Here is a 55,550-nt window from a genome sequence, read left to right as displayed (position 1 = left end):
CTTGCGGCTAAACAGCAGCGGTCCCGATTTGCGGCCAAACCAAAAGCCCACCACGTTACCCAGCACACCGGCTACGGCTATCATGAACATGATCAGCGCAAAGGGCACGTTAAAGAAGCTCTCGCTTAAAAGCCCGCCATAAATACCCGCCACAAACAACAGCGAATCCCCCGGCAGGAAAAATCCTACGAAGAGCCCTGTTTCTGCAAAAATGATCAGCAACAATAAATATATACCTCCATGTTCAATGATCCACTGGGGGTTGATGAGATGCTTAAAAAGCTCTGTGATCTGGTCCATGCTACATTTTATGAAATAATTCCAAGAAATCGCTGAGTTGGCAAAATAGCAATTAAACTGTTATCTATTTGTTATACTTCCTGTAAAACCTTCTCTTCCGGGGCCAGGGAGCCCTCCCATTTACATACTACCGCCGTAGCCATGGCATTGCCGATCACGTTGGTGGCGGAACGGCCCATGTCCAGCACATGATCTACCCCCAGTAACAGCAGCAGCCCCGCCTCCGGTATGTGAAACATGGAAAGCGTGCCCGCTATCACCACCAGCGACGCCCTTGGCACGCCGGCAATACCTTTACTGGTGATCATCAGCACCAGCAGCATGGAGATCTGCTGCTCTATACCCAGGTGCATATTATAGGCCTGGGCAATGAACAGGCTGGCAAAGGTCATATACATCATAGAACCATCCAGGTTAAACGAGTAACCCAGCGGCAATACAAAACTCACGATCTTGCTGTCACAGCCAAACTTTTCCAGTTCCTCCATCGTGCGCGGGTAGGCCGCTTCACTCGTAGCTGTGCTAAAAGCCAGCAACAGAGGGGCTTTTAACCGGCCCAGTAACGGAAATACCCGCTTCCCCAGTACCAGCGATCCCGCCAGCGACAACACCACCCACAGGATGATGAGCCCCAGGTAGAACTGGCCGATGAACTTTCCGTAAGTAAGCAAAATTCCTACGCCCTTCTGCGATATGATGGCAGCAATGGCCCCAAACACGGCAAAAGGTGCGAAATTCATCACATACCCCGTCACTTTTAGCATGATATGCGCTACAGCATCCAGCAATTTTAGCACAGGCTCGGCCTTTTCGCCAATAGCAGCCATGGCTACACCAAAGAATAACGCAAATATCACTATCTGTAATATCTCATTATTGGCCATGGCCATAATTACACTGTCCGGGAACACATGGCGGAAAAATCCGCGCAGCGTCATGTCCGCGCCGGAAACTCCGCTGCTCGCATGGGAGTCAGGGATGGGCAGGTTCAGGGAATGGCCCGGCTGCAGGATATTAACCAGGATCAGGCCCAGGAACAGGGAAACAAAAGTAGCGCTGATGAACCATAACATGGTCTTGCCCCCAATACGGCCTACGGATTTGATATCTCCCAGTTTGGCCACGCCTACCACCAGGGTGGAGAACACCAGGGGAGCAATGATCATCTTAACTAACCGCAGAAAGATATCAGTAGGAATAGCGATATTATCAGTAAATTTCTTGATAGCTGCTTCGTCGTTCGCATACAGGTTAAATACAATATAACCCGTTAAGACGCCTAACACCATTCCAAGGAATATGTACAGGGTAAGCCGGTTAGATTTCTTCATGCAATGGTTGTTTTCTGCTGTTTTTATGAAGCTGAAAATTATCAAAAATAAGGTTCCGGGCCAATAATCTCATAAAAATAAAAAGCGTGATTTATTTTTAGATGGTTATATTTGGCGGTCTCATTACAACAAACTAAACCATTTAAACATTCAACCAACAACACTTCTATCATGAGTAGACTCTTTGTAAAAAAGCCACTGGGTCAATTATTATCTGAAGCAGCCGAAACAGAAAAAGGACTAAAAAGAACACTTACCGCCGGATCACTTGTTGCGCTAGGCATTGGCGCTATCATAGGCGCTGGTATCTTCGTGCGCACAGCTGCAGCAGCTGGCGGGCATGCCGGACCTGCAGTAACCCTCTCTTTTATAATAGCCGCTTTTGGTTGCGCCCTGGCGGGTTTATGTTATGCGGAATTTGCCTCCATGATACCTATCGCCGGTAGCGCCTATACGTATTCCTACGCTACGCTGGGCGAGCTTGTTGCCTGGATCATTGGTTGGGACCTGGTGCTGGAATATGCGCTAGGCGCCGCCACTGTAGCCATTGGCTGGTCCCAATACCTGAATAACTTATTAGCTACCGTTTTTCATTTTACCATACCATTTGAATGGTCGCACTCTCCCTTCCAGGTATCTGATGCTGGCGTACATGGTATCATCAACCTGCCTGCCATCTTCATCCTGCTGATGCTTACCTTATTATTGATACGTGGCACACAGGAATCTGCCATGGTAAATACCATTATCGTAATCGTGAAAGTGGCCATCGTATTATTGTTCATTGTGCTGGGCTGGCACTTCATGAATCCGGCCAACCACACGCCTTACATGATCCCTGCAGATGCAGGCGTGGTGCATATGAATGATGGATCTGTAGTAGATTATTCGCAGCCGCGACATCACGGTTGGTTAGGTGTGCTTGCCGGCGCTGGTGTGGTATTCTTCGCTTTCATTGGCTTCGACGCAGTATCTACCGCCGCACAGGAAACCAAGAATCCCAAAAAGGCAATGCCCATTGGTATATTGGTATCCCTGGCCATCTGTACTGTATTATATATCCTGTTCTCTCACGTGCTTACCGGCGTTGCTCCCTATAAGGACTTCCTGAAAGCAGGTAGCGAAGCCTCCGTAGCCTACGCTATAGACACGTATATGCATGGTTATGGCTGGTTATCCCTGCTTATTACCGTTGCTATCCTGGCAGGTTTCTCCTCCGTGATACTGGTAATGTTACTGGGACAGACCCGTGTGTTCTACTCCATGGCCAACGACGGGCTGGTGCCGGCTACATTCGCCAAACTGCATCCTAAATACCGTACGCCCTATAAATCCCAATGGCTGTTCTTTGTGTTCACCGCAATATTTGGCGGTTTCATCCCGGATCACATTGTGGGCAATATGACCAGCATAGGCACCCTATTCGCTTTTGTACTGGTTTGTATTGGCGTGCTGGTAATGCGTAAAAGCAACCCGGAAGTTCCCCGCCCCTTCAAAACACCGTTAGTGCCTGTTGTACCCATATTGGGTGCGCTTGTATGCGGATCAATGATCTTTGGCCTGGGTGAGGAAAACTGGCTCCGTTTAGGAGTATGGCTGCTTGTTGGCTTTATCATCTACTTCGGATACAGTGTTAAGCACAGTAAAGCCCGTAAACTGCAACAACAATAGCATATTGCTGATAGATCATTAAAACCGTCCCGGAAATGCAAATCCGGGGCGGTTTTCTTTTACCACCCATAGTTTTTGGGATAAAGTGCATATTTTTGCGTCTCATTTTTGGGCTATTGTAGGTTTATCGGAAGCATAAACCCCGAGCCAACAAATTTTAAAGCATCATGGGAAGAATATTTGAAGTAAGAAAACACACTATGTTTGCCCGTTGGGACCGGATGGCCAAACAATTTACCAGGATTGGTAAGGAAATAGCCATAGCTGTTAAACTAGGTGGTCCTGACCCGGATAATAACCCCGCCCTGCGCCGCTGTTTTGCCAACGCCAAAGGCGTAAACATGCCTAAGGACCGTGTGGAAGCCGCGATCAAACGCGCTATGGGTAAGGATAAAACTGATTATGAGGAAGTTGTATACGAAGGTTACGCCCCCCATGGTGTTGCCGTAATGGTAGAAACCGCCACGGATAATCCCACCCGTACCGTAGCCAATGTGCGCATGCACTTCAACAAAGAAGGCGGTAGCCTGGGTACCAGCGGCTCCGTAGGCTTTTTATTCAACCGTATGGGCGTATTCAAGATCAAAAACGAAGGTCAGAACCTGGAAGAGCTGGAACTGGAGCTTATTGATGCCGGTCTCGAAGAGATAGGGGAAGACAGCGAGAATAATATCATACTCCGCACGCCTTTTACCGAATTTGGTAATATGGCCAAAGCGCTGGAAGAAAAAGGTATTACGCCCATCAGCGCAGAGCTGCAGCGTATCCCCAGCACCACCGTGGAACTGAATGAGGAGCAGGCAAAAGAGGTGCTGGAACTGATCGACCGCCTGGAGCAGGATGATGATGTGCAACAGGTATTCCATAACCTGCGCTAGGGAACCGGAGCGGGATGATGATTTATAGAAGGTATTCCGCAACCTGCGTCAGGTAAATCGACTTATATTATCGATCTACCGCCCCTGAAACAGCAAACAAATCCACAAGCAGGTATAAAAAGCAAGAGCGCCGTTATACACATGTATAACGGCGCTCTTGCTTTTATGTAGTATCTATGTCTTAGCCAGGTTAGTGACCAGCCGCAGGGCCCTTTCAGGGATATTCCTGCTTTTTGACTGTCTCCGTTCCAGGCGAAAATCTTTTCAAAGATGGCATTTATGCATCCGCCAGGCAGGCCCTTGGATCTGTAACCAGCCGTAAGCCCTTTCCATGGAAAGTCTCCAGCTTTACTTCCGGATCCAGGCGGAAATGTTTTCTCAAACGGGTCAGGTATACATCCATCGTACGTCCTGCAAAAAAGTCGTCGCTGCCCCAAACACTCAGCAGGATGTTCTCCCGCTTCAAACGGCGATTGGGATTCTCGCAAAGGAACTTCAACAACTCGGCCTCTTTAGGCGGTAGATTTACGGTAGTGTTGGTAGGTTCATGGTAGATCTTCAACTCCGTGTAGTTGAACTCCAGGGAGGCCAGCTGATAGGAGATCACCTTACGGCTCTGCAACAGGCGGCTCCTTTTCAGGAAAACGTCTATACGGTATTGCAGCTCCTCAATGTTAAAGGGCTTAACCATATAGTCATCACCACCGGCCTGGAAGCCATTAAGGCGGTCTTGCTCCATATAACGGGAGGAAGTAAAGATAATAGGCACATTACCATCCCGGCTGCGTATCTCCCTGGCCAGGGTAAATCCGTCTTTTCCGGGCATAATGATATCCAGTAAACAGATGTCAAAGGCGCGCTCCTGGAACATACTCCATGCCTCATCGCCATCCAGGCAATGTACCACATTGTAGCCTTCCTTTTCGAGGTGCCGCTTAATTACCTTTGCAAAAAAATGATCATCTTCTACCAGTAGAATTCCTGCTTTCATACAGGTGGATTTTTGATAAAAGTCTAGGGTACCAGATTAATAATTACTATACTTAGTGTCTCTATACAAACAACCACTATCGTGGGGTGTAATCTTTTCCAATTTAGCTAATAATTGCTAAATGATGAAAAAACAAAGCATGTTTTTCTTGGTAAAATTTAGCCATTTCATTCATTATTTATATAGATAATAAATCAGATTCAATACTGATTAACAAATAGCTTCTGAATAAATATGAATAATCGCTATGTTATTAGGAGTCCTAATTTAATATTGTAATTATATACGGCCGGACTGCTAAAAACGATCATCCATTTAGCACATTTTGCGGTTTTCCTTCCAGATAAGCCTTCACATTCTCTACCGCCGTATGCAGTAACCTGCTCCGTGCCTCCCAGGTTGCCCAGGCAATATGAGGGGTAATAATGCAATTACGGGCCTGGATCAACGGGTGGTCCGCAGCAGGTGGCTCCTTAGACAGCACATCCAGCCCGGCGCCGGCTATTACGCCGCTGTTTAGCACATCTGCCAGGTCCTGCTCATTGATCAATGGCCCACGGCTGGTGTTTATCAGGAAAGCGCCTGGTTTCATGGTATGCAGCAAAGCCTTGTTCACAAAACCCCGGTTTTGCTCATTCAGCGGGCAATGCAGCGTGATAATATCTGCTTCCGTAAAACAGGTTGCCATATCAACAAACGTTACGCCGGGCATTTTATCCCGCTCCGGGTGCTTATGATGCGCAATGACCCGCATATCAAAAGCCAGGGCTATACGCGCTACTGCCTGCCCTATAGCGCCCAGCCCCACTATACCCAATACCTTGCCGCTTAGCTCATGCAGCGGCGCCTTCCGGTAACTGAAATCAACGCTTTGGCTCCAGTCGCCGGCGCGTACGCTGTTAGCATGCAGGCCCGTGTGGTTGCATAATTCCAGTATAAGGGCAAAAGTTTGCTGTGCTACAGAGGCAGTGCCATAGGCCGGCACATTCGTCACCTTTATCTTCCGGGCGGTGGCGGCAGGTATATCCACTACGTTATAACCGGTGGCCATTACGCCTATATACTCCAATCGTGGTAGTTGTTCAATGGCGGCGGCGCTTACGATGGCTTTATTGGTGAGTATAATATCCGCTTCCCGGGCCCTTCCTGCTACTTCTGCCTCCGCGGTGCGGTCATAAACCGTTACGTTACCCAAAGCCTGCAATTGTTCCCAGCCAAGATCGCCCGGGTTTAAGGCATATCCATCCAATACGACAATGTTTTTCATCCGTTGTGTCTTATTTAATATCCTGTTTATAAATACTTTACAATATAATTGGTTTCCGGCTGTTTTTTTTGGCACGATTATACGCCTTCAAAAGGCAGGGAGCAGGCTTTCCGGCGATTGAAATTATAGTTAAATCACACGGCCATGGCATACCAGTATGGATAGAATTTATAATATTTGTAAATATACTGCTTGCCATCTGCCGAAGCCTACAACTGTTACACTAAAGAAACGTCCCGTGCGGTGCTACCGACACGGGACGTAATTTTTTATACCTATTGCTTTCGCTATTCTTCCATCATCGCCATCACCACCTTCACTACATCTTCCGTATTAGGTTTGGAGAAATAATCACCGTCTGACCCATAAGCCGGGCGATGCGCCTGTGCACTTAATGTACGCGGCGCCACATCCAGGAAGCGGTAACCGCCCTGTAATTCCATTACCTGCTGGTACATGTAGGCAGTACCGCCGCCAGGTACATCCTCATCTACAAACAGAATACGGTTGGTCTTCTTCAAAGATTCCACAATGCTGTGGTTGATATCAAAAGGCAGTAAGGTCTGCACATCTATCACCTCGCAGGAAATACCCAGTTCTTCGAGCGTATGCGCTGCTTCTTCTACAATACGCAGCGTAGAGCCGTAGGACACCAGGGTAATATCGGTACCTGCACGCACCACTTCCGGCACGCCCAGCGGTACGGTAAATGAGGTCAGGTTTTCCGGCAGATGTTCCTTTAACCGGTAACCATTCAGCGACTCTATCACCAGCGCGGGCTCATTGGCCTGCAACAGGGTGTTATACATGCCTGCTGCCTGCACCATGTTCCGCGGCACGCATACATGCATACCACGCAGGCTGTGAATGATCATACCCATGGGGGAACCGGAATGCCAGATGCCTTCCAGCCGGTGGCCGCGCGTACGCACGATCAGCGGACAGGCTTGCATACCCTTGGTACGGTATTGCAGGCTGGCTACGTCGTCGCTTAACGGCTGCAGGCCGTACAGCATATAATCCACATACTGGATCTCTGCAATAGGCTTCAGACCGCGCAGGGCCATGCCTATGGCCTGTCCCATAATGGTCAGCTCGCGTATGCCGGTATCGAATATGCGTTGTTTACCATGCTTTTGCTGTAAACCTGCAAAACCCTGGTTTACGTCCCCGATCTTACCTACATCCTCGCCAAAGGCAAATACCTTGGAATTCTCGGCAAACAGCTGGTCAAAATATTTGTTGAGTACTTCGTATCCATTTACGGTCGGTGTTTCTGCAGCATAAGTAGCGGCAACTACCGGCACATTATGTACAGAATTGGGGCCGGTGGCGTACAGGTAGGAATTATAGGTATCCTTTTCCTGTGCCAGCTGTTGATCATAATACTGCTGTAAAGCCTGCAATCCGGCGCTCTGTACAGCTTTATGCCTGAACAGGATGTTGGTGGCCGCCTTTAATATATCCCTGCGCAGCGGCTCACGGTTAGCCTGCAGCTCCTGTATATTATGGCTAACCAGGGTGGCATCTGCCACACCCTCATCCAAAAGGGCTTTGCCATGGGCAACCATGGTCTGCACCTGTTGTTTGATAGGGGTGATATATTTCTCCCAGGCATTTTTCCTTGATTCATGGGCCAGCGCTTTGGCACGGGCTTCTATCTCCTGCAAAGTGCCCTCGTCAGATAACGCATTTTCCAGTATCCACTCCCGCATCTTATGATTACAATCATAGTCTTTCTCCCAGGCCAGGCGGTCCTTGCTCTTGTAACGTTCATGTGATCCGCTGGTGGAGTGGCCCTGCGGCTGCGTGATCTCTTCTACATGGAACAGCGCGGGGATATGTGTCTCACGCACCTTGCGCAAACCATTCTCAAACACCTCGCACATACCGGCATAATCCCAGCCCTTCACATTATATATATCAAAACCGTTCGTGTCTTCCTGTTTACGGAAGCCTTCCATCACGGTACTGATGGAGCCTTTGGTGGTCTGGTATTTCCGCGGTACCGAAATGCCATAGCCATCATCCCATACAAATACCGCCAGCGGCACCTGTAATACGCCTGCGGCATTCATGGTTTCCCAGAAATGTCCTTCAGACGTTGAGGCGTCTCCGATAGTGGCAAAACATATTTCGTTCCCGTTTTGGGACAGGTGGGAGAATTCTTTCAGCACCTCTACCTCGCGGAACAGTTTAGAGGCAAAGGCCAGGCCCAGTGCGCGCGGCATTTGCGCGGCCGTGGGGGCCATATCTGCGGCGGTATTCTTGGTTTGGGTCAGGTCGCGCCAGTTGCCGTCGGCTGTTACATTGGGCGTGGCAAAATGCGCGTTCATCTGTCGTCCGGCGGAAAATGGCTCATTCGCCGGGTCCGGATCTGCATACAGTTGAGAAAAGAATTGCTCTATGGTAGCAATGCCACTGGCAAACGCAAAGGTCTGGTCGCGGTAGTAACCGGAACGGAAATCGCCTGGCAGGAAATACTTGGCCATTGCTACCTGTGCAACCTCCTTACCATCTCCGAAAATCCCGAATTTGGCTTTTCCCGTCAGTACTTCTTTACGGGCCAGCAAGCTAACTTCCCTGCTTTCGCAAGCCAACCGGTAGTCATTTAATACTTCCTTACGGAACTCTTCAAAAGATAACCGGCTGTCCATGTTCATAGTCAGTTCATTATTTTCTATCATGCCTGTTGGTTAAAGTGCAAAAGTAAGGTTAATTTGTACAGTTGAAAAATAGTTGCTAACCTACTGAAAATGCCGCTCTTAAATTAAAATGATTTTTTTAAGAAGATTTTAATAATTTGCTGAGAGTTGAACAATTTTTGGCCGTAATTTTGTTATTGATTTAAGCGAAATTCATTTTTTAACCAGAAACCGTTTAAAACCAAACTATACATGATGAAAAAGTTTATCTTATCCCTATTTGCGAGCATGCTGTTGACTACAGCTATTTTTGCCCAGGCTCAAAATGGTTCCGGAACGGGAAACCCAGTGGACGCTAAGGTGAAATTCACCAAGGAATCAATTGACTTTGGTAAAACCCAGCTCAACAAACCCGTAACTGTTGATTTTGAGTTTACTAACAACGCAAAAGAACCCATCCTGGTGGAAGCTGCCCGCGCTAGCTGCGGTTGCACTACCCCCAACTGGACTAAAGAGCCCATCTTACCTGGTAAAAAAGGTAAAGTGACCGCTACTTACAGTGCAAATGGCGTAGGTCAGCAGAGCAAAACAATCTGGGTAAAGTTCAAAGGCATCGACCAGGACAAAGAACTGCACCTGACTGGAACGGTAGAACAGTAGAAACTAATTACTGATGTTCCGGTAGGCGCATACGCATAGCGTTAAGCGTACCCGGGACATATATCCAACCAACAGAACCTTACAGTTTTAAAAGCTGTAAGGTTTTTTTATTGCCTGCCGCTTATCCCCCGGCCCCTCTCTCAGCATATCAACTCATTAGCCTACATTTGCATTCGCAAAACCATCCAAACAATGCCTGACATTAGCCAGAGAGGGCAACAGATGCCGCCCTCCCCTATCAGAAAATTAGTGCCGTATGCAGAAGCCGCCAAGAAAAAAGGCGTGAAGGTCTACCACCTGAATATTGGCCAACCGGACATAGAAACACCAAAACCTATTTTGGACGCGGTACGCCATTCAGAATTTAAAGTGCTGGAATACAGCCACAGTGCGGGCAACGAAAGTTACCGCCGTAAGCTGGTAACCTACTACGAACGGTTTGATATCCAGGTAAACCACCAGCAGATCATCGTTACCACAGGCGGTTCAGAAGCCATACTGTTCTCCTTTATGGCCTGCCTGGATGCGGGCGATGAAGTAATTGTACCGGAGCCCTTCTACGCCAATTACAACGGTTTTGCCGTAGAGGCGGGCGTTAGCATCCGTACTATCACCGCAGATATCGAAACCGGGTTCGCATTGCCCGCCATGCAGGCGTTTGAGCAGGCAATTACGCCCCGTACCAAAGCAATCCTGATCTGTAACCCTAATAACCCTACCGGCTACCTGTACAGCCAGGAAGAGCTGGAGGTGCTAAAGCAATTATGCCTGAAGTATAACCTTTACCTTTTCTCTGACGAGGCCTACCGGGAGTTCTGCTATACCGGCACACACTTCTCCGCCATGAACCTGGAGGGAATGGATAACCATGTAATAATAATGGATACCATTTCTAAGCGTTACAGCGCTTGTGGCGGCCGCATTGGCGCCCTGGTAACCAAAAACCAGCAGGTATTGGATGCTGTAATGAAATTTGCACAGGCCAGGTTAAGCCCTCCCTCCTTTGCCCAGATAGCTGGCGAAGCAGCTGTGGACCTGCCGGCAGATTATTTTGACGGTATCAAGGCTGAATACCTGGCCCGCCGCGATGTGCTGGTAGAAAAGCTGAATAATATACCGGGCGTATTCTGTCCTAATCCAGGCGGCGCTTTTTACGCAATGGCCCGCTTACCTATTGATGATGCAGACAAATTCTGCCAATGGCTGCTGGATTCTTTCTCCCATGAGCAACAAACTGTAATGATGGCGCCGGGTACCGGTTTTTATGCCACCGCCGGCCTGGGTAAACAGGAAGTTCGTATGGCTTACGTACTAAATAAAGAAGATATCGCTAAAGCCATGATATGCCTCGAAAAAGCGCTGGAGATCTACCCCGGTCGTACAGTTGCATCAGCCGCGCACGCTAAGGAAAGCAGCCGGTAATACGCTGCCAGCGCCGCCGTTCATAATATAATAACATGAGTTACAACACAAAATACCCGATCTTTGCACCTGTAAAATAACCGGTTACAAGGATCGGGTTTATATTACGAAAAGATACATATTTCCGCCTTTTTTATTTGGCCCTAAAGCAAGAGTGAACAGAAATATGTTAACCGCAACATAATTATTTGATTTACAGCAACAAAGAACTAGTTCCAGGATTTTGGGAGGTTAATTATTTTGCTTTACACATATATTAAAATTAATTCTATATATCTATTTTAGTGCATAAAGCCAAAAAAACTTGACTAAATACTTTTTTAAATCAATTTTCATCGTATCTTTGTTATCGAAATAGCGAGAGATCAGAGAAAAGGTGAAGCGATAAACAAAAGCTCCGGATGTTGGAAAAGCGAACACTCCGATTTGTTTAAGAAAAATTTAACTAATAGAATTTTTACAAACGTTTATTTGGTCCGACCTTTGCATCGTTATCGTGAAAGTGAGACTTCTAGTGGTTAGTGAAGAGAATTATCAGCGATGTGTAAAAAGTCGAAAATTAACTAAAACGTTTTAGCAAAATATCGTATTTTTGTATCAGTTTTTCATAACGTGGAATTTATAAAGGCAAACGGCTCTGTTCACAGAGCCGTATTTTTTTGTCCTAACCCCTCATTTTAGTCCATTTATCGGCCAGAAATGCCGCTTCATCACTTGTAATCACCTGTAATTAAATTTTTTTCTCATTTTTGTTCCTCATGAAACGGCGATGTGCCTGTCCCATTTTCTGTGGGACGTAAACCCATCTGCTTGTTTTCATAACGTGGAATTAAAACAACGGTCCCGAATCATCGGGACCGTTCTGGTTATAATAGTCTTATGTATATGTATAATTACATGTACTCTCCTATCATCTTGAAGAAATCGTCAAAGAGATAACGGGAGTCATATGGACCGGGTGTGGACTCCGGATGGTACTGCACAGAAAACGCCGGCTTGTTCTTCACACGGATCCCTTCTATAGAGCCATCATTCAGGTTCACATGCGTTACCTCTACATTTTCATTAGCGGCAATCGCTTTGGGATCTACCGCAAAACCATGGTTCTGGGTGGTGATCTCACAACGGCCCGTAGCCAGGTTCTTTACCGGGTGGTTTAACCCACGGTGACCATGGTGCATTTTATAGGTAGGAATGTCATTAGCCATAGCCAATAACTGGTGGCCAAGACAGATACCGAACAACGGCCTGTTTGCTGCTAGTACTTTTTTAACCGTATCTACCGCATAGGTCAGCGGCGCGGGGTCGCCAGGACCATTGGATATAAAATAAGCATGCGGTTTAAACTGTTCGCACTCCTCAAAAGTAGTGGCAGTCGGAAACACCTGCAGGTATGCGCCTTTCTCAGACAAACATTTCAACATATTCCGCTTTACGCCGTTATCCAGCACGGCTATACGGATATTAGCGGCGGGATCGCCAATGTTATAAGCTTCTTTTGTGGATACCTCTGCGCACAAGGCTAATCCTTCCATGGAAGGCACCTTGGCCAATTGCACCTTCAGCTGTTCCACATCCAGGATCTCAGAAGAAATGATGCAGTTCATTGCCCCTTTGCTGCGTATATGCGATACCAGCGCACGGGTGTCTACATCATGTATAGCCACCAGGTTATTATCCCCCAGGAATTTTTCCAGGGAAGCGTCCGCCATCTTACGGGAGTAGTTGTGCGCTATATTCTTACAGATCAGCGCACTGATCTTTACACTGCTACTCTCCACATCGTCCTGCTTGGTACCGTAGTTACCCACGTAGCAGTTATTCATGATGAGGACCTGACCCTTATAGGAAGGATCAGTAAATACTTCCTGGTACCCCGTCATACCGGTATTGAAGCAAAGCTCCCCGGCGGCAGTACCAATCTTACCAAAAGCTTTTCCATGATAAACCGTGCCGTCGTCTAACAACAATATGGCAGGTTGGCTGGGTTTTGTGTGAGGCATTGTTCTTTACTGACTCTTTTTAAAAAATCGTGCAAAATTAGCGAATAACAGCTAATAATTAAAGATTAAATAATTAAGGATGCAGATTCCCGGCATTTTAACCAATATTCCTGCATCCTTAATAAATATTTACTATTTCTTACTAACTATTCTTCAATTATTTCACCTTCACAGAGTTAAATACCCGTTTGGCGATCTCCTGGCCATTGGTATCATCTGCCCGGTAGCGGATACTCACCAGCCAGCGGTTTTGGCCCCGCACCATTACCAGGTTATAAAAAGAGAGCCGCACGGCATTTTTAAATAAATAGGTGCCTTCCTGCATCACCCCTTGTATGTTTGTTTGAGGTAAAGGGTGGGATTCTATTTGCATATCGGATACGCCGGGCTCGGTTTGCATGGTCCTGGTCGTCATGGTAGCAGCATCGTCCAGGTTATTGGAGGCCGTTTCCCGGTAGCTGAACATATCCACGGTTATTTGCATACCGGCGTCATCACGGTTGCGGTAGCTTTTGGCATATTCCACCATATTGGCCAGGTCCGGGTTCAGGGCCTTATCATTCACGCCCATATGTACCGGTGTGCTTATTTCTATGGCCTGCCGGCCGATAGTAACGGTCTCCCAGGAGGTATACAGCCAGGATTTGGCCACTTTCGGGTATACCCACCCCAATACCGCCTGTTTGCCAAAATAGGTGCCTGCTACCGCCACCAATGCGCATACGAGCACAATGGCCAGCATAATGCCCCGGCGCCCTGCAGGCCACAGGTATTGCTGCATCCAGTTGGGTTTGGCAGGCGTTTCGTCTTCTATGTAAATGGATACTTCCTGTTGGTAAGTATGGAAATCCCCTTCCGGGTACTTCTGTTTCCAATCCGCAAATGTGTAGGGCAGTTTCTTACCACATTGTTCGCAAAAGGTAAGGAATTCGGATCTTAAGACATTATAATGTCCGCAGGGCTGACATTGCAGGTAATTCATAGGACAGGGTATTAGGAATTCAGGGCGCTATATTACAAAAAACTACAATCTAATTCAAGCCTGCCAGCCGTATGTGCATAAAAAAAGAGCAAGGTATACACCTTGCCCTTTCTATGATTTCAAGCAATTGATTACTACTCAGCTGCTTTCTCTTCTTTCTTGTCAGCTGCCGGAGCTTCTTCAGCGCCTTCTGCTTTTTTCTTACTACCACCAGCACGACGGGTCCTCTTAGCGGGAGCCTTTTCTGTGGTTTTGCCATAGATCTCGTTAAAGTCAACCAGTTCGATCAGCGCAGTTTCAGCGTTATCGCCCACACGTTTACCCAGCTTAATGATACGGGTGTAACCGCCGGGACGGGTAGCGATCTTTTCGCTGATCACGCCAAACAATTCCTTGATGGCTTCTTTATCCTGCAGGTATCCGAAGATGATCCTGCGGTTGTGAGTGCTGTCGGCTTTAGCCCTGGTCAGCAGCGGCTCTACGTATACACGCAGGGATTTTGCTTTAGCAAGGGTGGTAGTGATACGCTTGTGGGCGATCAGTTCGCAAGCCAGATTGGACATGAGGCTTTTGCGGTGAGCAGCAGTTCTGCTCAGCTTGTTCAATTTTACTCCGTGACGCATGACGTTTTGTTTTTGATTCCCCTATACCGTGTCAGGAATTACAGGGTACTTGTTATAAAATGAATAATGGATGACCCGTAATGGATCATCCGTTATTACTGATTATTCTTCTTCCAGTTTCAGTTTGGACAGGTCCATACCAAAATGCAGGCCCCTTTCGTTCAGCACTTGCTCAATCTCGCTCAGGGATTTCTGACCAAAGTTCCTGAATTTCATCAGTTCTTCCTGCTCATACTGTACCAGCTCGCTCAGGGAGTTGATCTTAGCAGCTTTTAAGCAGTTGAACGCACGTACGCTCAGGTCCAGGTCTTCCAGCGGCGTTTTCAGGATCTTACGCAGCTGCAGGGTCTGTTCGTCCACTACATCTTCTTTCTCAGTATCCTTAGTATCAAAGCTGATGTTTTCATCAGTTATGATCATCAGGTGCTGGATCAGGATGCGGGAGGCCTGTTTTACAGCTTCTTCCGGGTGGATGGTACCATCGGTAGCCAGTTCCATGATCAACTTCTCATAGTCGGTCTTTTGTTCCACACGGGTATTTTCGATGCTGTACTTTACATTTTTGATGGGGGTAAAGATAGAGTCGATGGCTATATAGCCAAAAACGGCATCCTTAGGCTTGTTTTCTTCTGCCGGCACATAACCACGGCCTTTGCCGATAGTTAACTCAATATCCAGTTTGGCGGAAGGATCCAGCGTACAGATCAGCAGCTCGGGATTCATGATCTGGAAAGCGCTGGTGGCTTTTTCGATCATATCAGCCCGGAACTCGGTCTTACCTTTGATGGAGATCTGGATCTTTTCGTTATTCACTTCATTTTCCACGATCTTCTTAAAACGTACCTGCTTCAGGTTGAGGATGATCTCGGTAACGTCTTCGGTAACACCTTTGAGGGTGGCAAACTCGTGGTCTGCACCTTCTATCTTTATTCCCACAATGGCATAGCCCTCTAACGATGACAACAGCACGCGACGCAGCGCATTACCGATGGTCACACCGTAACCTGGTTCTAACGGCCGGAATTCGAATTGAGCTTCAAAGTCGGTTGACTTCTGCAAAACGATCTTATCAGGCTTTTGAAAATTAAGAATTGCCATTGAGATATGAAGTTTAGTTGTTATTATTTAGAGTACAATTCCACTATCAGTTGTTCCTTGATATTCTCAGGAACGCTCTCTCTTTCCGGATAGGCGATGAAAGTACCTCTGTTTTCCTTTTCGTTCCAATCCAGCCAGCTGAATTTGGGGTTCTTACCACGGATAACGCTGGTTAAAGCGGTATTGCCGGCAGTTTTGGGTTTCAGACCGATGCTGTCACCGGGCTTCAGCTGATAGGAAGGGATATTTACTACTTCGCCGTTAACAGTGATGTGTTTGTGGGACACCAGCTGACGGGCAGCCGGGCGGGAAGGAGCGATACCCAGACGGAATACGGTGTTGTCAAGACGTGCTTCCAGCAGTTTGATCAATACTTCACCGGTTACACCTTTACGGCGGTTAGCCTCTTCGAACAGGTTAGCAAACTGGCGCTCGAGTACACCATAAGTGTATTTTGCTTTTTGCTTTTCACGCAGCTGCAGTGCGTATTCACCCAGCTGTTTACGTTTGCGGGTTGCGCCATGCTGACCGGGAGGGTTGCTGTTCTTACCTAAATACTTGCCATTACCTAAAATGGGTTCGCCAAAAATCCTGGAGATCTTGGTCTTTGGTCCTGTGTACCTTGCCATGTTGTTATTTGTTAGATTTTTTAGTTACGATGTATGATCTTCAAAAAATCTTAAACCTGATCATACACCCAATGTCATTAAAAGTATACATTCCAAACTCCAAATTCCAGATACCGTAACCGGAATCTGGAACCTGGAATTTGGATATTATAAATACCTACACTCTTCTTTTCTTGGGAGGACGGCAACCGTTGTGCGGTAAGGGAGTTACGTCCTTAATCATGCTCACTTCGATGCCAGAGTTGGCGATCGCGCGGATAGCGCTTTCGCGGCCGGCGCCCGGGCCTTTTACAAATACGTCTGCTCTTTTCAGACCGGCATCAAAGGCAGTTTTAGCAGCATCAGAAGCGGCCAGCTGGGCAGCATACGGGGTGTTCTTCTTAGAACCCTTGAAGCCCATCTTACCTGCAGAAGACCAGGAGATAACCTGACCATGCTTATTGGTAATGCTTACGATGATGTTGTTAAAACTGGCGGAGATATGTACGTCTCCGTAGTTATCTACTTTAACTACCCTCTTTTTATTAGCAGCAGTTTTTGTATTGGTTGCTTTTGCCATAATAATTTAAAATTCCAGATTCCAATATCCAGGTTCCACTTGCCAGGTATATCACCTTAGGAAAACGGAACTTGTTTGTTGTGATGTCAAGATTATTTCTTAGGAGCTTTTTTCTTACCGGCCACCGTTTTACGCTTACCTTTACGGGTACGGCTATTGGTACGGGTACGCTGGCCTCTAACCGGTAACCCCTTCCTGTGACGTAAGCCGCGGTAGCAGGCTATATCCAGCAAACGCTTGATATTCATCTGCACTTCGGAACGCAGTTGACCTTCTACCTTTATCTCAGCATTGATTATGTTACGGATGGCAGTCTGCTCATCATCATTCCAATCCTTTACCTTCTTGTTGAAATCGATACCTGATTGGGTCAGGATGTATTGGGCAGTAGAACGGCCTACACCAAAGATATAGGTGAGACCAATTTCTCCTCTTTTATTTTTAGGAAGATCTATACCGGCTATACGTGCCATATTACTATTTTAAATTTACTTTGTTTAGATTAGAATACGATTATCCCTGACGTTGCTTAAAACGGGGATTCTTCTTGTTGATCACCAACAATTTACCCTTTCTACGCACTATCTTGCAATCTGCACTTCTCTTCTTTATGGAAGCTCTTACCTTCATAAGTTAAAAGTTATAAGTCTGATTTATTTGTATCTGAAAAAGATCCTGCTTTTTTGCCTCACTCCCCTACTCTCCTGTCTTCCCTTCTGCTGCGTTTCCGTTATTTGTAACGGAAGATGATCCTTCCCCTTGACAGATCGTACGGGCTCATTTCCACTCCAACCTTATCACCCGGCAAAATTCGTATATAGTGCATTCTCATTTTTCCAGAAATGGTAGCCAAAATCTCGTGCCCATTCTCCAATTTAACACGGAACATAGCGTTTGACAAGGCTTCCAGTATAATTCCATCCTGTTTAATGAGTGCCTGTTTTGCCATAAAAATTTTTAGGACTGCAAAGATAGCATAAATCTTTTGAAATCGAAAAATTTCCCGAAATTATCTGATTTTCTACTATTCTCCGCAACCAGCTGGTTATTTTTTTATTTATTAATAATTGGTATTCAATGCTGTATTAGCTTTCTCCGCGGCCTCTATTCCTGCAAAGCTGGAGAGGATATCTGCCTGCCCCTTCTGTACAGCTACTGTATGCTCGTAGTGTACGGAGGGTTGCTCATCCCGGGTAGCTACTGTCCAGCCATCATCCATGTAAGCAACATCCTTGGATCCCAGGTTAACCATCGGCTCAATTGCGATCACCAGGCCTTCCTTCATCATAGGGCCGCTGCCGCGTTTACCGTAGTTAGGTACCTGCGGGTCTTCATGCAGGTGTTTGCCCAGGCCATGGCCTACCAGCTCCCTCACGATACCGTACCCACGCTCTTTCTCTGCATATTCCTGTATGGCAAAAGCTATATCGCCTATGCGGTTGCCCACAACGGCCTTTTCTATGCCTTTATACAGCGCCGCCTTGGTGGCGCCCATCAGCTTCAGCACCTCTTCTTTTACGTCGCCCAGGGCAAACGTATAGGCGCTATCGCCATGATATCCGTTAAGGAATACCCCTACATCCACAGATACAATATCGCCGTCCTTGAGCACATAGGCATTGGGAATGCCATGCACCACCTCGTCATTCACAGAGATACAGCTGCTCTTCGGATACCCGCGGTAATCCTTAAAGGAGGGTATAGCGCCATTATCGCGGATAAACCTGTCTACCAGGTCATCTACCTCCAGGGTGGTCATACCGGGCTTTAAAACCTTTGCTACCGCTTCCAGGGTGGCGCTCACCAACAATGCGCTCTTGCGCATCAGCTCTATTTCCTCTTTATTCTTGTAATGGATCATATCCTACTCCAATGGTCACAATGTCACAAGGTCAAAAGGCCCCTGTTCCGGGCAAACCTTCTGACCTTGTGCCTTTATATTCAAAAATATAATTACCTACACATTAGCCGGAGCCGTTCTTCCCTTGATACGGCCGGAGCTCATCAGGCCATCATAGTGGCGCATCAGCAGCTGGCTTTCTATCTGCTGCAGGGTATCCAGTATTACGCCCACCATGATCAGGAGGGAGGTGCCGCCAAAGAAGGAGGCAAAATTACTGTTGATACGCAGTGCAGCTGCTACACCGGGCAAAATACCTACCATCGCCAGGAAGAAGGCGCCGGGCAGGGTTATACGGTCCATTACGGCGCCGATATAATCTGCGGTAGCTTTACCAGGTTTAACACCGGGGATGAACCCGTTGTTACGCTTCATCTCTTCCGCCATTTGATTGGGGTTAAAGATCAAAGCGGTATAGAAATAGGTGAATACTATTACCAGTATCGCGTATATCAGGTTATAATAACCATTGGTATGGTCGCTGAATATGCGGATAAAACCGGAAGCGCTTTCAGAAGAGGTGGCAAAACCTATTGCTGTAGCCGGGATAAACATGATAGCCTGGGCAAAGATGATAGGCATTACACCGGCTGCGTTCACCTTCAGGGGGATGAACTGGCGCACACCACCATATTGTTTATTACCTACTATCCGTTTAGCATAGTTCACCGGCACCTTTCGGGTACCTTGCACCAGCAAGATCAATCCGATAGTGATGAGGATGAACACCGCCAGCTCTATCAGGAATACCAGCAGACCGCCGCCGCCTTCTGTTGTTTTGGAGGTGAACTCCTGTAACAGGGCCTGGGGCAAACGGGCCAAGATACCCACCATGATGATCAGGGATGTACCGTTACCGATACCTTTATCTGTGATCTTTTCACCCAGCCACATTACAAACAGGGTACCTGCAGTAAGTACGATGGTGGTGGACAGCCAGAAAAGGAATCCGCCGTATTGCGGGATAATAGCGCCGGCAGACTGGTTCTTCAGGTACGCAACATATGCGCTGGCCTGGAAGCCGGTTACTACCACGGTTAACAGACGGGTATACTGGTTGATCTTTTTACGGCCGCTTTCGCCTTCCTTCTGCAGTTTCTGGAAATGAGGCACTGCAATGGTCAGCAACTGGATGGCGATAGATGCAGAGATATAGGGCATGATCCCTAATGCAAAAATGGATGCACGCGAGAAGGAACCACCTGCAAACATATTGAACAGCCCTAAGATACCCTGGTTGGATTTCTCCGAAAACTGGTGCAGGGCGTTGGCGTCGATACCGGGTAATACGATATAAGAACCTACGCGGTAAACGAGGGTAAGGAGCAACGTGGTAAGAATGCGGTTACGCAGGTCTTCTATACTCCAGATGTTCTTTATTGTTTCAATAAACTTCTTCACAGGAAGATAAAGGTTTAGTAGCGCTATTAAATTCGAAAAGACGCACTACTCCGTAGGCGTCTCCCCTGTCGTAAAGTCTTATATCAGTTCTACAGACCCACCAGCTTTTTCGATCAGCTGTTTGGCTTTTTCGCTGATAGCGTTCACCTTTACGGTTACTTTAGCTTTCAGTTCTCCCTGTCCTAACAGTTTAACTTTGGCGGTTTTGTTAACCAGGCCGTTGGCATATAGATTATCGAGAGAGAAATCCTGCAGATCATATTTTTCAACCAGATGGTCTAACTGGCCTACATTAAATACAGTGTATTCTGTTGGAGAAAGGCTTTTGAAACCACGTTTAGGTAAACGACGCTGGATAGGCATCTGACCACCTTCGTGACCTTTCTTCTGAGAGTAACCGTTACGGGACTGATGACCTTTGTTACCTTTTGTAGAAGTGCCACCTTTACCGGACGCTTCGCCACGACCCAGACGCTTCTCTTTATGTACAGAACCTTTAGCAGGTTGCAGTGTATGCAGATTCATAAAATCAATTTTTTTTACTTACGCGGAAATTACCCGCTCGCCTTAAATATAATTGTTATTTGTATAATACCAACGCAAAAGTACGATAATTTAGTGAAGGCTGAACACAGTGGTTAGCCCTTCACTTCCTCTACTTTTACCAGGTGGTTCACCTTACGTACCATCCCTTGTATCTGGGGGGTAGCTTCTACCTCAACGGTAGCGTGCATTTTCGTAAGGCCCAGCGCCTTTAAGGTCAGTTTCTGCCTTTCAGGACGGTCTATGCCACTTTTTACCTGAGTGATCTTGATCTTTGCCATAATAAGTTAGAATGAATGTCTACTTTACAAATTACTGGTTCAGGTTACCCTGCGGCAGCCGGAACCGGTTCATTGGATTAAGCAGGGTTTATCCGTTAAATACCTTCTTCAGGGACACGCTTCTGCTCTTGGCTACCTGTACCGGCTCGCGGAGCAGGCCCAGGGCTTTGAAAGTGGCTTTTACCACGTTGTGAGGATTGGCAGAACCCAGAGATTTAGCCAACACGTCCGTAATTCCGGCGCTTTCCAGCACAGCGCGCATAGAGCCTCCGGCGATTACACCGGTACCATGGGCAGCGGGTTTGATAAGCACCTTGGCAGCGCCTTCTTTGGCAAACTGGTCATGCGGGATGGTGCCTTTCATTACGGGTATCTTGATGAGATTCTTCTTGGCATCGTCAATACCTTTTGTGATAGCTTCCTGCACTTCCTTGGCTTTACCCAAACCATGGCCAACAACACCGTGTTCGTTACCTACTACTACCAGCGCGGAGAAACTAAATGTACGTCCGCCTTTTGTGGTTTTGGTAACACGGTTAATGGCCACCACCTTTTCCTTCAACTCCAGGTCACCGGCCTTTACTTTATTGAATGAATTCTTTGCCATTTTATTAATTGCGAATTACGATTTCAGATTTACGATTAAAATTAGAACTGCATGCCGCCTTCCCTTGCGCCATCTGCTACACTCTTTACACGGCCATGGTACAGATAACCACCACGGTCAAATACGCAGGTTGTTACACCTAATGCCTTTGCCTTGGCAGCCAGGGCTGCGCCTACCAGCTTGGACTTCTCGGATTTGGTACCCTTCTGCGCCAGGATGTCCTTATCGCGGGAAGAAGCAGCTGCCAGGGTGGTACCGTTCGTATCATCGATCAATTGTACGTAAATATCGCTGTTGCTGCGAAATACAGACAACCTGGGCTTTTGAGTCGTACCAGCCACCTTTTTACGGATGCGGTAACGGATATTCTGTCTCTTGATTGCTTTCGTGTTCATTTCTTTCAATTTTTAGCACCCGATACTGCCGGGCTTTAAAGTTTGTGGCGGGCTATCAGCCGGCAGTTGTTAACACTGCCGGCTAACGGAGCCAACTAATTATTTACCTGCAGACTTACCTGCTTTCTTACGTACCACTTCATTGCTGTAGCGAACACCTTTACCCTTGTACGGCTCAGGCTTACGCAGGCTGCGGAGTTTGGCGGATACCTGGCCCAGCAGCTGGTTGTCGATACCTTCCAGCATGATCTTAGGGTTCTGACCTTTTTCAGTTAAGGTGCTCACCTTCAGTTCAGTAGGTACTTCGAAGATAATATTGTGAGAGTAACCCAGTGACAGGTCCAGTAACTGACCCTGGTGAGTGGCTTTATAACCCACACCTACCAGCTCCAGCTGCTGTTTGAAACCTTCGGTTACACCTTTTACCATGTTAGCAATCAATGCACGGTAAAGACCATGCAGCGCACGGTGGCGGATCTGATCTGTAGGACGGGAAACGGTTAAAACACCGTCTTTCACCTCTACGGTGATATCCCTGTCTATGCTTCTTTTCAGTTCGCCTTTAGGGCCCTTTACTGTGATCTCATTAACCGGGGAAACGCTTACCGTTACACCGCTGGCTAATTTTATGGGAGCTTTCCCTATACGTGACATGTTGTTGAATTTTATGTCGTTATCAATGCTGGTGTGCTGTGTTCAGCTCCGTATAGAAAGCTTAATTGTCAGCCACACCCCTCCAAAATCGGATATCAGCTATACCGTTCCGGATGGGAACTGTATAGCTGACAAATATATTAGTAAACGTAGCAAACTACTTCGCCACCTACGTTCTGCGCTTTAGCTTCTTTATCAGTCATTACCCCTTTAGAGGTAGAGATGATAGCCACGCCCAGACCGTTCTTAACACGGCGGAAATCCGCAGGTTTGGAGTACTGGCGTAAACCAGGACGGCTGATACGTTGTATTTCTTTAATAGCGGGTTCTTTCGTCTGAGGATCGTACTTCAGCGCTATCTTGATAACGCCCTGTTTGGTGTCCTCTTCGAATTTGTACTTCAGGATATAACCCTTGTCGTACAGAATTTCAGTGATACGCTTCTTTAATTTGGAAGCCGGAATTTCCACGATCCTGTGGTTGGCCATTTGAGCATTCCGGACTCTAGTCAGGAAGTCTGCTATTGGATCAGTAACCATTGTTTGTAAAAGTTAAAATGTTTACAATGCGATATCCAATCAGTAATAGAAAGGAAAATCAAAAATCTGTGGATGACGGAGTAAATCGCTCCGGAGCCCATCCACATTAAAAATCTTACCAGCTAGCTTTTCTAACGCCGGGTATTTTACCAGCCAGTGCCAGGTCACGGAACATGTTACGGCAGACGCCGAAGTGACGCATGTAACCTTTAGGACGGCCGCTGAGCTGACACCTGTTCTTCAGGCGAACGGGAGAAGCGTTCCTTGGCAGTTGGTCCAGTGCTGCATAATCGCCTTCCGCTTTCAGGGCGGCGCGTTTTTCTGCAAACTTGGCTACCATTTTCTCTCTCTTCCTTTGCCTGGCTTTTACGGATTCTTTTGCCATAAGTTATTATATATAGATAAATTACCTGATTAGTCCTTTTTCATGTTCTTGAACGGCATACCCAGCTCTTTCAGCAGCTCGTAAGCTTCTTCGTTGGTAGTTGCCGTTGTTACGAAGGTGATATCCATACCGGCCATTTTGGTCACTTTATCGATATCAATTTCGGGGAAGATGATCTGCTCAGTGATGCCCAGGGTATAGTTACCACGGCCATCAAATGCCTTTTCGTTAATGCCTTTGAAGTCACGAACGCGGGGCAGGGATACTGCAACCAGACGATCCAGGAAATCATACATATTGGTGCTGCGCAGGGTTACGCGGGCGCCGATAGGCATGTTCTTCCTCAGTTTGAAGTTGGATATATCTTTCTTAGACATGGTAGCGATGGCTTTCTGACCAGCGATACGGGTCATTTCGTCCACTGCGATGTCTACCAGTTTCTTGTCGCTAACAGCGCCGTTGATGCCCTGGTTCAGGCATATCTTTACCAGGCGGGGTACCTGCATTACGCTTTTGTAGTTGAATTTCTTCATCAGCGCTGCTACCACTTCTTCGCGGTACTTTTTCTGTAACCTGGGAATGTATGTAGTGTTTGCCATTATTTAATTACCTCCCCTGATTTTTTAGCTATACGAACTAATTTGCCGTTTTCTCTCTGCCTGTTCACTTTGGTAGGTTTACCAGCCTTCGCGTCCCACAACATTACGTTGGAGATAGAGATAGGAGCCTCCTGCTTTACGATACCACCTTTGGTGTTCTGAGCAGTAGGTTTGGTGTGCTTGGTAATGATATTAACGCCTTCCACAACTACGCGGGCATCGCTCACCAGCACCTCCAGCACCTTACGGGGCTTGGTCCGGTCCTTATCGTCGCCGGTAATCACCGCTACCAGGTCGCCCTTTTTAATGTTGAACTTAGGCTTGAATCTAGTTTTCATTTTTGTTTATTTATAAACGCCAAGCGGAACATTTATTCCGCTTGATAAAAAATTGACACGTTTTTGTAAACGGGCTGCAAAGATAAGTAAAAAAGTAAAACATTTAATTTTTACTTTTTTACTTCCAACATCTTGTCTTACAGCACCTCGGGGGCCAGAGAGATAATCTTCATGTACCCCTTATCGCGCAGCTCACGGGCAACCGGACCGAAAATACGGGTACCGCGGGGCTCGTCGGAGTTGTTCAGCAATACAACGGCATTATCGTCAAAACGGATATAAGATCCGTCTTTACGGCGCAGCTTGTTCTTGGTCCTTACAATTACGGCTTTGGTTACCATACCTTTCTTCACGCCACCTGCAGGGATAGCGTCCTTAACGGTCACTACGATCTTATCGCCCACTTTCGCATAGTCCTGGCCGGAATTGCCCAATACCCTTATACACAGCACTTCTTTAGCGCCGCTGTTATCAGCCACATTCAGCCTTGATTCTTGTTGTATCATCGTACTAAGTTTTGCTAGTTGTTTAATCAGCGGCTACATCCGGGAACGCCGGTATGCAGCTTGAAACAATAATGAATTATTTTACCTTTTCGATAACTTCTACCAGGCGCCAGCACTTGTTTTTGCTCAAGGGGCGGGATTCCATGATCCTAACGGTGTCGCCAATGCTGCACTCATTCTTTTCGTCATGAGCCATGAACTTGGTAGTTTTCTTCACGAACTTACCATAGATCGGGTGCTTCACTTTACGCTCCACGCTTACGGTGATGGTTTTATCCATTTTATTGCTGGATACCACACCGGTCCTGGTTTTCCTTAAATTTCTAATTTCGGTCATTGTTGAAAGTATTTTTCCCTTCAAACCCTTCCACTGGAGGGGATTAATAAATATTATATGATCTCACGGGTAACCGGTGACTTTACAGCCGCGGCGCCCGCTTGGATTTAAAAGCCCAGCTCTCTTTTATGGAGTTCAGTCTTCATCCGTGCGATCTCGCGCCTCAAAGAGCGGATGCCCATTGGGTTTTCGATCGGCGTGATGGCATGACTAAACGTAATCTTCTTCAAGCGCAATTGCTCCTCAGCGATCCTGTCTTTCAGATCCTGCTCGCTCAGGCTTTTCAGATCCAGCTTTACTTTTGCTGCCATTGCTTAAAATTTTATTTTACTGTTTACTTGTAATTGATAGCTCTCCACCTGTCACTTACGCTACGTAATCGTGGCGTGTTACGAACTTCACTTTAATAGGCAGTTTCTGTGCAGCCAGTTCCATGGCCTCTTTCGCTACCTGTAAGGGAACGCCGTCTGCTTCGAACAGGATACGGCCCGGTTTTACCACAGCCGCCCAGTGATCAGGAGCACCTTTACCTTTACCCATCCTCACTTCCAACGGTTTAGCAGTGATAGGTTTGTCAGGGAATATACGGATCCACACGTTACCTTCACGTTTCATATGCCTGGTCAGGGCCTGACGGGCAGCTTCGATCTGCCTGTCGGTGATCCATTTCGGCTCTAATGCTTTAAGTCCGAACGTACCAAAGGAAAGGGCAGCACCGCGCTTAGCGTTACCTTTGATGCGGCCTTTATGCATTTTCCTGTGTTTCGTTCTCTTGGGCTGTAACATTGTTATATGTTATTAATTGTTAATCGATAATTGTTTATTGCTTATCTGCGACCACCCCTGTCGCCGCCGCCTCTACGGTCACCACCGCCACCGCGGTTGTCCCTTCTTTCGCCGCCGCCACGGTGCTCACCGCGGTCGCCGCCTCTGCGGTCACCACGATCGCCACCCGGGCGTCCTTCACCTTCTTTACCTGTCAGCACGTTCGGGTTAAGATCGCGTTGGCCTAATACTTCACCTTTACAGATCCACACCTTGATGCCGATCTTACCGTATACGGTCATGGCAAACAGAGATGCATAATCGATATCCATACGGAAGGTATGCAGCGGCGTACGGCCTTGCTTCATTTCTTCTGAACGGGCAATTTCAGCACCGCCCAAACGACCGCTCAGCTTCACCTTGATACCTTCTGCACCCATCCTTAAAGCGGTAGCAATAGCCATCTTGGTAGCACGCTTATAGTTGATACGGCTTTCGATCTGTTTGGCGATTGTTTCAGCAACGATATTGGCATCCACTTCCGGACGGCGGATCTCCAGAATGTTGATCTGTACATCCTCCTTACCAGTCAGTTTCTTCAGTTCTTCCTTGATGCGGTCAACCTCGCCACCACCTTTACCTATTATGATGCCAGGCTTAGAGGTATGGATGGTGATGATCAGCTTACCCAGTGTTCTTTCGATCACTACGCGTGAAATACCCCCTTTGTTGATACGGGCATTCAGGTAAGTTCTGATCTTGTTATCTTCGATCAGTTTGGTAGCGTAATCTTTTTTGCTACCATACCAATTAGAGTCCCATCCTCTGATGATACCTAACCTGTTACCAATAGGATTTGTTTTCTGACCCATGTTCCTGGTTTATTTATCTAATTAGTTGAATAGTTTTTATTTCTTTTCTGCTGCTACTGGACGGCTATCCACAACGATCGTAACGTGATTACTTCTTTTGCGAACGCGATAACCTCTACCCTGGGGAGCCGGGCGCATTCTTTTCAGGATACGGCCACCGTCCACAAAAATAGTTTTCACAATCAGTTCAGCATCTTCTGCACGGGTGCCTTCATTCTTCACTTTCCAGTTGGCGATGGCAGATACCAGCAGTTTTTCCAATGGTACGCTGGGATGCTTAGGATGGAATTTCAAAATATTCAAAGCCTTTTCTACATCCAGACCGCGGATCAGATCTGCAAGCAACCGCATTTTGCGGGTAGATGTAGGATTATTGTTCAGCTTAGCTACTGCTTCCATTGTTTAAAATTTGATATTAGTCGTCTAAGACGTTGCCGTCCTAAACTATATTAGTTACATTTTCTTGTTAGCGTGTCCTTTGAAGTTACGGGTTGGCGCAAACTCACCCAGCTTATGGCCTACCATAAACTCTGTTACATACACAGGGATGAATTTGTTACCATTGTGTACCGCAAATGTATGGCCCACAAAGTCAGGAGTGATGGTAGAACGGCGGCTCCATGTTTTGATCACAGCGCGCTTAGTGCCTTCATTCATCTTCTCTACTTTCGTTTCTAATTTGTGGTCAACGTAAGGACCTTTTTTTATGGAACGACCCATGTCTATTTATTTTTCCAATTCACTTTACAGGTTCCGCCGGGGATGTTCCTCAGCGGAACCTATTTAGTGAGATGATGTTTATAATTTCTTGCCGTTTTTCCTGGTAATGATCAGCTTATCAGAGCTCTTATGCGGCTTCCTGGTTTTCAGGCCTTTCGCATATTTACCTGTCCTTGACCTGGGGTGACCGCCGGAGGCTTTACCTTCACCACCACCCATCGGGTGATCCACAGGGTTCATGGCTACACCGCGGTTGCGGGGGCGGATGCCTCTCCAGCGGTTGGCGCCTGCCTTACCGATGGACTGCAGCGCATGGTCTGAGTTGGAAACGGTACCTACGGTAGCAGAGCAGGTGATCAGCACCTTGCGCAGCTCGCCGGAAGGCATTTTCAGTACTGCATATTTCTCTTCCTTGTTGGACAGCTGTGCATATGTACCGGCACTGCGGGCGATAGCGCCACCTCTACCAGGCTGCAGTTCGATATTATGTACCACGGTACCTAAAGGCATATTCTTTAATACCAGCGCGTTACCTACTTCAGGAGCCGCAGTAGGACCGCTTAATACGGTGCCGCCTACCTGCAGGCCCTGGGGAGCCAGGATATAACGTTTCTCACCATCAGCATAGCTGAGCAATGCGATGAATGCGCTACGGTTAGGATCGTATTCGATAGTTTTAACTGTAGCGGGGATATCGTGTTTATCGCGTTTGAAATCTATGATACGGTAGTGCTGTTTGTGGCCGCCACCAATGTACCTCATAGACCTTCTACCCTGTACGTTCCTGCCGCCTGATTTTTTCACAGGCTCCAGGAGACTTTTTTCCGGTGTATCCGAAGTAAGCTCCGCATAAGCGTTGCCTATTTTCCAACGGGTACCGGCTGTCATCGGTTTGTACTTCTTCAGTGCCATTGTCTAGTTTCTTTGTTGCTAGTTATTATTTATAATATGATCTGTATATACAACCATTGTCCCGGGTGTTATGCCGGGATCAGGGCACTATATGTTAGCATACAGATCTATAGTTTCTCCATCTGCCAGGGTAACGATCGCCTTTTTGAAAGAAGGCTTCTTACCTGCGATAAAACCGGCTTTGGTAAAGCGGAACTTGCTTTTGCCCGGCATTACGGCTGTGTTTACACCGGCTACGGCTACGCCGTAAAAATCTTCCACTGCTTTCTTGATCTCCAGTTTGTTGGCTTTTTTGTCAACAATGAAGTAGTAGCGGTTGAATTTATCAGTGGCCTTATTCACCTTTTCAGTTACCACCGGTCTGATTAAAACGTCTGAAAGTTTCATCTTATATAGCTTTTAGCTGTTAGCTGTTAGCTTTAGCTTGTTATTCAAAAATTATGCTTCAGCCGGTTCTTCGGTGAAGATCTTTACTGCGCTCTCTGTGAACACCAGGTAGTTGCTGTTAACGATATCATAGGTATTGATATCAGCCAGTACTACGCCATCCACGCTGGGGATGTTCCTTAAAGACAGGTATACATTGTCGTTATATTCCGGCATTACCACCAGGGTCTTGCGGCCTTCTACGTTAATGTTCAGGTTCTTTAAGATGTTCACAACCTGTTTGGTCTTAGGCGCTTCCAGGTTCACATCTTCCAGGATGATGATCTGGTTTTCTTTAGCTTTTACAGACAGGGCAGAGATCTTAGCCAGATCTTTCACTTTCCTGTTCAGCTTAAAGTCGTAGCCATGAGGTTTAGGACCAAAGATAGTACCACCGCCTTTGTACAAGGGGTTACGGATGTTACCTTTACGGGAACCGCCGGTACCTTTCTGTTTGTGCAGCTTACGGGAAGCACCCTTTACTTCTGCACGGGTCTTTACCTTGTGAGTACCCTGACGCTGAGCGGCCAGGTATTGTTTTACAGCCAGGTAGATTACGTGATTGTTAGGCTCTACACCAAAGATCTCTTCAGGAAGCTCAACAGTTCTTCCGGTTTTCTTACCTTCTATATTTAAAATATCGAGTTGCATATTACTTCTGGATTAAAACGATTGAACCAATGTGGCCGGGAACGGAACCACTTACCAGGATATAATTCTTATCAGGGAATATCTTCAGTATTTTCAGACCTTTCACTTTCACTCTTTCGTTACCAGTCTGGCCTGCCATACGCATGCCCTTGAAAACGCGGGAAGGATAAGAAGAACCGCCTACAGAACCGGGAGCTCTGCTTCTATCGTGCTGGCCGTGTGTAGCTTCACCCACACCGCTAAAGCCGTGGCGTTTAACTACGCCCTGGAAGCCTTTACCTTTGGAGGTGCCTACGATGTCAACCTTTTCGCCTTCTGCGAAAATCTCGCAGGTGATAGATTCACCCAGGGCTTTTGCTACATCAGGGTTACGGAATTCTTTTACGAAACGTTTGGGAGAGGTGTTTGCTTTCGCGAAGTGATTTGTTGCTGCTTTGGTAGCGTGCTTTTCTTTTTTGTCGCTAAATGCTACCTGAATTGCGGTGTACCCGTCAGTCTCCTGGGACTTTACCTGGGTAACCACGTTGGGTCCAGCTTCGATGATGGTACAAGCTGTTTGCTTACCATTCGGCTCGAAGATGCTGGTCATACCAATCTTTTTACCAATAATACCTTTCATTGCTATATAGTTTTACCCAGCGCCTGGGGGTGTTCGTGCTTTCCCCAGGATGGGCGGTTTAAATACATTTATTGGGCGGCCACCCGGAAGGCGTGACCTATATGTTTGTTACAGATATGTTGTATGTAATAACCTGCTGATCACCAGCATACTGCTGAATAACCGCATCATACAACCGAACTTTTCAAATTAAACCGGACCGGGCCTTTCGCCTGCCAGTTTAGTGTTTTAACAGTTTTGGCGGATCTTTCGATTCGCCTTGTCCTGTTTAGTGTCTTTTCAGCGGGCCGGCAGCTCTCTCGATTCGCCTTCACCATCTGCCTTAACAGTTTCGCCGGTCCGTCCTGCCAAACACCGCTGACTTATCCAGTCAGCAGCTCAGGCGATCCTTTTCGTCGATCCTGCCGTTCAGTGGCCGGTAAATCGCTTCACCGCCCCTGCCGCGTTCTTTACTACGCCTTGATCTCTACTTCAACACCGGAAGGCAGATCCAACTTGCTCAGGGCATCAACAGTCCTGGAAGAGGATGTGTAAATATCCAGCAAACGCTTGTGCGTACACAGCTGGAATTGCTCTCTAGCCTTCTTGTTAACGTGCGGAGAACGCAGTACCGTAAAGATTTTCTTTTCAGTAGGCAACGGTATAGGACCAGTTACCACGGCACCCGTGTTACGCACGGTTTTAACGATCTTCTCAGCAGATTTGTCTACCAGGTTATGATCGTAGGACTTCAGCTTGATTCTAATTCTCTGAGACATATGTAATGAACTACTTCTGTTTTACCCTTACAATTTGGGAGGGCAAAGGTAATCCGTTTTTTATCAAATGACAAATTATTTTGGGAAAAAATACAATAAAAATAGGGCCTCATCCCTTTTACCGGCATGGCCGGAACAGGATAAGGCCCTCTGAAATGCCCTTAAAGCCTAAAAATGGCCAGGCAGGATCAAACGGGCAAACCGCCCAGTAAAGATTTGATCAGATCAAGAATTAATTTAATGAGTGCACTGAGAAGATCCATAATTTCCGGTTTTTCGCATGGTTTACGCCTACTCTGGTTAACTGGTTTTCGGCAATCCCCAGGGCGCTGATCAGTTTTGCCGGCGTAAAATTATCAATTATATTAAATATATAATTTGTTCAGTTTGTTCAGTTTGAATGGGAATGGGTGGGATTTGTTCAGGCAATTTGATAGCCGGCGCCATTGGGCTCACAATTACAAAACACCGCCAGACAGTCCTGATAGATAAGCGCTCCTTGTACAAGCATCGTCAGCACACCATCGCTCCCACTAAAATAGGGCTGATCAAAAGGCCTCCCCTCCTTTACAGAAGTGTAATCAGGTCAGCGTTCCTGTCATTGCCTTCCTGTACCTTTTAATCAGCCCCGGTTGCGGGAAAAATGCTTGCCGGCATTTCCGCAATAGCTTACAGCGCGCCTAACAATCCGGTTAATAGATCAATCAGCCCCTGCAGCAATTCAATGAGAAAATTGCCCATACGCATGGTTTACCGTTGTGACGCCTACTCTTTACCTGGTTTTCGGCATCCCCAGATGCTGATTCAGATAATCATCACACCACCAAAATAACAGATATTTATACGCTAAACCTGTTCATTCTATTCACTCTCAGCCAGTTCTACCGGTCTATTCATTAGTACTATTACCAGTAACTGCCGCGCCTGTTATAAAACAGCCGAAAGCCCCTGCCAGCCGCAATTACGGCAAGCAGGGGCCTTCCTGACATAATAACCTGATAACTACTGACCAGCTTTTAGCCGTTAGCAGTTAGCGCAATCCTTGCTTAAAAACCAGCCGCTAACGGCTAAAAGCTAATTTTATCCCGCCCGCAGCCGCAAAGACGCAGCCCGGCCGCTATACAGCTATGTAATAACCTGGTACTTATTTACTTCTTTCTTCCTTCAGGATCTGTTTAGCCCTGGCAGTAGGCAGGTAGATCTGGAAACCAACACCCAGGTTCAAGCGGTTAGAGGTAGTAGCGCTGCCAAAACCCACCGTCAGCTCATATTTCAACAAAGCTTCCAATGACACGTTTGGCGTAATAAAGAAAGCCACGCCGGGGCCAACACCCAAGTCCAGGCCATTGTTACTGGCGCCGGAAGCAGAGTTATTACTGCCGCCAAAACCGGCATTTGCCTCTACGAAAAAGCGGCTGCGTTTGGAAAACTCCAGCTGTCTTACACGACGGTCTTCTACAAAGTACCGGCCCAATGCTCCTATCCCATACGAAGTTTGCGTACCGGCGCCTTTAGCGGTCGTCAGGCCTAGTCTGCCATAACCGCCTATTGCCAATCCATCCCGGATAAAATATGCTACTTTAGGCGTGAGGTCCATTTGAAAAGTGGTACCACCGCCGCCGCCCAGGAAGTTGAGGTTGAAATTCGAAATATCGCCGCCTACCATGATGTTACCCTGCTGGGTTTGGGCTACAGCAACGGAACTAAACAATAGGGCCGCCAGGGCCAGGGTTAATTGATAGAATCTGTTCATGTCCTGAATTTTTAGTTAAGAAATACTTGCCATCAAAAAAATATACTCGAATGCGGTATGGAACCGGCACAAATAGTACGCCAACACCAATAAAGAAAAAACTCAACAGGCAGGGATAAGGGGATCACTTCAGCACTACGCCTTACAAACCAGGGTTATCCACACGACGGCGCAAATCTACTGAAAATGAACAACATAGGACGAACAGTGTAGAATTTTTTTATCTTCCGCCTATAACTTAGGCGCCGTAGTTTACGTTATATAACAGACGATAGGCTCAACTTGTTTGGAGCCCGCCACAGGTTGCCACGGCCATTATCTTAAGCCCCACCTCATCAGCACAAACCGGCAGCCAGCGGCGCGGCGGATACATTCCACCAGAAAGATCAAAACCATTATCAGCATGAAAACACCCTTAATTCTGATCTTATGCCTGCTGGGTGCAGGCATCGTTAGCATTACCTGCTCAAAAGATTCCCGGCCACCGGAAGACGAAGAGGAAGATTGGCCGGCAGATAGCGTACGCACGGTAGCGGCACAGCTTAATTTCCCCTGGGAGATCCTCTGGGGACCGGATGATCATATCTGGATGACAGAACGGGACGGGCGTGTAAGCCGCATTGAGCCCCGGACCGGGGAACTAATACCCCTGCTTACCATCCCCGATGTTACCAGCAACGGAGAAGGCGGCCTGCTGGGCATGACCCTGCACCCGGATTTTCCGCAGCAGCCCTATGTATACCTGGTATACAATTATGAAAACGGAGGCGCCTACCGCGAAAAAGTAGTGCGGTATTCCTACGCCAACAATACATTGGCCAGTCCGCAGATCCTGCTGGACAATATCAATGCCTCCGGCATCCATAACGGCTCCCGCCTGCTGATCACGCCAGACAATAAGTTGCTGATCACCACCGGCGACGCCAGTAACTCCCAGCACGCCCAGAATACCGCCGTCCCAAATGGCAAAGTGCTGCGCATTAACCTGGATGGCAGCATTCCCGGCGATAATCCGCTCCCCAACAACCCGCTATGGAGTTATGGCCACCGCAACCAGCAAGGGTTGGTGCTGGCAAACGGCAAATTATATGCGGCAGAACATGGGCCTAATATTGAAGATGAGGTAAATATCATAGAACGGCAGCGCAATTATGGCTGGCCGGCGGTGAACGGCCCCTGTGACGAGGCGGGAGAGACGGCTTTCTGTACGCAGCAGAACGTACGCTCCCCTATCTGGTCATCCGGCAGCAGCACCGTGGCCACCTCCGGTATGGACTATTATAACCACGACCGTATATCCCAGTGGGGCAACTCGCTGCTGGTAGCCACCCTCAAGGCACAGCGGCTGTACCAGCTGCAGCTCTCGCAGGATGGACAGTCCGTTACCAATGCCCGCACCTGGTTCTCCAATGCTTTTGGCCGCCTGCGGGATGTATGCGTGTCTCCTGCCGGACGGGTGTATCTCTGCACCAGCAATGGCGGTAATAATGATAAAGTGATAGAGATCAGCAGCCTGGATTAGGGAATTCCAACTCCGGCACAAAATAAACCTGGCGCCGGCATTATCTGTGCCAGGCCCCAAAACACGAAACCCCGGCGTATCACTACACCGGGGTTTCTTTATGCTTAGAAAGCTAATTATCAGTCAGCGCTCACTTTACCCTTAACCTTAGCCATTACTTCAGCAGCAATGTTGTTAGGCGCAGGAGAGTAGTGAGAGAACTCCATGATGGAAGTAGCACGACCAGAAGACAGGGAGCGCAGCTGGGTTACATAACCAAACATTTCGCTCAGCGGCACTTTGGCTTTGATAACCTGAGCGCCTGCCCTTGATTCCATACCTTCCAGCATACCACGACGACGGTTCAAGTCACCGGTAACATCACCCATATACTGGTCAGGAGTGGTTACTTCTACTTTCATGATAGGCTCCAGCAGTACTGGTTTACATTTGCGGCCAGCCTCGCGGAAAGCGGTTTTGGCGCAAAGCTCAAATGACATGGCGTCGGAGTCCACCGCGTGGAAGGAACCATCAAACAAACGAACTTTCAGGTTATCCAGCGGGTAGTTAGCGAGTACGCCATTACCCAGGGACTGTTCAAAACCTTTCTGTACCGCAGGGATGAACTCCTTCGGAATGGAACCACCAAAGATATCATTCACGAACTGGAAGCTCTTACCATCGTTCTCTTTCAGCCATTCTGCATCAGCAGGGCCTATTTCGATCTGGATGTCCGCGAATTTACCACGACCACCAGTTTGTTTCTTGTACACTTCGCGGTGCTCTACCGTAGCAGTGAATGCTTCTTTATAAGCAACCTGGGGCGCACCCTGGTTTACTTCTACCTTGAACTCGCGTTTCATACGGTCCACGATGATCTCCAGGTGCAACTCACCCATACCGCTCAGGATGGTCTGGCCGGTATCTTCATCCGTTTTTGCCTTCAGGGTAGGATCTTCTTCTACCAGTTTGGCAATGGCCATACCCATCTTATCTACGTCTGCCTGAGTTTTAGGCTCGATAGCGATGTGGATCACCGGCTCAGGGAAGGTCATAGACTCCAGTACGATCGGTTTATCCTCGTTACACAGGGTATCGCCTGTTTTGATATCTTTAAAACCAACAGCAGCGCCGATATCGCCAGCTTCGATGAAGTCGATCGGGTTCTGCTTGTTAGCGTGCATCTGCATGATACGGCTGATACGTTCGTTCTTGCCGGTACGGGTGTTCAGTACGTAAGAACCTGCGTCCAGACGGCCGGAGTACGCCCGGAAGAATGCCAGACGGCCTACGAACGGATCGGTTGCGATCTTGAACGCCAGGGCTGCGAAAGGCTCTTTTGCATCTGGTTTACGCTCAATTTCTTCGCCGGTGTCCGGGTTGGTACCTTTTACCGCTTCGATATCCATCGGAGAAGGCAGGTAACGGCAAACGGCATCCAGCATTTTCTGTACGCCTTTGTTCTTGAAGGAAGAACCGCACAGCATGGGGATGATAGCGATATCGATAGTAGCTTTACGGATAGCTTCGTGGATCTCTTCCTCAGAGATAGAGTTCGGATCTTCGAAGAATTTCTCCATCAGCTTGTCATCATATTCTGCAACGGATTCTACCAGTTTAGCTCTCCACTCGTCAGCCTCATCTTTCATATCAGCCGGGATCTCGATCTCCTGGTAAGTAGCGCCTTTACCTTCTTCGTCCCAGATAATGCCTTTCATGGTGATCAGGTCAACCACGCCTTTGAAGCTATCTTCAGCGCCGATAGGCAGCATCAGGGGTACCGGGTTAGCGCCCAGCATTTCCTTCACCTGTTTTACCACGTTCAGGAAGTCAGCACCGGAGCGATCCATTTTATTTACGAAACCGATACGGGGTACGCGGTAACGGTTAGCCTGGCGCCATACGGTCTCAGACTGGGGCTCAACGCCGGATACGGCGCAGAACAGGGCTACCAGCCCGTCCAGTACACGCAGGGAGCGCTCTACTTCCACCGTAAAGTCCACGTGACCCGGGGTGTCGATGATGTTGAATTTATATTGCTTAGTGTCAGGCTGAGCTTTACCTTGCAGCGTAGGGAAGTTCCAGAAACAGGTAGTAGCCGCAGATGTAATGGTAATACCTCTTTCCTGCTCCTGTGCCATCCAGTCCATGGTGGCAGCACCTTCGTGTACCTCACCTATTTTGTGGGTCTTACCTGTATAATACAGGATACGCTCTGTGGTAGTGGTTTTACCCGCATCAATGTGCGCCGCAATACCAAAGTTCCTTTGAAATCTTAAGTCTGCCATAGTATTAAAATGACTGTATAATAAATGCTAATTTGGGGGGCAAAGGTAATCCTTTTTTAATAATAAATAAAACCATGGCGTATTGTCAAAATGTTATTTCCGCATTATCCCCTCTGGAACCCCTACATACATTATAAATAAAAATATAAATAAAGAAGTATAAACCATTTATTGCACGCTTTCTGCCGGATACGCTGTTAAACAGGCCAGACAGTAACTGCCTGTTGGCTATCAATGGCTTTTGAGTAATTTTTGCATGATGTTCCCCGAAGTCGTGTGAAGTTAATAACGTAATCCCAGAGAAAGGCAATCACCCCTAAAGCATGGTATAACATGATTGAGCAGTATTGTTATTGTTTACCTATAAACCATTTTCCTATGGAGCCATTATTACTCTCCCCCGGTTAATGTGATCCCTTTCCCTGTTGCGGGCTATAAGCCCCTTGTACTGCCTATGCCATTGACCTTCCCGGTCTCTGGTGGCAATGCTATTGTTTATCCGGTTTGACACCATCTACTTAAACCAATATGCACATGAAGTTTATTTACTACTTGTTACTCCCCGCGTTACTGACAGGGTTGTGCCAGCAAAAGGCGCAGGCCCAGCTGGTGCTGCAGCGGCAGGTGACCGCCAGTATCGGCGGTAGCGGCCTGGCCGGCAACATCCTGATCCAGTACACGGTAGGCGAGCCCGTCATCACCACTTTTAGTGCCGGTACTACCCTGCTGGCCCAGGGCTTCCATCAACCGGAGCTGCCCCCGCTGGATCCCGGCGCCGATCCCATAAAGAACTACATCCTGTTCCCCAACCCGGCAGCTACCACCGTAAAGGTGCAGTTTGAGCTGCTGACCGCCTCCGGCGTGCTTTTCCGGTTGATCAACAGCGCCGGTCAGCAAATGTACCAGCAGTTCCAGCAATACGGCCCCGGCCAGGTGATCATCGCCGTCCCCGTAAACCGCTTTGCCGCGGGGGTGTATACCGTTATGCTGAACATCAACGGAAAAGTATTCTTTGAAAAACTGATCATCCAATAAACCACGCAACATGCAGAACCGTTTTACCCTACTCTCCGCCTGCCTGCTGCTGGCCTCCCTTCCACTGGCAGCGCAGAAAAACCAGGAAAAGCCGGTCAATGCAGGCGCCGCTTTCCTGCTGGTGAACCCGGATGCCCGCAGCGGCGCCCTGGGCGACGCTATTACCGGCCTGGAGCCTAACTCAAACGACCTGTTTGGCAACGCCGCCAAGATCGTATTTGCCGGCGACTGGGGCGTAAGCGCCTCCTACTCCCCCTGGATGTATACCGTAAACGATCATAAGACCCATATGGGGTATATGTCCGCCTTCAAAAATTTCAGCGAGAACGAAGGCGCCGGTATTTCCATGAAGTATTTCGATCATGGCGATATTACCTTCCGGGACGAGAACGGCATGATGCTGCAGCAGTACCACGCCATCGAATACGCCATAGACGCCGCTTATGCCCGTAAGCTGAGCCGCCGGCTGTCATTGGCAGTATCCCTGCGCTATATCCGCAGCCAGCTGGGACAGGGCACTTATAATGGCCTGCAGCAAAAACCCGCTAACGCCGTAGCCGGCGATATAAGCCTGTACTTCCAGGACAAAGTGAACAACCTGGATTTTGGCAACCGCTATTGCTGGGGCATCAGCTTCACCAACATCGGCTCCCGCCTCCAGTATACGGACGATAATACCCGCCGCACCTTTCTGCCCATGAACCTGCGCATAGGCGGCGGCTACTCCTTTGTAAATACGGAAGACCACCAATTTACCGTAGTAGCAGACATCTGTAAGCTGCTGGTACCCACCCCTCCTATTTACCAACTGGATGCCAATGGGCAGCCCACGAATGTGATCCTAAAGGGCAAAGATCCTGACCGGGGCGTGGCCTCAGCCATCTTCAGTTCTTTTGCGGATGCGCCGGGCGGCTTCCAGGAAGAGCTGCGGGAGTTTACCCTGGCCGGCGGACTGGAATACACCTACCAGCACCAGTTCTTTGCCCGTGCCGGTTATTTCTACGAACATCCCAATAAAGGCTTCCGCCAGCATTTCAGCGCAGGCGTGGGGGTACGCGTCAATTCACTGGAACTGGACGCCGCCTACCGCATGCCCACCACCGGCGTATTGCAGCGCAGCAGCCTGCAGCTTTCGCTCGTATACACCCATTCAAAATAAAATCATCCTACAAAGCATAAAACCACTACAGATGAAATCATTGTGTTTACTCCTTTTTATGTTGACGGCAGCCATTACGGCCGCCAGCGCCCAGCAGCGCAGCAGGGACGTGTTATTCCCTTCCTTTCAGCAGGACATATCCGCCATGAAAAAACCAGCGCCCGCCCCTGATCCGCGGGCTACTGCCACCAGCACCAAAAACCTGATCTTCACCAATTACCGGCCGGCGCCGGCGGTCAATAACACCCGCCGTATGAGCCTGCGGCAAGCCCCGGCAGGCGGGCAAAAGCTGCCTTCCGGTCTCTCCTCCGCCGAGGCAACAAGCGCATTGCCGCCTGTTAAGAACGTAAAGCCCCAGATCTCTCAACAACACTAAAAAGTACATTCATGCAGAAAATATATGCTTTTACCCTTACCCTATTGCTGCTGACGGCCGCCGCCAGCCTGCACGCACAAAGCGGGCTGAATGGCATTAATTACCAGGCCGTTGCCCGTAACACCAATGGTACCATGCTGGCAAACCAGGCCGTAAATGTGCGGATCAGCATTCTCGGAGGCGCCGCCAATGGCCCCGTACAGTACCAGGAAACCCATAGCGTTACCACCAACCAGCTGGGCCTCTTTACCCTGCAGATAGGCAATGGCACAGCAACTACCGGCACATTTGCCGCGGTGCCCTGGGCAAACGCCAACCAATACCTGAAAGTGGAAACCGCCATTGGCAACAATAACTATGAAACACTGGGCACTACCCCGTTAAAAAGCGTACCCTTTGCCCTGTATGCCGCCAACAGCACCCCTGGTCCCCAGGGGCCCACAGGCCCTACCGGACCTGCCGGCGCCAAAGGTGATGCAGGCCCCGCCGGACCAGCTGGACCGATAGGACCAGCAGGACCCGCTGGCAGTAAAGGAGATGCAGGACCAGCAGGACCCGCTGGTGTTGCCGGCCCTAAAGGCGATCAAGGCGACACCGGCCCCACCGGCCTCTCAGGTTTGCCCGGTATACCCGGCCCGGCCGGACCATCAGGACCTGCAGGGCCTGCCGGCCCCAAAGGCGATATAGGCGCTAACGGCCCGGCCGGACCTATAGGACCGGTGGGAGCTGCAGGACCAGCCGGACCTAGCGGGCCCGCAGGCCCCCAGGGACCCGCCGGACCAGCGGGCAGCATTAACAGCGCTCCCGCAGGCGGTGACCTTAGCGGCACCTATCCAGACCCCGTAGTGGCTAAGATACAGACCCACCCTGTAGCCAATGTGGCCCCCGTAGCCGGACAAGTACTAAAATTTGACGGCGCCAACTGGACGCCGGGCGCAGATAACACCGGTGGCGGTGGTGGCGGTTTCACCCTGCCTTATACCGCGGCAGAAAATAATGCAGCCACCCTGTTTTCCATCACCAACAACGGTGACGGCACTTCCCTGGAAGGCGTTAACAATACCACCACCTCCAACATCGCCGCTATCAGGGGTATCGTCAGTTCTACCTCCCCCGGTGGTTTCTCCGCCGCGGTACGCGGTATCAACAATGGCGCCGGCGGTTTAGGCGTAGGCGTATATGGCTCCCAGAACGGCAGCGGCTGGGGGGTGTACGGCACTACCCCCAATGGCCTGGGCGTATATGGTAACTCCACCGCTAACGGTTACGGCGTGTATGCCAACAGTAATACAGGCACTGGCCTAAACGCCACTTCCAATAACGGGATCCCGGCTAATATATCCATCTTCAACAACGCCAATAACAATAATGCGCTCGTTGTTAACACTGTAGGCAATGGTACCGTGGTAAACGTAAGCACCACCGGTAATGGCGCGGGCGTGCGTAGCAGCACCAGCGCGGGCTTTGGCGTACAGGGCATTACCAGCGCACAAACCTCTGCCGGTGTGGTAGGCGACAATAACGGCGGGGGCGAAGCCGTGGTAGGCCGCACCACCAGCGATATTGCCGGCGCTGTGGTAGGCCGTAATGACGGTGGCGGATATGGCGTACGTGGTTTTGTGGCCACCAACACCACCGGCACCGCCATTGGCGTGTTGGGCCAGATAGGCTTAAATAACAGTACCGGCCGCGCCGGGCGTTTTGAGAACTTCAACAACACCAATACGATGGGTAACACCCTGGAAGTGGAGACCAACGGTAACGGCAATATCCCGGATAATACCCAGGGCAATGCCGCCTCTTTCCTGGTAAATAACAACAACAGCGTAGCTGCTGCCGTGCGCGGAGAAGTAAAGACCATCTTCGGCAACTTTGGCGCAGCCGGTATCTTTGGTATATCTTCCGGCACCGGCGGATTTGCAGGCCTGTTCCATGCCTCCAACCCCAGCGGCAACGGCCCCTCCCTGGTATCCATCAACGATGGTAACGGCAATGCCATCACCGCCAACGCCAGTAAAGACGGTAACGCCGTAGAAGCCAATATTGACGGCGCAGGTAACGCCCTGTATGCCTGGGTGCCCAGCTTTGCCACCGGCAGGGCGGGCCGCTTCAATATCTTTAATGAATCCAATACCAGCGATGTGATCACCGTGACCACCATAGGCAATGGCATTGCGGGTAACTTTAAGGTAGATAAGGTAACTGGCACCTCCGCCGCCGTAAGGGGCGAAGTGAACTCCCAGTTCGCCAACTTTGGCACTGCCGGTATTTATGGTATCTCCTCTGGCACTGGCGGCTTTGCAGGCCTGTTCCATGCCTCTAACCCCGCAGGTAACGGCCCTGCCCTGATTGCCATTGCAGATGGTAATGGTAATGGTATTACCGCCAACGCCTCCAACACCGGAGATGGCGTAGAAGCCACAGCAGACGGTACCGGCAGCGCCGTTTTTGGCTGGATCCCCAACTTCGGCAATGGCAGGGCCGGCCGGTTCGTGAACTACAATACCGGCAATACCAACCCGGTATTGACCGTAGAAACACACAGCAATGGCAGTATTGCCGTTTTCCGCAGCGGCAACCCCGGCTCCGTGAACGTAGCCCGTATCAATGCCGCTGGCCGTGGCTTCTTTAATGGCGGCACCCAAAGCAGCGGCGCAGACGTAGCGGAGGCCTTTGATGTAACCGGCAGCGCCACGGCCTACGAGCCCGGCGATGTGCTGGTGATCTCCCTCACCGCAGACCGCACCGTAGAGAAATCCGCCGGGGCCTACTCTACCCTGGTGGCCGGCGTATACGCTACCAGACCCGGTGTGCTGTTAACCGAAGAGCATATAGATACCGATCTTTCTGATAAAGTGCCTATGGGCGTAGTAGGGGTAATACCCACTAAAGTATGCGGCGAGAATGGCCCCATCCACCGTGGCGACCTGCTGGTCACCTCCAGCCTGGCCGGTCATGCCATGAAGGCGGATATAGATAAGGTAAAACCCGGCCAGGTGATCGGCAAGGCCCTGGAAGCGTTTGATGGCCAGGGGCAGGGGAAGATAAGGGTGCTGGTGAATGTGAAGTGATGAAGATGGAATAAATTAAAAAGCCCGGGGCGTGTAGCTCCGGGCTTTTTTGTATTAAGTAGTTTACTTATTTCTTCTCCGCCTCACCCTACCCACCACCCCAAACAAAAAGCTGATCGCGGCATATACCTGCAACGATCAGCTTTTGTTTTATATCTTGTAGCTTGCGCTTACTATACTCTGAAGTGGGAGAAAGCTTTGTTAGCTTCTGCCATACGGTGCGTATCTTCTTTCTTCTTGAAAGCGGCGCCTTCACCCTTAGCGGCTGCTACGATCTCGTTAGCCAGTTTCTCTGCCATGCTCTTACCGTTCCTTTCACTTGCATAACGCACCAGCCATTTGATGCTCAGGGATACTTTACGGTCAGGACGAACCTCCGTAGGGATCTGGAAGGTAGCACCACCAATACGACGGCTTCTTACTTCTACAGCAGGCGTAACGTTGTTCAGCGCCTTTCTCCAAACCTCGTAACCGTTATCGCCGGTTATCTGGCTCACCTTATCTACCGCATCGTAGAATATTTTATAGGCAATGCTCTTCTTTCCTTGCTCCATCACGTTATTCACGAAACGGGTCACCAGCTTATCATTAAACCGGGGATCCGGAGCCAATGGTAATTTTTTAGCAGCTTGCTTTCTCATTTATCTGAAAAGTTTCACTTAAGTTTTAATATTATTTCTTAGCCTTTTCCTTTTTGGTACCATACTTGGAACGGCTCTGCTTTCTGTCCTTCACACCGGCAGTATCCAGGGAACCGCGCACGATGTGATAACGTACACCCGGCAGATCCTTTACCCTACCACCACGGATCAGTACGATAGAGTGCTCCTGCAGGTTATGCCCTTCACCAGGGATATATGCGATCACCTCTATTTTATTGGTCAGCTTCACCTTCGCTACCTTACGCAGGGCGGAGTTAGGCTTTTTAGGCGTAGTCGTGTACACACGGGTACAAACACCACGGCGCTGGGGGCAGCTATCTAATGCCCTGGACTTGGATTTAGCCCGGATAATTTCTCTTCCTTTTCTTACTAATTGTTGTATAGTAGGCATTCTTTACCTAGTTTTTTTGCTGTCGGTTTACAATGACATCCCAAATTCCAAAACAGGATTTTGGGAGGGCAAAGGTAACGCGAACTAAATTAAATTCCAAATTACTTGCTTCAAAATCCCAAAACAATTTAAAAATGGGTGTTTTTTACTGCTGGCCTGGCTCAGAGCAGGGCGGCAGCGATATGCTCCCACTCCTCTTCCAGGGTGTTGAATGGCATGCTTTTGCCAGCCCGGGCATACCAGTAGGCCGCATTGGACCGGTCGCCTTCCTTACGGTGCAGGTAGGCATGGATCCAGGAGCCGGCGCTGTTCTCTATATCCTGCGCAATGTTATGGGCCTGTTCCCAATCGCCTTTGCCGTCCCACCAAAGGGCCTGTAACGGCGCGGTAAGCTCCTGCGGCGGCGCAGTGCTTTCCAGGGAGGCGATAAAGGCGGATAAAGTCATTGGCATAAATTTTCTGGTTTCCTGAAAGCGCGGCTGGTCTACTAAACGATGCCAGATCCTTGAAAACAAGCGATTGGTTATTGAAACGCAATGCTGGGTTTCCTGAGCGCCTGGTTTGCTGAAAACAGCATCGGTTCCCTAAAACAAGCCTGATTTCCTGAAAACGGAGGGCAAATTTACAGAATCAGGTGATATTTGAGGTGGAAAGTTTAAAAATCACCTGAAAAGAGCGCGTTGTCTGCGAAAGTCATATGGAAAGCTGAGCCCTCCCCTGCAATCATTGTTGTTGGCCTATTATCTTTTAGTTCGATAATCAACTGATTATCATTCAACTGTCTGATCGTTACAGTTTTGGCTTTACAGTATCAGGGATTGATACAGTTTGAACTTTACAGCTCCAGGTATAACAGGACCACTAAATATGGATGAGCCATACAACAAACACCGTTTCCTCATCTGGAAAAACCTTATCATATGGAGTGATCAAACTGCGAGTCCGGGCGAACATCCATAAAACAACAAAGCCTCCCCTCCCGGAAAGGCTTCCTAAAGTCTACCCATAAAAAAACAGGCCGTTACATAAGGAACAGCCTGTTTAACATAACACAACTAAAACTAATGAAAAACTTTTATCGGTCAATTTTGTAATTCCAGCTATGCGGATCTGCCGCTTTACCGGTACGGATAGCATCCAGACGGCGGATCACTTCAGCGCCCACCTCATAACGGCTGGTATCCAGCTGAATCAGATGCTCCTTGTAATCCAGCTGGTCTACATAGGCCACGCTGGAAGCGGTACCGGTGCCAAACACCTCCCGCAGGGTGCCTGATTTCCAGGCGGCTACCAGTTCATCAATAGAAACCGGTCTTTCTTCTACTTCCAGGCCTATCTCTTCCAGCAAGGTCATCACACTGGCCCTTGTAACACCGGCAAGAATAGTGCCCTGTGTAAGATCCGGCGTTAGTGCCTTATTGCCGATGATGGCAAAAACGTTCATCGTACCGCATTCCTGCAGGTATTTATGTTCCATGCCGTCTACCCACAGGATCTGGTCATACCCCTGTTTGCGGGCCTGCATGGTGGGGTACATAGCGCCGCCATAGTTGCCGGCTGCCTTGGCATACCCTACGCCGCCAGGAAATGCACGGATGTATTTATCCTGTACCAGCAGCTTAATGGGTTTATTAAAATAGGCTCCGGAAGGAGAGTTAATAATTACAAACTTGTAAGTATCAGAGGGGCGTACGCCAATAAACTCATCCGCCGCTATCATAAACGGACGCAGGTACAGCGAACAGCCTTCGCCAGTAGGCACCCAGTCACGGTCAATGTCTATGAGCATAGACATACCGCCAATGAAGAGCCATTCCGGAATGGCCGGCATACCCATCCTCTCTGCGGACCGGTTAAAACGCTCATAGTTGTCATAAGGACGGAAGATCATCGGATGGCCTTCCTGGTCCTTATAGGCCTTGATACCTTCAAAAATTGCCTGTCCATAATGCCAGGCGGCATTGGACGGGCTTACAGACAGATGTTGAAAGGGCAGTACCTCAGCGCTGTGCCATTCTTTTCCATCAAAATCCGCCACCAGCATATGGTCAGCATATTTTTTACCAAATACCAGGTTATTAAAATCCACTTCCGCAATGCGGCTTTTTGTGGTTTTGGTAACCTTGATCTGTTTTGCTGCTGTCTCCATTATTGCTGCATTTACGCCTGTATAATCTACTGCCATCATGGTTAATCGGTTTTATCTCGATATTTTTACACAAATAAACTGATTTTTCCCCAGCGGGGGATGATCATATGGTTATTAAAATAAATATCTATGTCTTTTGATCAATTGCAACTGGACCCATACTTTTTGGCTAAAATATACACCCAGCCTGTCATTCCCGGGAAAAGCACCCCGGTTGCAGTCGCGCAAAAGCCATTGCCTAAAGTCAAATATTTAGGAGAAAATCAAAAAAACATTGCGCTCTTCATACAAAATGAAAGCGAGGCGTACTTAAACGATGAATTGTTTAACCTGCTCACGAATATATTAAACGCATGTAAACTGGGTATGCAGGATGTTGCCCTGGTGAATATTGCTACCATGCCGCCCTCGCCCTTAACCGCCTGGCAGCAGGCGGTTCCCATGAAACAATGTGTACTGTTCGGCATCGCATCTGCCCGGGTAGGATTGGAACCTTTGCCCAACTATCAGCTGCACAACGCGGACGGCATACAGGTAATGTTCTCTGATCCCCTGCAGGATATTGCCGCCGACAAACAGCTCAAAGGCAAACTCTGGAACGGCCTTAAACAGCTGTTCCTGTAGATCTTAACAGCCAACAAACCTTCAACACAAATCATACAATAAGGATGAAACTGGTATTTGCTACCAATAATGAAAATAAGGTAAAGGAGATCCGTTCCCTTTTGGGCGATGTTTTTGAGATCATCACCCTGCAGGACGCCGGTATTGATATCGACATCCCGGAACCGCACGACACCCTGGAGGCCAACGCACGGGAAAAATCAGCGACCATTTATAAAATGACCGGTCAAAACTCTTTTGGAGAAGATACCGGCCTGGAAGTAGCCGCCCTCCATGGCGCCCCGGGCGTATTATCTGCCCGCTATGCCGGCGAACAGAAATCCCCGGAGGATAATATCACAAAGCTCTTACAGGAGCTGCAGGATAAAACAGACCGCAGCGCGCAATTCCGGACTGTCATCTCCCTGATCATCGATGGACAGGAGCACCAGTTCGAGGGCATTTCCCGCGGACAGATCCTCACGGAGCGTAAAGGCGGCAAAGGATTTGGCTACGATCCGCTGTTTGTGCCGGAAGGCGCTACCCGCAGCTTTGCGGAAATGGACCTGGCAGAAAAGAACCAGTATAGCCACCGCGCCAGGGCTTTTGCCAAACTGATCGCATTCCTGCAAAACAATAAATAACAGCGGAGGATGATCCCTCCTTATGATGTAACCAAGCAACCTAATGGCACGCGTAAAACTAGACTTACCCGCACAGTTCGGATTTAAAACACGGATACCCATCCGCATCACAGACCTTAATTATGGCAAACATGTAGGCAATGACGCCATCCTGTCCATCATACACGAGAGCCGTGTGCAATACCTGGCCCACCATGGCTTTGTAGAGCTGAGCGAAGACGGCCTGGGCCTGATCATGGCAGACGTGGCCATTATTTATAAGGGAGAAAGCTTCCACGGCGATGTGCTGGAAGTGGAAGTAGCCGCGGCAGAACATACCGCCTCCGGCTTTGATCTGTATTACCGCATTACCGCCCTCCGCAATGATACCAGCCTGCTGATAGCAGAAGGTAAAACCGGTATGGTATGTTTCAACTACCAGTTACGTAAAGTAACCCGCCTGCCGGCCGATTGGAAAGAGAAATTGGTATAATGAATAAATGAGCGTTTACAATGGAACAAACTTTAGCACAATTGATCCGTAACCGGCGCACGGTAAAACCGGCTGCCATGAACGGCCAGAAAATACAAGACGACACTATCCGGGAACTATTATCCCTGGCTGACTGGGCGCCCACCCATGGCTATACGGAGCCCTGGTATTTTGTGGTGTTCAGCGGAGATAAGGTTATACAATTCTGTAAAGACCACGCAGAGTTATATAAGACTTACACTCCTACGAGCCAGTTTATCCCCGGTAACTACGAAAAATTACAGCAACAGGGCGATCTGGCCTCCCATATCATTGCCATCTGCATGAAACGGGGCGATAATCCTAAAATACCGGAGATAGAGGAAATCGCAGCCGTAGCCTGTGCCGTACAGAATATGTGGCTGGCCGCTACGGAACTGCAGCTGGCTGCCTACTGGGGCTCCGGCGGTATGACCTACCATCCTGCCATGCAGGACTACCTGGGCTTACGGGATGATGATAAAGTACTGGGCTTCTTTTACCTGGGGCATACTGATAACGGCGTTCCCGAAGGAAGAAGGATAAAACCGTTAACAGAGAAAGTGAAGTGGATGTAAAGTAATGTGCAGATGTGCTAATGTGCTGATGAAATGCGAATTTTCCAACATTAGCATATTAGCACATCTGCACATTAGTTAGAATAGGTTCGGATAATCCGTAATGATCCCATCTACCCCTAACGTCTTCAGCTGCACGATCTCATCTGCCGTATTGGGCGTCCAGGGAATGAGCTTAATACCCTTCTCCTTACAGCTCTGCACCATCTGCGCATTTACCAGCTTATAATTAGGGCTGTATATAAAAGGGGTGAAACCCAGGGCAGTCAGATTATCATTCATGCCCATCTTCTCATCGCCGGTAAGGAAAGCCGTTTTTACAGAAGGATATTTTTGATGCAGTACCTGCAGGGTGCGTTTATCAAAAGACTGGATCACTACCTGGTCCACGATATTTTTCTGTTGCAGTACGCCCATCAGCAGTTCTACAAATTCTTCCGGGGCAGGCTGCCATTCGCCATCATGCCCTTCTACTGATTTGGTCTCGATATTATACCGCACCCTGGGCGCCTGGCGCTGTTGTGCATATTGTTCTACAGAATCTATCAGTTCTGACAGCAGGGGTTTATATGTTTTAACGCGCTGCTGCGTGGCGAACAGCGGATTCCCTTTGGAGCCTACGTCAAACTTCCGCACTACGGCATAATCCATTTTGTAGATGGTATAACGGTCCTCATCCTCCTTGGTAAATTCCTTTCCATCTGGCGTTAAGGTGAAAAGATGGTTCAAGTAATGGTCATGGGATACCACCACTTGTTTATCCCGGGAGATCACTACATCCATTTCCAGGGTATTCACGCCCAGGTCGATGGCCTTTTTCATAGCGGGAATGCTGTTCTCCGGCATCAGTCCGCGGCAACCGCGGTGGCCTTCTTTGTCAAAAGCCGGGAAAGAGGTCTGCGCTTTCATTTCCAACATACTGATCAGTAAAATGCCTGTGAGTAAAGATCGTTGTGTCATTTGCATGGTCTAATATAATAGTTAGCGGTTAGTAGTGGGTAATCCTGTCTACAGAATTAATACAACCTTCATACCAGCTCTTTAATTATCAGCACTTTACAGGAATAAACTTAAATTGCCGGGGTAATCATCTTTGTGACCCATGCGCATATCTGGTTATGAAAAACACTACTGCCGGTGGTTTTGGCTGTTTTTGCTGTTGTTTTGGTGGACAGGGGCCTGGTCCCAGGTAAAGAAAACACCACAGGAACAGCAGCGGGATTCTACCCTGGCAGACAGCATCCGCACCAGCAAACTGGTGCTCCAAAGCACCAAAGATACCAGCCGCTCACGGGTATCAGATACCGCAGTGGCCATTATCATCAACCGCCTCGAAGGTTATACCCTGATGCTGAATGAGCTGGGCAGCGTGTTGAAACGGGGTTACGATACCACCCGTATCACAGAAAAGCTGCCCCTGATAGACTCCTCGCTGCATGTGATCAAGACCAATATTGCCGCCCTGGGCAGCACACCCAATATACATGATCTGTATACCAATAAGGTGATGCTGGTACAGCTGAACCGGATCTTAAAAACATGGCAGAATGATCTGTTCCGGCATTATGACGAGTTGGTAAATATCAACGATACCCTGCAACAGGTACGCAAAGACACTGCCATGCGGGCCATACCGGCGGAGGATGAGCTGCGCGCTTTTTACATCAGCCAGCTTACCAGCCTTATCCTGAAATTCCGCCAGGTAGATAAGATCAACAAGGAAGCCTTGCTGCAAATGGGTCTGCTGCAGAACGAGGTAGCCATGCGCTACATAGCGGTCACCAACCTGCAGGGCGATATGGAATTTCAGCTGGATAATTTTAGCCAGCGCATGTTCAATAAAGATTACACCTACCTATGGCAGCCTAAAAAACAGCAGAACGAGCCCGGGTTCTTCCGGGTGTTAAAGAACTCTATATTCAAGAATATAAAAGTGCTGGGCATTTTCTTCCTGGTGCAATGGCCCATCCTGATCGTATGGTTATTGGTAGGCGGTCTGTTTGCCGGCTGGACCTTTTCGAATATCCGCAAAGTGAGGCAGCATCACCCGCCTACAGAAGCGGAGGCCATTCTGCTGCATTCCCGCCTGTTATACCGCTTCCCCATGGCCAGTCCGCTGATCTTCCTTTTCACGCTGGCCGGCCTGTTCTCTGTGCAATATCCCATCCTGTTCATTGAGCTGAACTGGGTAGTGGCTATCTGCGCGCTGACTTATATTATCCGGCAATCCATCCCACGGCACCTTTTTAATCATTGGTTATTGCTGGTGGCCATGCTGTTTGTTTATTTCCTTAACAACCTTACCATACAGGCCACCAATGCAGAACAGTGGGGACTGTTCTTTGCCGCCATCATTTGTATATGGCTGGGGGTCCGGTTCAGAAAATTAACGCGCCATAGCACGCTGGCTCTGCCTAAATACACGCCCAGGGTACTGATGCTCTTTGTGATCATGAGTGCTTTTTCTCTGCTGATGGTCTTAACCGGGCGTGTTACTGCGGCCAAGATCATAGGTGCAACGGCAGCGCTCAGCATTACCATGGCGGTGAACCTGCTGTTTTTTGTAGAGCTCTTAATGGAGACGGTATACCTGCAGGTAGAAGCTAATAAAAGCTCCAGCACCTTTATTTCTTTTATTGACTTTCAGCATATACAATCCCGTTTAAAGGTATTCCTGTATGTATTTGCATTTATTGCCTGGCTGATGGTGATAGCGCGCAACCTGTATATATTTGATAACATCTATGAAAACATCAGCAGTTTTCTGAGCACGGAACGGAAGGTGGGTAATACTGCTTTTACTTTTAGCAGCGTGATCATTTTTATACTGGTCATATGGGTATCTACGGTAGTGACACAGATCATTGCCTTTATGTTTGGCGAAACAGGACAAGCACCCGCTGGTAAAAAGAATAAGCTGGGCTCTGCCCTGCTGTTGGTGCGCCTGGCGGTGCTGGCCGTGGGCATACTGCTGGCCTTTGCCGCTTCCGGCATACCCATGGATAAGCTGGCCATCGTAATAGGCGCGTTGGGTGTAGGCATAGGCTTTGGCTTACAGAATATTGTAAACAACCTGGTATCCGGGGTGATACTGGCTTTTGAAAAACCTATTGAAGTAGGCGATGTAATTGAGCTGGGCACCCGTTCCGGCGTGGTAAAGGAAATAGGCATCCGGTCCAGCAAGATAGGCGCTTATGACGGTTCCGAAGTGATAGTGCCCAATGGCGATCTCATATCCCAACAGCTCATCAACTGGACCTTAAGCAACCGCATCCGCCGGGTGGAGCTCATCATTGGTGTAGGCTATGGCGCTGATGTAAAACAGGCCACAGACATCTTGAAACAGGCCGTACAAGGCAGGGAAGGCATACTGGAAAACCCGGAGCCCATTGTATTCCTGTTCCAGTTTGGCGATAACGCCATTAATTTCCGCATCTTCTTCTGGACAGGCGACCTGGCGCTGGCAGGCAAACTGCAAAGCGATGTACTCACCAGCATATACGAAAATCTGCAAAAAGCAGGCATAGAGCTCCCCTATCCGCAGCGCGATCTGCACATCCGGTCTATGGACCCTGACATACTGAAACAATGGAAACCGGGAAAACCAGATCAGGATCCCCCTTCGTGAAAATTTAATGACAGTTTTACGTAGCAACATCCCTAATTTTGCAGGGAGGCGTTGAAATTTATGGTTCCTATGATTAGAATTTTGTTGCTGCTGCTATTATCCCCGGCCACCTATGCGCAGGTGCTAAAAAACCCTGACGAGGCTTTTACGCTGGCGCAAACATCCGGCAAAGAGGTCTTGCTGATCTTCTCTGGCTCTGACTGGTGCATTCCCTGTATACAATTTAACAAGACAATATTAGCCGATAGCAGCTTTCAGCATTTTGCACAGGATAAGCTGGTGCTGCTGGAAGCAGACTTCCCCCAACGAAAAAAGATACCCGCCCCGCTGAGATCCCAATATGAATCACTGGCGGCGGAGTTTAATCCCAATGGCGCTTTTCCGCAGATCGTACTGTTGACGGCCGCAAAAAAACTGCTGGCGCAGCTGCCCTTTAACCGGCAAACGCCGGCTGACTTCATCACCACAGTGCGACAGCAACTACCAAAATAAAAGCATGCACAGGAGCAGTATACAGCAGCGGTTAATGGGTTCTGATTTTGAGCTGATAGTAACAGACCAGGACGAAGCCGCCGCCCGGCAACGTTTATCCGAAGGCGTGGCAGAGATCCAGCGGATAGAAAAACTGCTTACCGTATTCAGCGATACCTCCCAAACATCACAGCTAAACCGGCAGGCCGGTATGGCGCCTGTGCAGGTAGATGCAGAAGTATATGCGCTGATAGAAAGATGCATCCGCCTCTCCGCCCTTACCCAGGGCGCGTTTGACATTAGCTCCGGCGCATTGAAGGCATTATATAATTTTAAGCAGGCCACCTTTCAGCTACCGGATGCGTATACCCTGCAGCAAGCCCTGAGCGTGACCGGCTATCGTTATATTGAACTGCAACAAGACCGGAAAGTATACCTGCAACATAAAGGCATGCAGATAGGTTTTGGCGCGGTAGGCAAAGGCTATGCCGCAGACCGGGTAAAAGCCCTGTGGATGGCAAAAGGCGTACAAAACGGCGTGATCAATGCCAGTGGCGACCTGACCGCCTGGGGCGTTCAGGCTGATGGCAATCCCTGGAAAGTGGGCATTGCGGATCCGGACGATCCCAACCGCGTGCTTTTATGGCTACCTGTGCAGAATGGATCCGTGGCCACTTCCGGCAACTATGAACAGTATTTTGAGCACAAAGGCATCCGTTATTCGCATAATATAGATCCTATTAGCGGGCAACCGGTGCCTTTTATTAAAAGCGTAACGATCATCAGCCCCAGTGCGGAACTATCTGATGCATTGGCCACCGCAGTAACGGTAATGGGCCCGGAAGCCGGCCTGTACCTCGTGGATCAGCTGCCGCAGGTACATTGCCTGCTTATCGACGCGCATAACAAAGTGTATCAATCCAGGAATATCAACATACATGCAAAGGCATAACAGATGGTGGCATATCTTATTAGTGGCAGCCGTGGTCATAGCGGCGGCCCAACAGGGTTGCGTAGCGGTAAAACCTTACCAGCGCGCCTACCTGAATGATGAGGCCATGCAACCGGGTAAACAGGACATAGAAAAATTTGAAGAGGGCGTACATACCTATCGCGAAGGCGCCAGTGGCGGCGGCAATGGCAAAGCCAGCAGAGGATGCGGCTGTAACTGATCAGGCATGAAAAAGAAATATCTGGTACTGGGCTTATTGGCGGCATCACTATCTGCATCCGCACAAAAAGCAAAGGATACAACCTATAAGAAAAAACACATCTCACAAACGGATGTACAGGTACTGTTCTCCTACTACACGCAGGATGGCAACCATTCTGCCGTTACAGGCGGTACCGGCACAGAAGCGTTGCAGGTATATGCGCCTGAGTTTACGGTCACGTATCAACGGGACTCTATACATACTTTTCGTATCAACGCAGGCGTAGACGTTATCACCTCCGCCTCCACAGATAAAATAGACTTTGTAAAATCATCCGCCTCCCGTATAGATGCCCGTAGTCACCTGGACCTTGGCTACAGTCACTTATTTAAGAAGGCCCGTATACGGGCCGGCATCCATACCGGCTTCTCCATCGAATCCGATTATCTCTCCCTACCAATAGGCCTAACATTACAGCATACCAGTAAAGATGGCGCCCGGGAGATCAGCGCCTCTTTCCAGGCTTTCTTTGACGATCTGCGCTGGGGCCGCCTGGACCCGGAATATGGCAAACCCGTAAAGCTCATCTATCCCCAGGAGCTGCGCTACAAGGAATGGTTTGATGAATACCGGCGCCGCTCCTTTAACGCCAGCTTTGCGCTGTACCAGGTGATCAATACCCGTATGCAGCTGGCGGTATTCCCGGAACTGGTATACCAGAACGGGCTGCTCTCCACGCCTTTTCACCGGGTATACTTTAATAATGACAGCCTGAAAGTAGAACGCCTGCCCCGTGAAAGATGGAAACTACCGTTGGGCGTGCAGCTCAATACCTTTGCAGGCTCCCGGGTGATCCTCCGCTCCTACTACCGTTTTTACCACGATAATTTTGGCATCACTGCGCACACGCTGCAGCTGGAAGCGCCGGTAAAGATCAACCCACGGCTTACGGTATCACCGCTGTTGCGGTACTACCATCAGCAGGGCTCCCGGTATTTCCGGGCTTACAATGCACACGATTTCCAGGAGGTGTATTACACCTCTGACTACGACCTGTCTTCCTTTAACAGCTACAAACTAGGCATAGGAGCGCGTTACGTATTTTACAAACCGCTGTTTGGGCATTATTCCTTTAAAGAAGCCGCCCTGCGCTATGCGTATTACAAACGGTCTGACGGGTTACACGCACATATGGTAACGCTGCTGCTGGAAGTGAACCATAAAAGGGATTAATAGCTATTGGCCCAACAGTATTAATTCCTCATCGGCTGGTGCTGCCTTTTAATAGCAGCTCCTTGTTTTAACGCCCCTCATCCAGCCGGAAAGAAACTTTACAGATCACGCCAAAAGTGGTCACCTTACCATCTTTTACATGGGCTTTAATGTCTTTTACAAAAACGGAATCGATGTTGTGGATGGTTTTGGATGCTTCAGCAACGGCATTACGTACGGCGTCTGCGATGCTGTTTTCTGAGGTAGCGATGAGCTCAATTACTTTAACAACAGACATGATAATGGTTTTTCTGGTGAAGAAATAGGTTTATCTACCGGTACAACAATTATTACCTGCAAAGGTTAAGGGCCGGGGTTGCTGGGGAGGAGGCATATTTTATTTGGTAAATAATCCGGTTCTCCATACATTTACGTAAGTAACTACGTAATTAACACTCAATCTTATGGACTTCTACGATGAAATAGGGAAAATGGCGCTGGGCAGCCGCCTACGCCGCCTTAGTGACCTGCTGACGGAAGAAGCCGCCCAGATCTATGCCCTGTATGATATTGACATGCAACCCAAGTGGTTCCCGGTATTTTATGTGCTCTCCCGCGGAGAGGAAAAGAGCATCACGGAAATTGCCCAGGAGATAGGCCACAGCCATCCTTCCGTGAGCCAGATCGTGCGCGAGATGGCCAAAAAGGGGTACGTAAAGGAAAAAAAAGGCAAAAAGGACGGCCGCAAGAACTTTGTAACACTATCCCCCGCCGGCGAAGCCGTCCGCAATAAGATCCAGGCCCAATACGCAGATGTAGGCGCGGCAGTAGACACCGCCATGAAAACTACCCAGTATGATCTGTGGAAGGCCATAGCGGAATGGGAATTCCTGCTGGAGCAGAAAACCTTGCTGCGCCGGGTACAGGAAGAGAAAAAACAACGGGAAAGCGCCGCTGTACACATCGTTGATTATACCCCGGAATATGCCAAAGCCTTTAAGGACTTGAATGAAGAGTGGATCACGCTGTACTTTACCATGGAAGAGGCAGACCATAAAGCGCTGGACCATCCAAAAGAATACATCCTCTCCAAAGGCGGGCATATCTGGATGGCCATG

Annotated in this window: 64 protein-coding genes (2 of these 64 cut by a window edge); 19 read left to right on the top strand and 45 right to left on the bottom strand. The window is 48.7% G+C overall.

The window, feature by feature from the left end; all coding sequences use genetic code 11:
• Positions 1-300: the start of a DedA family protein gene (locus F0L74_RS17050; RefSeq protein WP_149839104.1), read on the bottom strand. The gene continues 387 nt to the left of window position 1, outside the view; the window shows 300 of its 687 coding nt (coding positions 1-300); its start codon is at positions 298-300; the stop codon falls past the left edge of the window.
• Between the two features lie 71 nt (positions 301-371).
• Entirely contained in the window at positions 372-1,631 is a 1,260-nt protein-coding gene (locus F0L74_RS17045) for a dicarboxylate/amino acid:cation symporter (protein WP_149839103.1), read from the bottom strand.
• Positions 1,632-1,802: 171 nt separating this feature from the next.
• On the opposite strand from F0L74_RS17045, the gene F0L74_RS17040 reads away from it, so the two are divergent.
• Positions 1,803-3,302 carry an amino acid permease gene (locus F0L74_RS17040; protein ID WP_149839102.1) on the top strand — a complete coding sequence of 500 codons (1,500 nt, stop codon included), beginning with the start codon at positions 1,803-1,805 and terminating at the stop codon, positions 3,300-3,302.
• A gap of 167 nt (positions 3,303-3,469) precedes the next feature.
• On the top strand, positions 3,470-4,180 hold the full coding sequence (locus tag F0L74_RS17035) for a YebC/PmpR family DNA-binding transcriptional regulator (protein ID WP_149839101.1): 711 nt from the start codon (positions 3,470-3,472) through the stop codon (positions 4,178-4,180).
• Positions 4,181-4,457: 277 nt separating this feature from the next.
• On the opposite strand, the gene F0L74_RS17030 is transcribed toward F0L74_RS17035, so the two are convergent.
• The 3 genes from F0L74_RS17030 to F0L74_RS17020 all read right to left on the bottom strand — a co-directional run bounded on the left by F0L74_RS17030 (position 4,458) and on the right by F0L74_RS17020 (position 9,125).
• Positions 4,458-5,171 carry a response regulator transcription factor gene (locus F0L74_RS17030; RefSeq protein ID WP_149839100.1) on the bottom strand — a complete coding sequence of 238 codons (714 nt, stop codon included), beginning with the start codon at positions 5,169-5,171 and terminating at the stop codon, positions 4,458-4,460.
• Positions 5,172-5,478: 307 nt separating this feature from the next.
• On the bottom strand, positions 5,479-6,438 hold the full coding sequence (locus tag F0L74_RS17025; protein WP_149839099.1) for a D-2-hydroxyacid dehydrogenase: 960 nt from the start codon (positions 6,436-6,438) through the stop codon (positions 5,479-5,481).
• Between the two features lie 287 nt (positions 6,439-6,725).
• Positions 6,726-9,125: an alpha-ketoacid dehydrogenase subunit alpha/beta gene (locus F0L74_RS17020; protein WP_149839098.1), complete on the bottom strand. Its 2,400-nt coding sequence runs from the start codon at positions 9,123-9,125 to the stop codon at positions 6,726-6,728.
• A 210-nt stretch (positions 9,126-9,335) separates the two neighbouring features.
• Between F0L74_RS17020 and F0L74_RS17015 the strand changes: the two genes are divergently transcribed.
• Entirely contained in the window at positions 9,336-9,743 is a 408-nt protein-coding gene (locus F0L74_RS17015; protein WP_246197745.1) for a DUF1573 domain-containing protein, read from the top strand.
• A gap of 192 nt (positions 9,744-9,935) precedes the next feature.
• Complete coding sequence (locus tag F0L74_RS17010; protein WP_149839097.1) at positions 9,936-11,165, top strand: pyridoxal phosphate-dependent aminotransferase; 1,230 nt, start codon at positions 9,936-9,938, stop codon at positions 11,163-11,165.
• A gap of 893 nt (positions 11,166-12,058) precedes the next feature.
• Here the strand turns inward: F0L74_RS17010 and carA are convergent.
• The 33 genes from carA to F0L74_RS16845 all read right to left on the bottom strand — a co-directional run bounded on the left by carA (position 12,059) and on the right by F0L74_RS16845 (position 33,020).
• A complete protein-coding gene (carA, locus tag F0L74_RS17005) occupies positions 12,059-13,168 on the bottom strand; it encodes a glutamine-hydrolyzing carbamoyl-phosphate synthase small subunit (RefSeq protein ID WP_149839096.1) in 1,110 nt (369 codons plus the stop codon).
• 157 nt (positions 13,169-13,325) lie between these two features.
• Positions 13,326-14,150 carry a hypothetical protein gene (locus F0L74_RS17000; RefSeq protein ID WP_149839095.1) on the bottom strand — a complete coding sequence of 275 codons (825 nt, stop codon included), beginning with the start codon at positions 14,148-14,150 and terminating at the stop codon, positions 13,326-13,328.
• 134 nt (positions 14,151-14,284) lie between these two features.
• Positions 14,285-14,773, bottom strand: a complete 489-nt coding sequence (gene rplQ / locus F0L74_RS16995; RefSeq protein WP_149839094.1) for a 50S ribosomal protein L17 — start codon at positions 14,771-14,773, stop codon at positions 14,285-14,287.
• 102 nt (positions 14,774-14,875) lie between these two features.
• Positions 14,876-15,871, bottom strand: a complete 996-nt coding sequence (locus F0L74_RS16990; protein WP_149839093.1) for a DNA-directed RNA polymerase subunit alpha — start codon at positions 15,869-15,871, stop codon at positions 14,876-14,878.
• Between the two features lie 23 nt (positions 15,872-15,894).
• Complete coding sequence (rpsD, locus tag F0L74_RS16985) at positions 15,895-16,500, bottom strand: 30S ribosomal protein S4 (RefSeq protein WP_149839092.1); 606 nt, start codon at positions 16,498-16,500, stop codon at positions 15,895-15,897.
• A gap of 157 nt (positions 16,501-16,657) precedes the next feature.
• Positions 16,658-17,059: a 30S ribosomal protein S11 gene (rpsK, locus tag F0L74_RS16980; RefSeq protein ID WP_149839091.1), complete on the bottom strand. Its 402-nt coding sequence runs from the start codon at positions 17,057-17,059 to the stop codon at positions 16,658-16,660.
• 92 nt (positions 17,060-17,151) lie between these two features.
• Positions 17,152-17,532 (bottom strand): 30S ribosomal protein S13, encoded by a 381-nt coding sequence (gene rpsM / locus F0L74_RS16975; RefSeq protein WP_149839090.1) that lies wholly within the window; start codon positions 17,530-17,532, stop codon positions 17,152-17,154.
• Positions 17,533-17,572: 40 nt separating this feature from the next.
• Entirely contained in the window at positions 17,573-17,689 is a 117-nt protein-coding gene (gene rpmJ / locus F0L74_RS16970; RefSeq protein WP_072360626.1) for a 50S ribosomal protein L36, read from the bottom strand.
• A 100-nt stretch (positions 17,690-17,789) separates the two neighbouring features.
• A complete protein-coding gene (gene infA, locus F0L74_RS16965; RefSeq protein WP_012789309.1) occupies positions 17,790-18,008 on the bottom strand; it encodes a translation initiation factor IF-1 in 219 nt (72 codons plus the stop codon).
• A 111-nt stretch (positions 18,009-18,119) separates the two neighbouring features.
• Positions 18,120-18,920: a type I methionyl aminopeptidase gene (gene map, locus F0L74_RS16960; protein WP_149839089.1), complete on the bottom strand. Its 801-nt coding sequence runs from the start codon at positions 18,918-18,920 to the stop codon at positions 18,120-18,122.
• A gap of 96 nt (positions 18,921-19,016) precedes the next feature.
• Positions 19,017-20,360, bottom strand: coding sequence for a preprotein translocase subunit SecY (secY, locus tag F0L74_RS16955; protein WP_149839088.1), 1,344 nt, complete (start codon positions 20,358-20,360; stop codon positions 19,017-19,019).
• Positions 20,361-20,438: 78 nt separating this feature from the next.
• A complete protein-coding gene (rplO, locus tag F0L74_RS16950; protein WP_149839087.1) occupies positions 20,439-20,885 on the bottom strand; it encodes a 50S ribosomal protein L15 in 447 nt (148 codons plus the stop codon).
• A 113-nt stretch (positions 20,886-20,998) separates the two neighbouring features.
• Positions 20,999-21,184 (bottom strand): 50S ribosomal protein L30, encoded by a 186-nt coding sequence (gene rpmD, locus F0L74_RS16945; protein ID WP_149839086.1) that lies wholly within the window; start codon positions 21,182-21,184, stop codon positions 20,999-21,001.
• 88 nt (positions 21,185-21,272) lie between these two features.
• A complete protein-coding gene (rpsE, locus tag F0L74_RS16940; RefSeq protein WP_149839085.1) occupies positions 21,273-21,791 on the bottom strand; it encodes a 30S ribosomal protein S5 in 519 nt (172 codons plus the stop codon).
• 41 nt (positions 21,792-21,832) lie between these two features.
• On the bottom strand, positions 21,833-22,186 hold the full coding sequence (rplR, locus tag F0L74_RS16935; RefSeq protein WP_149839084.1) for a 50S ribosomal protein L18: 354 nt from the start codon (positions 22,184-22,186) through the stop codon (positions 21,833-21,835).
• Positions 22,187-22,285: 99 nt separating this feature from the next.
• Positions 22,286-22,840, bottom strand: coding sequence for a 50S ribosomal protein L6 (gene rplF, locus F0L74_RS16930; protein ID WP_149839083.1), 555 nt, complete (start codon positions 22,838-22,840; stop codon positions 22,286-22,288).
• A gap of 140 nt (positions 22,841-22,980) precedes the next feature.
• On the bottom strand, positions 22,981-23,379 hold the full coding sequence (rpsH, locus tag F0L74_RS16925) for a 30S ribosomal protein S8 (RefSeq protein ID WP_149839082.1): 399 nt from the start codon (positions 23,377-23,379) through the stop codon (positions 22,981-22,983).
• A gap of 115 nt (positions 23,380-23,494) precedes the next feature.
• Positions 23,495-23,764 (bottom strand): 30S ribosomal protein S14, encoded by a 270-nt coding sequence (gene rpsN, locus F0L74_RS16920; RefSeq protein ID WP_149839081.1) that lies wholly within the window; start codon positions 23,762-23,764, stop codon positions 23,495-23,497.
• Between the two features lie 29 nt (positions 23,765-23,793).
• The gene (rplE, locus tag F0L74_RS16915; protein WP_149839080.1) at positions 23,794-24,363 is read right to left on the bottom strand and encodes a 50S ribosomal protein L5; all 570 of its coding nucleotides are present in this window, start codon (positions 24,361-24,363) and stop codon (positions 23,794-23,796) included.
• Positions 24,363-24,701 carry a 50S ribosomal protein L24 gene (gene rplX, locus F0L74_RS16910; protein WP_149839079.1) on the bottom strand — a complete coding sequence of 113 codons (339 nt, stop codon included), beginning with the start codon at positions 24,699-24,701 and terminating at the stop codon, positions 24,363-24,365. The genes rplE and rplX overlap by 1 nt, the downstream gene beginning before the upstream one ends.
• 137 nt (positions 24,702-24,838) lie before the next feature.
• Positions 24,839-25,207 (bottom strand): 50S ribosomal protein L14, encoded by a 369-nt coding sequence (gene rplN / locus F0L74_RS16905; RefSeq protein WP_089918397.1) that lies wholly within the window; start codon positions 25,205-25,207, stop codon positions 24,839-24,841.
• A 76-nt stretch (positions 25,208-25,283) separates the two neighbouring features.
• The gene (gene rpsQ / locus F0L74_RS16900) at positions 25,284-25,544 is read right to left on the bottom strand and encodes a 30S ribosomal protein S17 (RefSeq protein ID WP_089918395.1); all 261 of its coding nucleotides are present in this window, start codon (positions 25,542-25,544) and stop codon (positions 25,284-25,286) included.
• A gap of 107 nt (positions 25,545-25,651) precedes the next feature.
• Positions 25,652-25,855: a 50S ribosomal protein L29 gene (gene rpmC, locus F0L74_RS16895; protein ID WP_149839078.1), complete on the bottom strand. Its 204-nt coding sequence runs from the start codon at positions 25,853-25,855 to the stop codon at positions 25,652-25,654.
• A 55-nt stretch (positions 25,856-25,910) separates the two neighbouring features.
• Complete coding sequence (rplP, locus tag F0L74_RS16890) at positions 25,911-26,330, bottom strand: 50S ribosomal protein L16 (RefSeq protein ID WP_149839077.1); 420 nt, start codon at positions 26,328-26,330, stop codon at positions 25,911-25,913.
• 41 nt (positions 26,331-26,371) lie between these two features.
• Positions 26,372-27,181, bottom strand: coding sequence for a 30S ribosomal protein S3 (gene rpsC / locus F0L74_RS16885; RefSeq protein WP_149839076.1), 810 nt, complete (start codon positions 27,179-27,181; stop codon positions 26,372-26,374).
• Positions 27,182-27,217: 36 nt separating this feature from the next.
• Positions 27,218-27,580: a 50S ribosomal protein L22 gene (gene rplV / locus F0L74_RS16880; protein WP_149839075.1), complete on the bottom strand. Its 363-nt coding sequence runs from the start codon at positions 27,578-27,580 to the stop codon at positions 27,218-27,220.
• A 54-nt stretch (positions 27,581-27,634) separates the two neighbouring features.
• Positions 27,635-27,901, bottom strand: coding sequence for a 30S ribosomal protein S19 (gene rpsS, locus F0L74_RS16875; RefSeq protein ID WP_149839074.1), 267 nt, complete (start codon positions 27,899-27,901; stop codon positions 27,635-27,637).
• A 78-nt stretch (positions 27,902-27,979) separates the two neighbouring features.
• Positions 27,980-28,813, bottom strand: a complete 834-nt coding sequence (gene rplB / locus F0L74_RS16870) for a 50S ribosomal protein L2 (RefSeq protein ID WP_149839073.1) — start codon at positions 28,811-28,813, stop codon at positions 27,980-27,982.
• 87 nt (positions 28,814-28,900) lie between these two features.
• A complete protein-coding gene (rplW, locus tag F0L74_RS16865; protein WP_149839072.1) occupies positions 28,901-29,200 on the bottom strand; it encodes a 50S ribosomal protein L23 in 300 nt (99 codons plus the stop codon).
• A gap of 51 nt (positions 29,201-29,251) precedes the next feature.
• Positions 29,252-29,890, bottom strand: a complete 639-nt coding sequence (rplD, locus tag F0L74_RS16860) for a 50S ribosomal protein L4 (protein WP_149839071.1) — start codon at positions 29,888-29,890, stop codon at positions 29,252-29,254.
• Position 29,891: 1 nt separating this feature from the next.
• On the bottom strand, positions 29,892-30,509 hold the full coding sequence (gene rplC / locus F0L74_RS16855; protein ID WP_149839070.1) for a 50S ribosomal protein L3: 618 nt from the start codon (positions 30,507-30,509) through the stop codon (positions 29,892-29,894).
• Between the two features lie 452 nt (positions 30,510-30,961).
• The gene (gene rpsJ / locus F0L74_RS16850; protein WP_012789286.1) at positions 30,962-31,267 is read right to left on the bottom strand and encodes a 30S ribosomal protein S10; all 306 of its coding nucleotides are present in this window, start codon (positions 31,265-31,267) and stop codon (positions 30,962-30,964) included.
• Positions 31,268-32,411: 1,144 nt separating this feature from the next.
• Positions 32,412-33,020 carry an outer membrane beta-barrel protein gene (locus F0L74_RS16845; protein WP_149839069.1) on the bottom strand — a complete coding sequence of 203 codons (609 nt, stop codon included), beginning with the start codon at positions 33,018-33,020 and terminating at the stop codon, positions 32,412-32,414.
• Between the two features lie 403 nt (positions 33,021-33,423).
• Between F0L74_RS16845 and F0L74_RS16840 the strand changes: the two genes are divergently transcribed.
• Positions 33,424-34,542, top strand: a complete 1,119-nt coding sequence (locus tag F0L74_RS16840) for a PQQ-dependent sugar dehydrogenase (protein ID WP_149839068.1) — start codon at positions 33,424-33,426, stop codon at positions 34,540-34,542.
• A 119-nt stretch (positions 34,543-34,661) separates the two neighbouring features.
• Here the strand turns inward: F0L74_RS16840 and fusA are convergent, their stop codons facing one another.
• Entirely contained in the window at positions 34,662-36,809 is a 2,148-nt protein-coding gene (gene fusA, locus F0L74_RS16835) for an elongation factor G (RefSeq protein WP_149839067.1), read from the bottom strand.
• A 534-nt stretch (positions 36,810-37,343) separates the two neighbouring features.
• Here fusA and F0L74_RS16830 point away from each other — a divergent pair.
• The 4 genes from F0L74_RS16830 to F0L74_RS34065 are packed head-to-tail and all read left to right on the top strand — an operon-like array spanning position 37,344 to position 42,450.
• Positions 37,344-37,844 (top strand): T9SS type A sorting domain-containing protein, encoded by a 501-nt coding sequence (locus tag F0L74_RS16830; RefSeq protein ID WP_188316042.1) that lies wholly within the window; start codon positions 37,344-37,346, stop codon positions 37,842-37,844.
• Between the two features lie 10 nt (positions 37,845-37,854).
• Positions 37,855-39,003, top strand: a complete 1,149-nt coding sequence (porV, locus tag F0L74_RS16825) for a type IX secretion system outer membrane channel protein PorV (protein WP_149839065.1) — start codon at positions 37,855-37,857, stop codon at positions 39,001-39,003.
• Between the two features lie 31 nt (positions 39,004-39,034).
• Positions 39,035-39,379: a hypothetical protein gene (locus F0L74_RS16820; RefSeq protein WP_149839064.1), complete on the top strand. Its 345-nt coding sequence runs from the start codon at positions 39,035-39,037 to the stop codon at positions 39,377-39,379.
• Positions 39,380-39,390: 11 nt separating this feature from the next.
• Positions 39,391-42,450 (top strand): collagen-like domain-containing protein, encoded by a 3,060-nt coding sequence (locus tag F0L74_RS34065; protein ID WP_213086999.1) that lies wholly within the window; start codon positions 39,391-39,393, stop codon positions 42,448-42,450.
• Between the two features lie 173 nt (positions 42,451-42,623).
• On the opposite strand, the gene rpsG is transcribed toward F0L74_RS34065, so the two are convergent.
• The 4 genes from rpsG to F0L74_RS16790 all read right to left on the bottom strand — a co-directional run bounded on the left by rpsG (position 42,624) and on the right by F0L74_RS16790 (position 45,691).
• Positions 42,624-43,091: a 30S ribosomal protein S7 gene (gene rpsG, locus F0L74_RS16805; protein WP_149839063.1), complete on the bottom strand. Its 468-nt coding sequence runs from the start codon at positions 43,089-43,091 to the stop codon at positions 42,624-42,626.
• 31 nt (positions 43,092-43,122) lie between these two features.
• Entirely contained in the window at positions 43,123-43,503 is a 381-nt protein-coding gene (gene rpsL / locus F0L74_RS16800) for a 30S ribosomal protein S12 (protein WP_089918361.1), read from the bottom strand.
• A gap of 161 nt (positions 43,504-43,664) precedes the next feature.
• The gene (locus tag F0L74_RS16795) at positions 43,665-43,955 is read right to left on the bottom strand and encodes a hypothetical protein (protein WP_246197744.1); all 291 of its coding nucleotides are present in this window, start codon (positions 43,953-43,955) and stop codon (positions 43,665-43,667) included.
• 623 nt (positions 43,956-44,578) lie between these two features.
• Positions 44,579-45,691, bottom strand: coding sequence for a branched-chain amino acid aminotransferase (locus F0L74_RS16790; RefSeq protein ID WP_246197743.1), 1,113 nt, complete (start codon positions 45,689-45,691; stop codon positions 44,579-44,581).
• 90 nt (positions 45,692-45,781) lie between these two features.
• Here F0L74_RS16790 and F0L74_RS16785 point away from each other — a divergent pair, with 90 nt between their 5' ends.
• The 4 genes from F0L74_RS16785 to F0L74_RS16770 are packed head-to-tail and all read left to right on the top strand — an operon-like array spanning position 45,782 to position 47,967.
• On the top strand, positions 45,782-46,276 hold the full coding sequence (locus F0L74_RS16785; RefSeq protein ID WP_149839062.1) for a hypothetical protein: 495 nt from the start codon (positions 45,782-45,784) through the stop codon (positions 46,274-46,276).
• A 44-nt stretch (positions 46,277-46,320) separates the two neighbouring features.
• The gene (gene rdgB / locus F0L74_RS16780; RefSeq protein ID WP_149839061.1) at positions 46,321-46,899 is read left to right on the top strand and encodes an RdgB/HAM1 family non-canonical purine NTP pyrophosphatase; all 579 of its coding nucleotides are present in this window, start codon (positions 46,321-46,323) and stop codon (positions 46,897-46,899) included.
• A gap of 43 nt (positions 46,900-46,942) precedes the next feature.
• Positions 46,943-47,371 (top strand): acyl-CoA thioesterase, encoded by a 429-nt coding sequence (locus tag F0L74_RS16775; RefSeq protein WP_149839060.1) that lies wholly within the window; start codon positions 46,943-46,945, stop codon positions 47,369-47,371.
• Between the two features lie 20 nt (positions 47,372-47,391).
• Positions 47,392-47,967, top strand: a complete 576-nt coding sequence (locus F0L74_RS16770; protein ID WP_149839059.1) for a nitroreductase family protein — start codon at positions 47,392-47,394, stop codon at positions 47,965-47,967.
• Positions 47,968-48,045: 78 nt separating this feature from the next.
• On the opposite strand, the gene F0L74_RS16765 is transcribed toward F0L74_RS16770, so the two are convergent.
• Complete coding sequence (locus F0L74_RS16765) at positions 48,046-48,927, bottom strand: glycerophosphodiester phosphodiesterase family protein (protein ID WP_149839058.1); 882 nt, start codon at positions 48,925-48,927, stop codon at positions 48,046-48,048.
• Between the two features lie 142 nt (positions 48,928-49,069).
• On the opposite strand from F0L74_RS16765, the gene F0L74_RS16760 reads away from it, so the two are divergent.
• From F0L74_RS16760 to F0L74_RS16740, 5 genes are all read left to right on the top strand, one after another.
• Positions 49,070-51,595 (top strand): mechanosensitive ion channel family protein, encoded by a 2,526-nt coding sequence (locus tag F0L74_RS16760; protein WP_149839057.1) that lies wholly within the window; start codon positions 49,070-49,072, stop codon positions 51,593-51,595.
• Between the two features lie 69 nt (positions 51,596-51,664).
• Positions 51,665-52,087, top strand: coding sequence for a thioredoxin family protein (locus F0L74_RS16755; protein ID WP_188316041.1), 423 nt, complete (start codon positions 51,665-51,667; stop codon positions 52,085-52,087).
• 4 nt (positions 52,088-52,091) lie between these two features.
• Entirely contained in the window at positions 52,092-53,018 is a 927-nt protein-coding gene (locus F0L74_RS16750; protein WP_149839055.1) for an FAD:protein FMN transferase, read from the top strand.
• Positions 53,005-53,238 (top strand): DUF4266 domain-containing protein, encoded by a 234-nt coding sequence (locus tag F0L74_RS16745; protein ID WP_149839054.1) that lies wholly within the window; start codon positions 53,005-53,007, stop codon positions 53,236-53,238. The genes F0L74_RS16750 and F0L74_RS16745 overlap by 14 nt, the downstream gene beginning before the upstream one ends.
• 6 nt (positions 53,239-53,244) lie before the next feature.
• A complete protein-coding gene (locus F0L74_RS16740) occupies positions 53,245-54,453 on the top strand; it encodes a DUF3570 domain-containing protein (protein ID WP_149839053.1) in 1,209 nt (402 codons plus the stop codon).
• A 67-nt stretch (positions 54,454-54,520) separates the two neighbouring features.
• Here F0L74_RS16740 and F0L74_RS16735 read toward each other — a convergent pair whose 3' ends face one another.
• Positions 54,521-54,730, bottom strand: coding sequence for a dodecin family protein (locus F0L74_RS16735; RefSeq protein WP_149839052.1), 210 nt, complete (start codon positions 54,728-54,730; stop codon positions 54,521-54,523).
• Between the two features lie 166 nt (positions 54,731-54,896).
• Between F0L74_RS16735 and F0L74_RS16730 the strand changes: the two genes are divergently transcribed.
• Positions 54,897-55,550, top strand: partial view of a bifunctional helix-turn-helix transcriptional regulator/GNAT family N-acetyltransferase gene (locus tag F0L74_RS16730; RefSeq protein ID WP_149839051.1) — the 5' portion only. It continues 300 nt past the right edge of the window; 654 of the gene's 954 nt are visible here — the first part of the coding sequence; the start codon lies at positions 54,897-54,899; its stop codon lies beyond the right edge, outside the window.

It is taken from the genome of Chitinophaga agrisoli, from assembly GCF_008386695.1.
Lineage (GTDB): Bacteria > Bacteroidota > Bacteroidia > Chitinophagales > Chitinophagaceae > Chitinophaga > Chitinophaga agrisoli.
The sequence above is the reverse complement of the archived record's forward strand: the minus strand, read 5'-3'. Positions and strand labels throughout refer to the sequence as shown.

Excerpts from the sequence above, each read along its gene's own strand:
- F0L74_RS17045 (WP_149839103.1), bottom strand. The coding sequence starts at position 1,631 with ATGAAGAAATCTAACCGGCTTACCCTGTACATATTCCTTGGAATGGTG.
- F0L74_RS17040 (WP_149839102.1), top strand. The coding sequence starts at position 1,803 with ATGAGTAGACTCTTTGTAAAAAAGCCACTGGGTCAATTATTATCTGAA.
- F0L74_RS17035 (WP_149839101.1), top strand. The coding sequence starts at position 3,470 with ATGGGAAGAATATTTGAAGTAAGAAAACACACTATGTTTGCCCGTTGG.
- F0L74_RS17030 (WP_149839100.1), bottom strand. The coding sequence starts at position 5,171 with ATGAAAGCAGGAATTCTACTGGTAGAAGATGATCATTTTTTTGCAAAG.
- F0L74_RS17025 (WP_149839099.1), bottom strand. The coding sequence starts at position 6,438 with ATGAAAAACATTGTCGTATTGGATGGATATGCCTTAAACCCGGGCGAT.
- F0L74_RS17020 (WP_149839098.1), bottom strand. The coding sequence starts at position 9,125 with ATGATAGAAAATAATGAACTGACTATGAACATGGACAGCCGGTTATCT.
- F0L74_RS17015 (WP_246197745.1), top strand. The coding sequence starts at position 9,336 with ATGATGAAAAAGTTTATCTTATCCCTATTTGCGAGCATGCTGTTGACT.
- F0L74_RS17010 (WP_149839097.1), top strand. The coding sequence starts at position 9,936 with ATGCCTGACATTAGCCAGAGAGGGCAACAGATGCCGCCCTCCCCTATC.
- carA (WP_149839096.1), bottom strand. The coding sequence starts at position 13,168 with ATGCCTCACACAAAACCCAGCCAACCTGCCATATTGTTGTTAGACGAC.
- F0L74_RS17000 (WP_149839095.1), bottom strand. The coding sequence starts at position 14,150 with ATGAATTACCTGCAATGTCAGCCCTGCGGACATTATAATGTCTTAAGA.
- rplQ (WP_149839094.1), bottom strand. The coding sequence starts at position 14,773 with ATGCGTCACGGAGTAAAATTGAACAAGCTGAGCAGAACTGCTGCTCAC.
- F0L74_RS16990 (WP_149839093.1), bottom strand. The coding sequence starts at position 15,871 with ATGGCAATTCTTAATTTTCAAAAGCCTGATAAGATCGTTTTGCAGAAG.
- rpsD (WP_149839092.1), bottom strand. The coding sequence starts at position 16,500 with ATGGCAAGGTACACAGGACCAAAGACCAAGATCTCCAGGATTTTTGGC.
- rpsK (WP_149839091.1), bottom strand. The coding sequence starts at position 17,059 with ATGGCAAAAGCAACCAATACAAAAACTGCTGCTAATAAAAAGAGGGTA.
- rpsM (WP_149839090.1), bottom strand. The coding sequence starts at position 17,532 with ATGGCACGTATAGCCGGTATAGATCTTCCTAAAAATAAAAGAGGAGAA.
- rpmJ (WP_072360626.1), bottom strand. The coding sequence starts at position 17,689 with ATGAAGGTAAGAGCTTCCATAAAGAAGAGAAGTGCAGATTGCAAGATA.
- infA (WP_012789309.1), bottom strand. The coding sequence starts at position 18,008 with ATGGCAAAACAGGCACTCATTAAACAGGATGGAATTATACTGGAAGCC.
- map (WP_149839089.1), bottom strand. The coding sequence starts at position 18,920 with ATGATCCATTACAAGAATAAAGAGGAAATAGAGCTGATGCGCAAGAGC.
- rplO (WP_149839087.1), bottom strand. The coding sequence starts at position 20,885 with ATGAATCTGCATACACTGCAACCTGCTAAAGGTTCTGTACATAAAGAG.
- rpmD (WP_149839086.1), bottom strand. The coding sequence starts at position 21,184 with ATGGCAAAGATCAAGATCACTCAGGTAAAAAGTGGCATAGACCGTCCT.
- rpsE (WP_149839085.1), bottom strand. The coding sequence starts at position 21,791 with ATGGCAAAGAATTCATTCAATAAAGTAAAGGCCGGTGACCTGGAGTTG.
- rplR (WP_149839084.1), bottom strand. The coding sequence starts at position 22,186 with ATGAACACGAAAGCAATCAAGAGACAGAATATCCGTTACCGCATCCGT.
- rplF (WP_149839083.1), bottom strand. The coding sequence starts at position 22,840 with ATGTCACGTATAGGGAAAGCTCCCATAAAATTAGCCAGCGGTGTAACG.
- rpsH (WP_149839082.1), bottom strand. The coding sequence starts at position 23,379 with ATGGTTACTGATCCAATAGCAGACTTCCTGACTAGAGTCCGGAATGCT.
- rpsN (WP_149839081.1), bottom strand. The coding sequence starts at position 23,764 with ATGGCAAAAGAATCCGTAAAAGCCAGGCAAAGGAAGAGAGAGAAAATG.
- rplE (WP_149839080.1), bottom strand. The coding sequence starts at position 24,363 with ATGGCAAACACTACATACATTCCCAGGTTACAGAAAAAGTACCGCGAA.
- rplX (WP_149839079.1), bottom strand. The coding sequence starts at position 24,701 with ATGAAAACTAGATTCAAGCCTAAGTTCAACATTAAAAAGGGCGACCTG.
- rplN (WP_089918397.1), bottom strand. The coding sequence starts at position 25,207 with ATGATACAACAAGAATCAAGGCTGAATGTGGCTGATAACAGCGGCGCT.
- rpsQ (WP_089918395.1), bottom strand. The coding sequence starts at position 25,544 with ATGACCGAAATTAGAAATTTAAGGAAAACCAGGACCGGTGTGGTATCC.
- rpmC (WP_149839078.1), bottom strand. The coding sequence starts at position 25,855 with ATGGCAGCAAAAGTAAAGCTGGATCTGAAAAGCCTGAGCGAGCAGGAT.
- rplP (WP_149839077.1), bottom strand. The coding sequence starts at position 26,330 with ATGTTACAGCCCAAGAGAACGAAACACAGGAAAATGCATAAAGGCCGC.
- rpsC (WP_149839076.1), bottom strand. The coding sequence starts at position 27,181 with ATGGGTCAGAAAACAAATCCTATTGGTAACAGGTTAGGTATCATCAGA.
- rplV (WP_149839075.1), bottom strand. The coding sequence starts at position 27,580 with ATGGAAGCAGTAGCTAAGCTGAACAATAATCCTACATCTACCCGCAAA.
- rpsS (WP_149839074.1), bottom strand. The coding sequence starts at position 27,901 with ATGGGTCGTTCCATAAAAAAAGGTCCTTACGTTGACCACAAATTAGAA.
- rplB (WP_149839073.1), bottom strand. The coding sequence starts at position 28,813 with ATGGCACTGAAGAAGTACAAACCGATGACAGCCGGTACCCGTTGGAAA.
- rplW (WP_149839072.1), bottom strand. The coding sequence starts at position 29,200 with ATGAAACTTTCAGACGTTTTAATCAGACCGGTGGTAACTGAAAAGGTG.
- rplD (WP_149839071.1), bottom strand. The coding sequence starts at position 29,890 with ATGCAACTCGATATTTTAAATATAGAAGGTAAGAAAACCGGAAGAACT.
- rplC (WP_149839070.1), bottom strand. The coding sequence starts at position 30,509 with ATGAAAGGTATTATTGGTAAAAAGATTGGTATGACCAGCATCTTCGAG.
- rpsJ (WP_012789286.1), bottom strand. The coding sequence starts at position 31,267 with ATGTCTCAGAGAATTAGAATCAAGCTGAAGTCCTACGATCATAACCTG.
- F0L74_RS16845 (WP_149839069.1), bottom strand. The coding sequence starts at position 33,020 with ATGAACAGATTCTATCAATTAACCCTGGCCCTGGCGGCCCTATTGTTT.
- F0L74_RS16840 (WP_149839068.1), top strand. The coding sequence starts at position 33,424 with ATGAAAACACCCTTAATTCTGATCTTATGCCTGCTGGGTGCAGGCATC.
- fusA (WP_149839067.1), bottom strand. The coding sequence starts at position 36,809 with ATGGCAGACTTAAGATTTCAAAGGAACTTTGGTATTGCGGCGCACATT.
- F0L74_RS16830 (WP_188316042.1), top strand. The coding sequence starts at position 37,344 with ATGAAGTTTATTTACTACTTGTTACTCCCCGCGTTACTGACAGGGTTG.
- porV (WP_149839065.1), top strand. The coding sequence starts at position 37,855 with ATGCAGAACCGTTTTACCCTACTCTCCGCCTGCCTGCTGCTGGCCTCC.
- F0L74_RS16820 (WP_149839064.1), top strand. The coding sequence starts at position 39,035 with ATGAAATCATTGTGTTTACTCCTTTTTATGTTGACGGCAGCCATTACG.
- F0L74_RS34065 (WP_213086999.1), top strand. The coding sequence starts at position 39,391 with ATGCAGAAAATATATGCTTTTACCCTTACCCTATTGCTGCTGACGGCC.
- rpsG (WP_149839063.1), bottom strand. The coding sequence starts at position 43,091 with ATGAGAAAGCAAGCTGCTAAAAAATTACCATTGGCTCCGGATCCCCGG.
- rpsL (WP_089918361.1), bottom strand. The coding sequence starts at position 43,503 with ATGCCTACTATACAACAATTAGTAAGAAAAGGAAGAGAAATTATCCGG.
- F0L74_RS16795 (WP_246197744.1), bottom strand. The coding sequence starts at position 43,955 with ATGCCAATGACTTTATCCGCCTTTATCGCCTCCCTGGAAAGCACTGCG.
- F0L74_RS16790 (WP_246197743.1), bottom strand. The coding sequence starts at position 45,691 with ATGATGGCAGTAGATTATACAGGCGTAAATGCAGCAATAATGGAGACA.
- F0L74_RS16785 (WP_149839062.1), top strand. The coding sequence starts at position 45,782 with ATGTCTTTTGATCAATTGCAACTGGACCCATACTTTTTGGCTAAAATA.
- rdgB (WP_149839061.1), top strand. The coding sequence starts at position 46,321 with ATGAAACTGGTATTTGCTACCAATAATGAAAATAAGGTAAAGGAGATC.
- F0L74_RS16775 (WP_149839060.1), top strand. The coding sequence starts at position 46,943 with ATGGCACGCGTAAAACTAGACTTACCCGCACAGTTCGGATTTAAAACA.
- F0L74_RS16770 (WP_149839059.1), top strand. The coding sequence starts at position 47,392 with ATGGAACAAACTTTAGCACAATTGATCCGTAACCGGCGCACGGTAAAA.
- F0L74_RS16765 (WP_149839058.1), bottom strand. The coding sequence starts at position 48,927 with ATGACACAACGATCTTTACTCACAGGCATTTTACTGATCAGTATGTTG.
- F0L74_RS16760 (WP_149839057.1), top strand. The coding sequence starts at position 49,070 with ATGCGCATATCTGGTTATGAAAAACACTACTGCCGGTGGTTTTGGCTG.
- F0L74_RS16755 (WP_188316041.1), top strand. The coding sequence starts at position 51,665 with ATGATTAGAATTTTGTTGCTGCTGCTATTATCCCCGGCCACCTATGCG.
- F0L74_RS16750 (WP_149839055.1), top strand. The coding sequence starts at position 52,092 with ATGCACAGGAGCAGTATACAGCAGCGGTTAATGGGTTCTGATTTTGAG.
- F0L74_RS16745 (WP_149839054.1), top strand. The coding sequence starts at position 53,005 with ATGCAAAGGCATAACAGATGGTGGCATATCTTATTAGTGGCAGCCGTG.
- F0L74_RS16740 (WP_149839053.1), top strand. The coding sequence starts at position 53,245 with ATGAAAAAGAAATATCTGGTACTGGGCTTATTGGCGGCATCACTATCT.
- F0L74_RS16735 (WP_149839052.1), bottom strand. The coding sequence starts at position 54,730 with ATGTCTGTTGTTAAAGTAATTGAGCTCATCGCTACCTCAGAAAACAGC.